This is a genomic window from Aromatoleum diolicum (genome assembly GCF_012910955.1).
Classification (GTDB): domain Bacteria; phylum Pseudomonadota; class Gammaproteobacteria; order Burkholderiales; family Rhodocyclaceae; genus Aromatoleum; species Aromatoleum diolicum.
Genome location: NZ_WTVQ01000004.1, coordinates 55,952 through 111,084, shown reverse-complemented (window position 1 = coordinate 111,084; position 55,133 = coordinate 55,952). Strand labels below are relative to the sequence as shown.

General features: G+C 65.2%; 59 protein-coding genes (2 of these 59 running past the window's edge). 37 read left to right on the top strand and 22 right to left on the bottom strand.

All coding sequences use genetic code 11. The annotated features are described in order from the left end of the window. The 3 genes in view from pyrR to GPA25_RS03770 are tightly spaced (each overlapping or abutting the next) and all read left to right on the top strand, a layout consistent with a single transcriptional unit that may run on beyond the window. A protein-coding gene (gene pyrR, locus GPA25_RS03780) for a bifunctional pyr operon transcriptional regulator/uracil phosphoribosyltransferase PyrR (RefSeq protein WP_169259022.1) crosses the window boundary here: on the top strand, positions 1-476 show its 3' portion. It extends 25 nt beyond the left edge of the window; 476 of the gene's 501 nt are visible here — the last part of the coding sequence; its start codon lies off the left edge, out of view; it ends in the stop codon at positions 474-476. Further along, complete coding sequence (locus GPA25_RS03775) at positions 469-1,443, top strand: aspartate carbamoyltransferase catalytic subunit (protein WP_169259021.1); 975 nt, start codon at positions 469-471, stop codon at positions 1,441-1,443. Before pyrR ends, GPA25_RS03775 begins: the two co-directional genes overlap by 8 nt. Then, positions 1,443-2,723, top strand: coding sequence for a dihydroorotase (locus tag GPA25_RS03770; protein ID WP_169259020.1), 1,281 nt, complete (start codon positions 1,443-1,445; stop codon positions 2,721-2,723). The genes GPA25_RS03775 and GPA25_RS03770 overlap by 1 nt, the downstream gene beginning before the upstream one ends. Before the next feature lie 36 nt (positions 2,724-2,759). On the opposite strand, the gene GPA25_RS03765 is transcribed toward GPA25_RS03770, so the two are convergent. The 4 genes from GPA25_RS03765 to GPA25_RS03750 are packed head-to-tail and all read right to left on the bottom strand — an operon-like array spanning position 2,760 to position 5,166. Further along, entirely contained in the window at positions 2,760-3,062 is a 303-nt protein-coding gene (locus GPA25_RS03765; protein WP_169259019.1) for a DUF167 domain-containing protein, read from the bottom strand. After that, a complete protein-coding gene (locus GPA25_RS03760; protein WP_169259018.1) occupies positions 3,059-3,637 on the bottom strand; it encodes a YggT family protein in 579 nt (192 codons plus the stop codon). Before GPA25_RS03760 ends, GPA25_RS03765 begins: the two co-directional genes overlap by 4 nt. A gap of 6 nt (positions 3,638-3,643) precedes the next feature. Continuing rightward, a complete protein-coding gene (gene proC, locus GPA25_RS03755; RefSeq protein WP_169259093.1) occupies positions 3,644-4,456 on the bottom strand; it encodes a pyrroline-5-carboxylate reductase in 813 nt (270 codons plus the stop codon). 14 nt (positions 4,457-4,470) lie between these two features. Next, positions 4,471-5,166, bottom strand: a complete 696-nt coding sequence (locus GPA25_RS03750; RefSeq protein ID WP_169259017.1) for a YggS family pyridoxal phosphate-dependent enzyme — start codon at positions 5,164-5,166, stop codon at positions 4,471-4,473. A 103-nt stretch (positions 5,167-5,269) separates the two neighbouring features. Between GPA25_RS03750 and GPA25_RS03745 the strand changes: the two genes are divergently transcribed. Beyond that, positions 5,270-6,310 carry a type IV pilus twitching motility protein PilT gene (locus tag GPA25_RS03745; RefSeq protein WP_169259016.1) on the top strand — a complete coding sequence of 347 codons (1,041 nt, stop codon included), beginning with the start codon at positions 5,270-5,272 and terminating at the stop codon, positions 6,308-6,310. A gap of 146 nt (positions 6,311-6,456) precedes the next feature. Continuing rightward, complete coding sequence (locus GPA25_RS03740; RefSeq protein ID WP_169259015.1) at positions 6,457-7,590, top strand: PilT/PilU family type 4a pilus ATPase; 1,134 nt, start codon at positions 6,457-6,459, stop codon at positions 7,588-7,590. A 172-nt stretch (positions 7,591-7,762) separates the two neighbouring features. Here GPA25_RS03740 and GPA25_RS03735 read toward each other — a convergent pair whose 3' ends face one another. The 3 genes from GPA25_RS03735 to GPA25_RS03725 form a co-directional block, all read right to left on the bottom strand. Beyond that, positions 7,763-8,944 carry a THUMP domain-containing class I SAM-dependent RNA methyltransferase gene (locus GPA25_RS03735; RefSeq protein ID WP_169259014.1) on the bottom strand — a complete coding sequence of 394 codons (1,182 nt, stop codon included), beginning with the start codon at positions 8,942-8,944 and terminating at the stop codon, positions 7,763-7,765. Between the two features lie 107 nt (positions 8,945-9,051). Continuing rightward, complete coding sequence (locus GPA25_RS03730; RefSeq protein ID WP_169259013.1) at positions 9,052-9,462, bottom strand: CopD family protein; 411 nt, start codon at positions 9,460-9,462, stop codon at positions 9,052-9,054. After that, positions 9,462-10,349 carry an SDR family oxidoreductase gene (locus GPA25_RS03725; RefSeq protein ID WP_169259012.1) on the bottom strand — a complete coding sequence of 296 codons (888 nt, stop codon included), beginning with the start codon at positions 10,347-10,349 and terminating at the stop codon, positions 9,462-9,464. Before GPA25_RS03725 ends, GPA25_RS03730 begins: the two co-directional genes overlap by 1 nt. Positions 10,350-10,370: 21 nt before the next feature. Here GPA25_RS03725 and GPA25_RS03720 point away from each other — a divergent pair, with 21 nt between their 5' ends. Next, positions 10,371-11,396, top strand: a complete 1,026-nt coding sequence (locus GPA25_RS03720) for a CDP-6-deoxy-delta-3,4-glucoseen reductase (RefSeq protein WP_169259011.1) — start codon at positions 10,371-10,373, stop codon at positions 11,394-11,396. Between the two features lie 4 nt (positions 11,397-11,400). Then, positions 11,401-12,537, top strand: a complete 1,137-nt coding sequence (locus GPA25_RS03715) for an EAL and HDOD domain-containing protein (protein ID WP_169259010.1) — start codon at positions 11,401-11,403, stop codon at positions 12,535-12,537. Between the two features lie 86 nt (positions 12,538-12,623). Here the strand turns inward: GPA25_RS03715 and GPA25_RS03710 are convergent, their stop codons facing one another. From GPA25_RS03710 to GPA25_RS03695, 4 genes are all read right to left on the bottom strand, one after another. Further along, entirely contained in the window at positions 12,624-12,932 is a 309-nt protein-coding gene (locus GPA25_RS03710) for a c-type cytochrome (RefSeq protein ID WP_169259009.1), read from the bottom strand. Positions 12,933-13,143: 211 nt separating this feature from the next. Then, positions 13,144-13,872 (bottom strand): hypothetical protein, encoded by a 729-nt coding sequence (locus tag GPA25_RS03705; RefSeq protein WP_343034823.1) that lies wholly within the window; start codon positions 13,870-13,872, stop codon positions 13,144-13,146. 113 nt (positions 13,873-13,985) lie between these two features. Continuing rightward, complete coding sequence (gene queF, locus GPA25_RS03700) at positions 13,986-14,837, bottom strand: NADPH-dependent 7-cyano-7-deazaguanine reductase QueF (RefSeq protein WP_169259008.1); 852 nt, start codon at positions 14,835-14,837, stop codon at positions 13,986-13,988. Positions 14,838-14,951: 114 nt separating this feature from the next. Beyond that, on the bottom strand, positions 14,952-16,406 hold the full coding sequence (locus tag GPA25_RS03695; protein WP_169259007.1) for a TolC family outer membrane protein: 1,455 nt from the start codon (positions 16,404-16,406) through the stop codon (positions 14,952-14,954). 221 nt (positions 16,407-16,627) lie between these two features. On the opposite strand from GPA25_RS03695, the gene GPA25_RS03690 reads away from it, so the two are divergent. Then, on the top strand, positions 16,628-17,341 hold the full coding sequence (locus GPA25_RS03690) for a transglutaminase-like cysteine peptidase (protein WP_169259006.1): 714 nt from the start codon (positions 16,628-16,630) through the stop codon (positions 17,339-17,341). Positions 17,342-17,390: 49 nt separating this feature from the next. Then, on the top strand, positions 17,391-19,292 hold the full coding sequence (locus tag GPA25_RS03685; RefSeq protein WP_169259005.1) for a bifunctional diguanylate cyclase/phosphodiesterase: 1,902 nt from the start codon (positions 17,391-17,393) through the stop codon (positions 19,290-19,292). A gap of 103 nt (positions 19,293-19,395) precedes the next feature. On the opposite strand, the gene GPA25_RS03680 is transcribed toward GPA25_RS03685, so the two are convergent. The 4 genes from GPA25_RS03680 to GPA25_RS03665 are packed head-to-tail and all read right to left on the bottom strand — an operon-like array spanning position 19,396 to position 23,976. After that, a complete protein-coding gene (locus GPA25_RS03680) occupies positions 19,396-19,740 on the bottom strand; it encodes a hypothetical protein (protein WP_246265303.1) in 345 nt (114 codons plus the stop codon). Continuing rightward, positions 19,737-20,360 carry a response regulator transcription factor gene (locus tag GPA25_RS03675; RefSeq protein WP_169259004.1) on the bottom strand — a complete coding sequence of 208 codons (624 nt, stop codon included), beginning with the start codon at positions 20,358-20,360 and terminating at the stop codon, positions 19,737-19,739. Before GPA25_RS03675 ends, GPA25_RS03680 begins: the two co-directional genes overlap by 4 nt. Next, entirely contained in the window at positions 20,357-21,772 is a 1,416-nt protein-coding gene (locus tag GPA25_RS03670; RefSeq protein WP_169259090.1) for an HlyD family type I secretion periplasmic adaptor subunit, read from the bottom strand. Before GPA25_RS03670 ends, GPA25_RS03675 begins: the two co-directional genes overlap by 4 nt. Further along, positions 21,772-23,976 carry a type I secretion system permease/ATPase gene (locus GPA25_RS03665; protein ID WP_169259003.1) on the bottom strand — a complete coding sequence of 735 codons (2,205 nt, stop codon included), beginning with the start codon at positions 23,974-23,976 and terminating at the stop codon, positions 21,772-21,774. Before GPA25_RS03665 ends, GPA25_RS03670 begins: the two co-directional genes overlap by 1 nt. 244 nt (positions 23,977-24,220) lie before the next feature. Between GPA25_RS03665 and GPA25_RS03660 the strand changes: the two genes are divergently transcribed. From GPA25_RS03660 to GPA25_RS03635, 6 genes are all read left to right on the top strand, one after another. Further along, on the top strand, positions 24,221-24,583 hold the full coding sequence (locus tag GPA25_RS03660; protein WP_169259002.1) for a PilZ domain-containing protein: 363 nt from the start codon (positions 24,221-24,223) through the stop codon (positions 24,581-24,583). 109 nt (positions 24,584-24,692) lie between these two features. After that, positions 24,693-25,139 carry a Fur family transcriptional regulator gene (locus tag GPA25_RS03655; protein WP_169259001.1) on the top strand — a complete coding sequence of 149 codons (447 nt, stop codon included), beginning with the start codon at positions 24,693-24,695 and terminating at the stop codon, positions 25,137-25,139. Between the two features lie 71 nt (positions 25,140-25,210). Next, positions 25,211-25,402, top strand: coding sequence for a hypothetical protein (locus GPA25_RS03650; protein WP_169259000.1), 192 nt, complete (start codon positions 25,211-25,213; stop codon positions 25,400-25,402). After that, complete coding sequence (gene aztA, locus GPA25_RS03645; protein ID WP_246265302.1) at positions 25,399-26,157, top strand: zinc ABC transporter ATP-binding protein AztA; 759 nt, start codon at positions 25,399-25,401, stop codon at positions 26,155-26,157. The genes GPA25_RS03650 and aztA overlap by 4 nt, the downstream gene beginning before the upstream one ends. Then, positions 26,154-27,023, top strand: a complete 870-nt coding sequence (locus GPA25_RS03640) for a metal ABC transporter permease (RefSeq protein WP_169258998.1) — start codon at positions 26,154-26,156, stop codon at positions 27,021-27,023. Before aztA ends, GPA25_RS03640 begins: the two co-directional genes overlap by 4 nt. A 35-nt stretch (positions 27,024-27,058) precedes the next feature. Then, positions 27,059-27,988 carry a metal ABC transporter substrate-binding protein gene (locus tag GPA25_RS03635; RefSeq protein WP_169258997.1) on the top strand — a complete coding sequence of 310 codons (930 nt, stop codon included), beginning with the start codon at positions 27,059-27,061 and terminating at the stop codon, positions 27,986-27,988. Positions 27,989-28,063: 75 nt separating this feature from the next. Here GPA25_RS03635 and GPA25_RS03630 read toward each other — a convergent pair whose 3' ends face one another. From GPA25_RS03630 to ilvD, 5 genes are all read right to left on the bottom strand, one after another. Further along, a complete protein-coding gene (locus GPA25_RS03630) occupies positions 28,064-28,870 on the bottom strand; it encodes a sulfite exporter TauE/SafE family protein (RefSeq protein WP_169258996.1) in 807 nt (268 codons plus the stop codon). A gap of 310 nt (positions 28,871-29,180) precedes the next feature. Further along, on the bottom strand, positions 29,181-29,483 hold the full coding sequence (locus tag GPA25_RS03625; protein ID WP_169258995.1) for a cell division protein ZapA: 303 nt from the start codon (positions 29,481-29,483) through the stop codon (positions 29,181-29,183). 1 nt (position 29,484) lies between these two features. Beyond that, positions 29,485-29,679, bottom strand: a complete 195-nt coding sequence (locus tag GPA25_RS03620) for a hypothetical protein (RefSeq protein ID WP_169258994.1) — start codon at positions 29,677-29,679, stop codon at positions 29,485-29,487. Positions 29,680-29,748: 69 nt separating this feature from the next. Beyond that, positions 29,749-31,170 (bottom strand): EAL and HDOD domain-containing protein, encoded by a 1,422-nt coding sequence (locus GPA25_RS03615; RefSeq protein ID WP_169258993.1) that lies wholly within the window; start codon positions 31,168-31,170, stop codon positions 29,749-29,751. A 57-nt stretch (positions 31,171-31,227) separates the two neighbouring features. Further along, the gene (ilvD, locus tag GPA25_RS03610) at positions 31,228-33,078 is read right to left on the bottom strand and encodes a dihydroxy-acid dehydratase (protein WP_169258992.1); all 1,851 of its coding nucleotides are present in this window, start codon (positions 33,076-33,078) and stop codon (positions 31,228-31,230) included. 144 nt (positions 33,079-33,222) lie between these two features. Here ilvD and GPA25_RS03605 point away from each other — a divergent pair, with 144 nt between their 5' ends. The 6 genes from GPA25_RS03605 (at position 33,223) to GPA25_RS03580 (ending at position 40,422) form a co-directional block, all read left to right on the top strand. Further along, entirely contained in the window at positions 33,223-33,909 is a 687-nt protein-coding gene (locus GPA25_RS03605; RefSeq protein WP_169258991.1) for a YceH family protein, read from the top strand. A gap of 54 nt (positions 33,910-33,963) precedes the next feature. After that, the gene (lgt, locus tag GPA25_RS03600) at positions 33,964-34,764 is read left to right on the top strand and encodes a prolipoprotein diacylglyceryl transferase (RefSeq protein WP_169258990.1); all 801 of its coding nucleotides are present in this window, start codon (positions 33,964-33,966) and stop codon (positions 34,762-34,764) included. Between the two features lie 134 nt (positions 34,765-34,898). After that, on the top strand, positions 34,899-36,278 hold the full coding sequence (locus GPA25_RS03595; protein ID WP_169258989.1) for a malonyl-CoA decarboxylase: 1,380 nt from the start codon (positions 34,899-34,901) through the stop codon (positions 36,276-36,278). A gap of 22 nt (positions 36,279-36,300) precedes the next feature. Continuing rightward, positions 36,301-38,754 (top strand): putative bifunctional diguanylate cyclase/phosphodiesterase, encoded by a 2,454-nt coding sequence (locus GPA25_RS03590; protein WP_343034821.1) that lies wholly within the window; start codon positions 36,301-36,303, stop codon positions 38,752-38,754. Next, positions 38,751-39,986, top strand: a complete 1,236-nt coding sequence (locus GPA25_RS03585) for a hypothetical protein (protein ID WP_169258987.1) — start codon at positions 38,751-38,753, stop codon at positions 39,984-39,986. Before GPA25_RS03590 ends, GPA25_RS03585 begins: the two co-directional genes overlap by 4 nt. Next, on the top strand, positions 39,973-40,422 hold the full coding sequence (locus tag GPA25_RS03580) for a hypothetical protein (RefSeq protein ID WP_246265301.1): 450 nt from the start codon (positions 39,973-39,975) through the stop codon (positions 40,420-40,422). Before GPA25_RS03585 ends, GPA25_RS03580 begins: the two co-directional genes overlap by 14 nt. A gap of 25 nt (positions 40,423-40,447) precedes the next feature. On the opposite strand, the gene GPA25_RS03575 is transcribed toward GPA25_RS03580, so the two are convergent. After that, positions 40,448-41,176: a fumarylacetoacetate hydrolase family protein gene (locus GPA25_RS03575; protein WP_343034820.1), complete on the bottom strand. Its 729-nt coding sequence runs from the start codon at positions 41,174-41,176 to the stop codon at positions 40,448-40,450. 169 nt (positions 41,177-41,345) lie between these two features. On the opposite strand from GPA25_RS03575, the gene GPA25_RS03570 reads away from it, so the two are divergent. From GPA25_RS03570 to GPA25_RS03505, 15 genes are all read left to right on the top strand, one after another. Then, positions 41,346-41,549, top strand: a complete 204-nt coding sequence (locus GPA25_RS03570; RefSeq protein WP_169258986.1) for a hemin uptake protein HemP — start codon at positions 41,346-41,348, stop codon at positions 41,547-41,549. 44 nt (positions 41,550-41,593) lie between these two features. Then, positions 41,594-41,830 (top strand): (2Fe-2S)-binding protein, encoded by a 237-nt coding sequence (locus tag GPA25_RS03565; protein ID WP_169258985.1) that lies wholly within the window; start codon positions 41,594-41,596, stop codon positions 41,828-41,830. Continuing rightward, entirely contained in the window at positions 41,827-42,303 is a 477-nt protein-coding gene (gene bfr / locus GPA25_RS03560; RefSeq protein WP_169258984.1) for a bacterioferritin, read from the top strand. The genes GPA25_RS03565 and bfr overlap by 4 nt, the downstream gene beginning before the upstream one ends. A 123-nt stretch (positions 42,304-42,426) precedes the next feature. Further along, the gene (locus GPA25_RS24185) at positions 42,427-42,552 is read left to right on the top strand and encodes a hypothetical protein (protein WP_281357683.1); all 126 of its coding nucleotides are present in this window, start codon (positions 42,427-42,429) and stop codon (positions 42,550-42,552) included. Further along, a complete protein-coding gene (locus tag GPA25_RS03555) occupies positions 42,549-43,394 on the top strand; it encodes an energy transducer TonB (RefSeq protein WP_246265299.1) in 846 nt (281 codons plus the stop codon). The genes GPA25_RS24185 and GPA25_RS03555 overlap by 4 nt, the downstream gene beginning before the upstream one ends. Before the next feature lie 2 nt (positions 43,395-43,396). Then, positions 43,397-44,173 (top strand): MotA/TolQ/ExbB proton channel family protein, encoded by a 777-nt coding sequence (locus GPA25_RS03550; protein ID WP_169258983.1) that lies wholly within the window; start codon positions 43,397-43,399, stop codon positions 44,171-44,173. Further along, entirely contained in the window at positions 44,173-44,589 is a 417-nt protein-coding gene (locus GPA25_RS03545; protein ID WP_169258982.1) for an ExbD/TolR family protein, read from the top strand. The genes GPA25_RS03550 and GPA25_RS03545 overlap by 1 nt, the downstream gene beginning before the upstream one ends. A 264-nt stretch (positions 44,590-44,853) precedes the next feature. Then, positions 44,854-46,161: an efflux RND transporter periplasmic adaptor subunit gene (locus tag GPA25_RS03540; RefSeq protein ID WP_169258981.1), complete on the top strand. Its 1,308-nt coding sequence runs from the start codon at positions 44,854-44,856 to the stop codon at positions 46,159-46,161. Then, positions 46,158-48,146 (top strand): MacB family efflux pump subunit, encoded by a 1,989-nt coding sequence (locus tag GPA25_RS03535; protein ID WP_169258980.1) that lies wholly within the window; start codon positions 46,158-46,160, stop codon positions 48,144-48,146. Before GPA25_RS03540 ends, GPA25_RS03535 begins: the two co-directional genes overlap by 4 nt. An 8-nt stretch (positions 48,147-48,154) precedes the next feature. Next, complete coding sequence (locus tag GPA25_RS03530) at positions 48,155-49,597, top strand: efflux transporter outer membrane subunit (protein WP_169258979.1); 1,443 nt, start codon at positions 48,155-48,157, stop codon at positions 49,595-49,597. Positions 49,598-49,827: 230 nt separating this feature from the next. Next, positions 49,828-50,598, top strand: coding sequence for an N-acyl amino acid synthase FeeM domain-containing protein (locus GPA25_RS03525; protein ID WP_169258978.1), 771 nt, complete (start codon positions 49,828-49,830; stop codon positions 50,596-50,598). A 236-nt stretch (positions 50,599-50,834) separates the two neighbouring features. Continuing rightward, positions 50,835-51,380, top strand: coding sequence for an iron transporter (locus tag GPA25_RS03520; RefSeq protein ID WP_169258977.1), 546 nt, complete (start codon positions 50,835-50,837; stop codon positions 51,378-51,380). 1 nt (position 51,381) lies between these two features. Continuing rightward, positions 51,382-51,741 (top strand): cupredoxin domain-containing protein, encoded by a 360-nt coding sequence (locus tag GPA25_RS03515; RefSeq protein WP_169258976.1) that lies wholly within the window; start codon positions 51,382-51,384, stop codon positions 51,739-51,741. 21 nt (positions 51,742-51,762) lie between these two features. Beyond that, complete coding sequence (locus GPA25_RS03510; protein WP_169258975.1) at positions 51,763-52,575, top strand: FTR1 family iron permease; 813 nt, start codon at positions 51,763-51,765, stop codon at positions 52,573-52,575. A gap of 2 nt (positions 52,576-52,577) precedes the next feature. After that, positions 52,578-53,963, top strand: a complete 1,386-nt coding sequence (locus GPA25_RS03505; RefSeq protein WP_169258974.1) for a 4Fe-4S binding protein — start codon at positions 52,578-52,580, stop codon at positions 53,961-53,963. A gap of 22 nt (positions 53,964-53,985) precedes the next feature. Here GPA25_RS03505 and GPA25_RS03500 read toward each other — a convergent pair whose 3' ends face one another. Beyond that, positions 53,986-54,897 carry a LysR family transcriptional regulator gene (locus GPA25_RS03500; RefSeq protein ID WP_211162930.1) on the bottom strand — a complete coding sequence of 304 codons (912 nt, stop codon included), beginning with the start codon at positions 54,895-54,897 and terminating at the stop codon, positions 53,986-53,988. Between the two features lie 135 nt (positions 54,898-55,032). On the opposite strand from GPA25_RS03500, the gene GPA25_RS03495 reads away from it, so the two are divergent. Continuing rightward, a protein-coding gene (locus GPA25_RS03495) for a (2Fe-2S)-binding protein (protein WP_169258972.1) crosses the window boundary here: on the top strand, positions 55,033-55,133 show its start. Its footprint extends 373 nt past the window's final position; only the first 101 of its 474 coding nucleotides appear in the window; its start codon is at positions 55,033-55,035; the stop codon falls past the right edge of the window.

The following is a 55,133-nucleotide window of genomic DNA, read 5'->3' as shown; positions in this document are numbered from 1 at the left end:
TCTTCCAGACCCTGGTCGAGCAGATGCGGCCGCACGTCTCGCCGGCGACTGCCCTCGTGGGCATTCATACCGGCGGCGTATGGCTTGCAGAACGCCTGCACCGCGCACTGGGCCTGACCCAGCCACCGGGTTCGATCGATGTGTCGTTCTACCGCGATGATTTCGGCTCCAAGGGCCTGCACCCGCAACCCAAGCGCACCGACATCCCGTTCGACGTCGAAGGCGCCCACGTCATCATCGTCGACGACGTGCTGTACACCGGCCGCACGACGCGCGCCGCCATCAATGAACTATTCGACTTCGGCCGCCCTGCGCAGGTGGAACTGGCCGTGCTGGTCGATCGCGGCGGCCGCGAGTTGCCGATTGCCGCGCGCTACTGCGCCCTGACCCTGCCCCAACCCCTGCCCGCAAGCCAGAGCCTGCAGCTCGAAACCGACACCGCGGGCGCGCTCACCCTGAGGCTGATCGATGCATAACCCACAGCTCAATAAACATGGCGAACTGCAGCACCTGCTGACCATCGACGGACTGCCGCGCGATGTGCTGATCGCAATCCTCGACACCGCAGCGCCCTTCACCGAAGTGGCCGAGCGCGAAGTGAAGAAGCTGCCACTGCTGCGCGGCAAGAGCATCTTCAACCTGTTTTTCGAGAATTCCACGCGCACGCGAACGACCTTCGAGATCGCCGCCAAGCGCCTGTCGGCCGACGTCGTCAATCTGAACGTATCGACCAGTTCGACCGCCAAGGGCGAGAGCCTGCTCGACACCGTCGACAACCTGTGCGCAATGCAGGCCGACATGTTCGTCGTGCGCCACGCGGCCAGCGGCGCCCCTTTCCTGATTGCTCAACACCTGCAGACCACCGGCCGCGACCACATCCACGTGGTCAACGCCGGCGACGGTCGCCATGCGCATCCGACGCAGGGGCTGCTGGACATGTACACGATCCGGCACTACAAGCGCGACTTCAGCAACCTTACCGTGGCGATCGTCGGCGACGTGCTGCATTCGCGCGTCGCGCGCTCGCAGATCAGCGCGCTGACCACGCTGGGCGTCCCCGAAGTGCGCGTCATCGGCCCCAAGACACTGCTGCCGACAGAAGTCGAACGCCTTGGCGTGCGCGTGTTCCACGACATCCGCGAAGGCCTCAAGGGCGTCGACGTCGTGATGATGCTGCGCCTGCAGAACGAACGCATGAACGGCGCGCTGCTGCCGACGCCGCAGGAGTTCTACAAGGTGTGGGGACTGACCGCCGAGAAACTGGCGCTGGCCAAACCGGATGCGATCGTGATGCACCCCGGCCCGATGAATCGCGGCGTTGAAATCGATTCCTCGGTCGCCGACGGCGCGCAGGCCGTGATCCTGCCACAGGTCACCTTCGGCATCGCGGTACGAATGGCCGTCATGAGCATGCTGGCCGGTCAGCAAGGGGGCAACAAATAATGAAGATTCGCATCACCAACGGCCGCATCATCGACCCGGCCAACGGACTCGACGACACCCGCGACATGTACCTTGCCGACGGCAAGATCGTCGCACTCGGCCATACCCCGGACGGCTTTTCCGCCGAGCGGACCATCGACGCACACGGCCTCGTCGTCGCACCGGGCCTCATCGATCTGGCCGCGCGCCTGCGCGAACCCGGCTTCGAATACCGCGCGACGCTCGAATCGGAGATGGACGCGGCGATGGCCGGCGGCGTCACCAGCCTGGCGATCCCGCCCGATACCGACCCGGCGCTCGACGAACCGGGCCTCGTCGAAATGCTGTGCTACCGCGCGAAGAAGCTCAACCGCGCGCACGTGTATCCGGTCGGAGCGCTCACCATCGGACTCAAGGGCGAACGCCTGTCCGAGATGGCCGAACTCGTCGAAGCCGGTTGCGTCGCCTTCAGCCAGGCCAACGTGCCGATCGTCGACAACGGCGTGCTGATGCGCGCGATGCAATACGCCGCCACCTTCGATTTTCGCGTCTGGCTGCAGCCGCTCGCGCCGTTCCTGTCACGCAGCGGCGTCGCGCACGACGGCGAAGTCGCCACGCGCCTGGGCCTCCCCGGGATTCCGGTCGCCGCGGAAACCGTCGCGCTGTACACCTATATCCAGCTTGCACGCGTCACCGGCGCTCGCCTGCACATCACCCGGCTATCCAGCGCAGAAGGACTGGCGCTGGTCGAGCAAGCGCGTGCCAACGGCATGGACATCAGCTGCGACGTGTCGATCAACCACCTGCACCTGTCCGACATGGACATCGGCTACTTCAATAGCAACTGCCACCTGGTGCCGCCGCTGCGCAGCCAGCGCGACCGCGATGCCTTGCGTCAGGGCCTCGCGGACGGTCGCATCAACGCCTTGTGCTCCGACCACACACCGGTCGATGACGACGGCAAGCTGACCCCATTCAGCGAATCCGAACCCGGCGCCACCGGGCTGGAACTGCTCCTTCCGCTGACGCTGAAATGGGCGCAGGAAGCCGGTCTGCCGCTGGTCAAGGCGCTCGCCCGCGTCACCTCGGATGCGGCCAGCATCGTTGGCATCACCAAGGCCGGGCACCTCGCACCAGGTGCGCGCGCCGACCTGTGCCTGTTCGATCCCGCTGCGCATACCAAGGTCAGCCGCGACCAATTGCGCAGCCAGGGCAAGAACACCCCCTTCCTCGGCCTCGAACTGCCGGGACGCGTGCACTACACGCTGGTCGAAGGGCAGGTGATGCACGAACTCCGGTGAACGCCCACGCCCGCCCTGCGCCCCGCAGACAAGGATCTATCCAAGGGCACGCAGGCGGGCGATCGCCTCACCCTCCGGCCCGTCGATGCGCACCCGCTTGGCGCGCGAGGCTTCGCCGCTGATCAGCGTCACCGCCGAGCGGCCGACACCACAAAACCGGGCGAGATACGCGCATAGCGCGGCATTCGCCTTGCCATCGACCGGTGGCGCTGCGAGCCGCACTTTCATCGCCTCACCGTGCAGGCCGACAAACTCGGTCTTCTTCGCCCCCGGCTGGATGTGCAGCGTCAGCACGAGACTGCCGTCAGGCACCTCGCGCAGCCAATCACCGCGGCTCATCCCATCAGCAGCGAAGCAAAATTGCCGCGCAGGCCCCCGAGCAGCATCAGCACGATCTGCAGCACCAGCAGCAGCACCAGTGGCGACAGATCGACATTCGCGATCGGCGGAATGATGCGCCGGAACGGGCGCAGGAAAGGCGCAGACAGGTTGTGCATGACTGGGGCCGCAGGCGAATGCGGACTCACCCAGGACAGGATCGCCGACATCAGCACCACGCCGAACACCAGATAGATCGCCATCCGCGCAAGTTCCAGCAAGCCCAGCCCCCACAGGCCCAGCAGCAAGCCGCCGATGTTGCCGCTCAACGGCGCACCGCGCAGCGATAGCTCGATGAACACGAACAGCGTCTGAAAGATCCACGCCGGAATCAGGCTTGCCATGTCGAACCCGAGCAGCCCAGGAATCACCCGCCGCAGCGGGCGCACCACCCAGTCGGTCGTCGCCACCACGAACTGGCCAATCTGGTTGCGGAACGACACGCGCTGCCACTGCATGAAAAAGCGCGCCAGCAGCATCAGCGTGATGAAGCTGAACGCCGCGTCGAGAACCAGAAGCAGAACATTTCCCAGCATCGCGCATCAATCCTTGCCGAGTTGTTCGCCCAGTTCGCGACCGCGCACCTCGGCCGCATGCACCGCGCGTACGATCGCATCGAACACGCCCGACGCCGCCATGCTCGCCAGCGCCGCCTCGGTGGTGCCCCCCTTCGACGTGACGCGCTCGCGTAACACGCCCGGCCCCTCGTCCGAGTCCGCCGCCAGTTTCGCCGCGCCGAGCACCGTATCGATCGCCAGCCGGCGAGCCGTTGCCGCGTCGAAGCCGAGCGACGCCCCGGCAGCCTCGAGCGCCTCGATGAAATGGAAGACATAGGCCGGACCGCTGCCCGACACCGCTGTCACCGCATCCATCTGCGCCTCCTCGCCGATCCAGACCGTGCTGCCGACCGCCGCGAGCACGCGCTCGGCCGCGGCGCGTCCGGCTGCATCGACGGACGGGTCGGCATACAGGCCGGTCACGCCGGCACCGATCAGCGCTGGCGTGTTGGGCATTGCCCGCACCAGCCGACGGTAGCCCCCCATCCAGCGACTCAGATCGGCCACCCGCAGACCCGCCGCGATGCTCACCACCACCGGCCGCGCAATGCGCCCGGCCAGTGACGCGAGCGCGACCTGCATCTGCTGCGGCTTCACCGCCAGCACCAACACGTCGCAGTCGAGCAGCGCATCGTCCACCGCCCCGACCGCGCGCACACCGAAGCGGCTTGCCAGCCGCGCGCAACTATCCGCCTGCAGATCCACCACCTGGATGTCGGACGCGCCGAAACCGCGCTCCAGCATGCCGCCGATCAGCGCCGTCGCCATGTTGCCGCCACCCAGGAAACTGATCCTGATCCGTTCCGTCATGTTTATCCCTCGCGCACCGTCCGTGCGCCGAAAATCGCGGTTCCTACCCGCACCATGGTTGCCCCTTCGGCAATCGCCAGATCGAGGTCGTGCGACATCCCCATCGACAGCGTATCCAGCTCAAGCCCCGCGGCATTGAGCATATCGCGCAGGCGGCGCAAACTGGCGAAACGCTCGCGCAGCAGCGCTTCATCCCCGTCCGGCTCCGGAATGCACATCAGGCCGCGCAGGCGCACACCAGGCAAGGCCGCCACCGCTGCGGCCAGTTCAGCGACCTCCGCGGGCGCCACACCGCTCTTGCTCGCCTCACCGCTCACATTCACCTGAATGCACACATTGAGCGGCGGCAGATCCGCCGGGCGCTGGGCAGACAGCCGTTCGGCGAGTTTCAGGCGATCGATCGAATGCACCCAGTCGAAATGCGCTGCGACAAGCCGGGTCTTGTTGCTCTGAAGCGGACCGATGAAATGCCATTCGAGCCCCGGCAGATCCAGCGCGACAATCTTGTCGACGCCTTCCTGCACATAGTTCTCCCCGAACATCCGCTGTCCGGCCGTCGCCGCCTCGGCCACGCGCTGCACCGGCCACGTCTTGCTCACCGCGAGCAGCATCACCTCGTCCGGGTGGCGTCCAGCGGCGGTTGCCGCAGCCGCGACGCGCGCGCGCACGGCTTGCAAGTTGGCAGAGATTGATGTCATATAACGGCAGAACTGCACTCGAAAATCCGGCCCGGCGAGTATAGCACCGCCCACCAGCAGGCCTTTCCGCTCGCCATCTCCACCGAAACTCTGCGACAACCCAATGGATATCACCGAACTGCTCGCCTTTGCGGTCAAGAACAAGGCTTCCGACCTTCATCTCTCGTCGGGTTTGCCGCCAATGATCCGCGTTCATGGCGACGTGCGGCGCATCAACCTGCCGCCGATGGAGCACAAGGACGTGCATTCCATGGTGTACGACATCATGAACGACGGTCAGCGCAAACAGTTCGAGGAAGTGCTCGAATGCGACTTTTCCTTCGCGGTGCCGAACCTCGCGCGCTTCCGCGTCAATGCCTTCAACCAGAACCGCGGCGCGTCCGCCGTGTTCCGGACGATTCCGACCAAGGTACTGTCACTCGAAGAGTTGAACGCGCCGAAGATCTTCAAGGAAATCGCCAACCAGCCGCGCGGCATCGTGCTGGTGACGGGGCCGACCGGTTCGGGCAAGTCAACGACGCTCGCCGCGATGGTCGACTACGTCAACGAGAACGAATACGGCCACATCCTGACGATCGAGGATCCGATCGAATTCGTGCACGAATCGAAGCGCTGCCTGATCAACCAGCGCGAGGTCGCCCGCGACACCCTGTCGTTCAACAACGCACTGCGCTCCGCGCTGCGCGAAGACCCGGACGTGATTCTCGTCGGCGAATTGCGCGACCTTGAAACCATCCGCCTCGCACTGACCGGCGCCGAAACCGGTCACCTGGTGTTCGGCACCCTGCACACCTCGTCCGCGGCCAAGACCATCGACCGGATCGTCGACGTCTTCCCCGCCGCCGAGAAGGACATGGTGCGCGCGATGCTGTCCGAGTCGTTGCGCGCGGTGATCTCGCAGACCCTGCTGAAGACCAAGGATGGTCAGGGCCGTGTCGCCGCACACGAGATCATGGTCGGCACCCCGGCGATCCGCAACCTGATCCGCGAGAACAAGATCGCGCAGATGTACTCGGCGATCCAGACCGGCCAGAACGTGGGCATGCAGACGCTGGACCAGAACCTCGCCGACCTGGTGCGACGCAACATCATTTCGGGCGCCGAAGCGAAGTTGCGTGCGCAGAACAAGGACAATTTCGCCTGACCCCCCGGCGGCACTGCCGGCGCACCAGCTCCGGAACGCCTCCGTTCCCCGTTCCGCTCTCGCAGCAGCATTCCCATGCACCGGCCTGAGCGGCGATAATTCGACGACCAACGCCACAAGCCGAACACTCTGCTGGAGCGCAACACATGGAACGCGATCAGGCACTCAAATTCATGCACGATCTGCTCAGGCTGATGGTGCAGAAGAACGGTTCGGACCTCTTCATCACCACGGGCTTTCCGCCTGCCATCAAGCAGGACGGGCGCATCGTCCCGCAGTCGAACCAGTCACTGACGCAGCAGCACACCTCGGAACTGGCACGCGCAATCATGAACGATCGCCAGGCGGCCGAGTTTGAAGCCACCAAGGAATGCAACTTCGCCATTTCGCCTGCCGGCATCGGACGCTTCCGCGCCAACGCCTTCATCCAGCAGGGCAAGGTCGGACTGGTACTGCGAACCATCGCGCAGAAGATCCCGAATTTCGAGGAACTCGGCATGCCGCCGGTGCTGCGCGACGTCGCCATGGCAAAGCGCGGACTGGTGATTTTCGTCGGCGGCACCGGCACCGGCAAGACGACCTCGCTGGCGGCGATGGTGGACTTCCGCAACGAACACTCCTACGGCCACATCATCACCGTCGAGGATCCGATCGAATACGTGCACCAGCACAAGAACTGCATCGTCACGCAACGCGAGATCGGCATCGACACCGACACCTGGGAAGCGGCGCTGAAAAACACCCTGCGGCAGGCACCCGACGTGATCCTGATGGGCGAAATCCGTGACCGCGAGACCATGGATCACGCGATCGCGTTCGCCGAAACCGGCCACCTGTGCCTCGCAACGCTGCACGCCAACAGCGCCAACCAGGCCCTCGACCGGATCATCAACTTCTTCCCGGAAGACCGCCGCCAACAGCTCCTGATGGATCTGTCGCTGAACCTGCGCGCACTGATCTCGCAGCGCCTGTTGCCGCTGAAAGACCGCAAGGGCCGGGTGCCGGCGGTCGAGGTGCTGTTGAATTCGCCGCTGATCTCCGACCTGATCTTCAAGGGCGAAGTGCCGGGCATCAAGGAGGTGATGAAGCGCTCGCGTGAGCTGGGCATGCAAACCTTCGACCAGAGCCTGTTCGATCTCTACGAAGACGAGCGCATCGCCTACGAGGACGCGCTGCGCAATGCCGACTCGGTCAACGACCTGCGCCTGCAGATCAAGCTCAACAGCAAACACGGCGATAAGGATCTGGTGTCCGGCATCCAGCACCTCGACATCGTCTGAATCCTCGGACGCTGCGCGCTGAAGCCTCGCGGATGGCCTAGCATCCCGAGGCGCCATGCGGCATCGAACCCGCGGCCCGGCGGGCGTGGCGCTAGCCGCGAACGGGAAGCGGTGGCGCCGCGTGAGGGATCTCCGCGGCGAACGCCGCTGCCACCTGCCGTCCCGTGCCAAATCAGCCGGGCAACGCGTCGTCGCCGATATCTTCAGCCGGCTTGCGGCGCATGCTGCCCGAAACCATCTTGTATTCGAATAGCCGGCATTCAAGTGCGCCGTTGAACAAGGGCGTGCGCTTGCTCGCCTTCAGCCCGAACAGTTTCGGCAGCGCCGGGTCGCCGCTCAGGAAATAGCAGCGCCAGCCGCTCCAGCGCTTCTTCAGCACGTTACCGAACTGCGGATACAAGGCCGCCAGTTCCTCCGCCTCGCCGATGCGCACGCCGTAGGGCGGATTCGTCACCAGCACGCCCTCACCGGCCGGCGGGTCGAGTTTCAGGAAATCGGCACGATCGAGCGTCACGCAATCCCCTAACCCTGCCGCCTGCAGATTGATCCGCGTTCGCCGCACCTGCTCGCCGACGACGTCCGATCCGTAGATCTTCAGCCGGCGGGGCGCATGGCGACGCGCTTCCGCAACCTTCTTGACGTTCGCCCAAGCGGCACGGTCGAGATGGCGGAAGCGCTCGAACGCAAACTCACGACCGAGGCCCGGCGCGATGTCCAGCGCGATCTGTGCCGCCTCGATGAGGAAGGTGCCACTGCCGCACATTGGGTCGAGCAGCACTTCACCGGGCTTCCAGCCGCTCAGGCGAAGGATGCCGGCCGCCAGATTCTCCTTCAACGGCGCCTCGACTGCCGCCGGCTTGAAGCCGCGCTTGTACAGTGGCTCGCCGGAGGTATCCAGATACAGCGTGACGCGGTCGCGGGTCAGGAAGGCGTGAATGCGGACCGCCGGATTCGCGGTATCGACGCTGGGGCGCTTGCCGGTCACCGTTCGGAAGTGATCGCAGACCGCATCCTTGATCCGCAGCGTGACGAACTCGAGGCTTTTCAGCGGCGACTGCTTCGCCGTCACATAAATGCGGATCGTGTCATCGGCGGTGAACCACTTTGCCCAGGTCACGCCGTAAGCGAGGCGATAAATGTCCTCCTCGCTCTGGTAGCGCCCCTGCGCAAGGCGCCACATGACACGCGTGGCGAGCCGGCTCTCGAGGTTCGCGCGATAGCACACGCACCAGTCGCCGGCAAAGCCGACGCCGCCATGCGTCGGCTCGATCGCCGTGGCGCCAAACGTCGCGAGTTCTTCGGCGAGCATCGGCTCGAGACCACGCGGACAGGGGGAAAAGAAGGATTCGGACATAGCGGGAGACCGGGGCAAGAATAATGAATCTAATGAATCGGAGTAAGGCGGGAATGCACCGCATCAGGCGCGGGCGGCCTGGGCCGCCCTGCCCCGGACCATGCGTATCAGAACGGCTTCAACACGGCGAGAAAGACGACCGCGAACAGCACCAGCACCGGCACCTCGTTGAACACGCGGTACCACTTGTGGCTGCGGGTATTGCGATCTGCAGCGAAATCGCGCATCAGCTTGCCGCAATACAGGTGGTAGGCGATCAGGAAAACGACCAGTGTCGTCTTCGCATGCAGCCAGCCACCGGCAAAACCGAAGCCGAACCACAACCAGAAGCCCAGGCCGACAGCGAGTATGCCGAGCGGCGTCATGAAGCGATAGAGTTTGTATTCCATCAGGGCGAGGCGCTCACGGGTCGCGGCATCATCGACCATTGCATGGTTCACGAACAGCCTCGGCAGATAGAACAGCCCGGCGAACCAGCTCACGACGAACGCGATGTGCAGCGCTTTGACAACCAGCATCAAACATTTCCTCCAGAATTATTGAGCGCCGCCGCGAACCCTTCGCGCACGGTCGGATACTTGAGGCGGACACGCAGATCCCGCCGGATACGTTCATTGTTCAGCCGCCTCGATTCCGACATGAAGGACAGCGCCATCGGCGACAAGCGGGTTGCCAGTTCGCGACGCGGCAGCCGTGGCGGGCGCGGCAGTCCGAAAAAATCGGCAGCAAAATCGAAATACTCGCCCATCTTCATGCACGTATCATCGACGGCATTGTAGACGCGGCCCGCACGTCCGCGGAACAGCGCCAGGCATGCAAGGTGCGCGAGGTCTTCCGCATGGATGTGATTGGTGTGCACATCCTCGTCCGCGCACAGCACCGGCTCACCGCGCCGCAGGCGTGCCAGCGGCAGGCGGTCGCCCGCATAGATGCCGGGGGCGCGCAGGACACTCACCATCATGCCATTGCGCGCGCCAAGACGCCGCAGCCGGGTTTCGGCATCGACGCGACGGCGCGCGCGGTCCGTCTGCGGCCGGCAGGGCCGGACTTCGCTCACTGCGGCGCCGCCACAATCGCCATAGACGCCCGTCGTACTTATGTAGATCAAACGCTGTGGTAGACTCCTTGCGCGCGTCAAGGCCGCCGCCAGCCTGGCTGTCCGCATATCCTGCGACCCGCGGTCGGGAGGAGGGGCAAAATGCAGCACCGCATCGGCCACCCCCGCGAGACGGCGCAGACTGCGGCGATCATCAAGATCGGCCAGCAAAGGCGTTGCACCAAGCGCTCTGAGTTCGGCAGCGGCGTCCGCGCGTCGAACCAGGGCAAACACCCTGAAACGTTTCACCAGCCAGGGTATCGCGCGCCGGGCGACGTCACCGCAGCCGACGATCAATATTCTTTTCATGAATTAATTATCTCACGCCCGATGCCGTTCCAGATTTCACTTGAGCCAGGCGGTCAGCGCTTTTCCGCCGCAGAAGACCAGACCATTCTCGAGGCGGCACTTGCCGCCGGACTCGTTCTGCCCTACGGCTGCCGTGACGGCGCCTGCGGAGCCTGCAAAGGCAAGCTCATCAGTGGCGAGGTGGATCTCGGCACCGTCTCGGCGGGCGCCCTGAGCGACGCCGATCGCGCGGCCGGCATGACCCTGTTTTGCCGCGCGCATGCTCGTTCCGACCTTGTGCTGGAAGCGCGCAACGTCAGCCGTGCCGGCGCCATCCCCGTCAAGAAACTGCCATGCCGCGTGCAGCGCCTTACGCGTGCCGCACCGGACGTGATGGTCATCGAGGCGAAGCTACCGGCGAGTGAGGCATTCCGCTTCCATGCCGGCCAGTATGTCGATTTTCTCCTCGCCGACGGTCGTCGCCGCAGCTTCTCGATCGCCAATGCACCGCATCAGGGCGATCACATGGAACTCCACGTCCGGCTTGTCCCGGGCGGTCAGTTCACCGAACACGTATTCAGCGGCCTGAAGGAGCGTGACATCCTGCGCTTCGAAGGCCCGCTCGGCAGCTTCGGCCTGCACGAGGATTCCGCCAGGCCAATCGTCCTGATCGCGGGCGGCACCGGCTTCGCGCCGATCAAGAGCATCATCGAGCATGCGCTCCATGTCGGCCTCACACGCCCGATCACTCTGTACTGGGGCGCACGTAATCGCGCCGGCCTGTACATGGACGGTCTGGCGCGTTCGTGGGAATCCGCGCTACCCGATTTCCGCTACATTCCGGTATTGTCCGAGGCGGACCCGGCCGACGATTGGCACGGACGTTCGGGACTGGTCCACCACGCCGTCATCGAAGACCTGCCCGAGCTTTCCGCGTACGAGGTTTACGCCTGTGGCGCCCCGGCGATGATCGATGCAGCCCGGCGCGACCTGATCGAACGATGCGGCTTGGGCGCCGATGACTTTTTTGCCGACGCCTTCACCTTTGCCTCCGACCCGGCTCGCTGAGACCATGACCCAGACCACCATCCTGACCCGCGAACCCGTCGTCAACCAGAACCGCGCAATTACTGCCAACCGGCTGATTGCGCACGGGCCGAGCATCGCCGCGGTGGTGGACACGCTCAACAGCCTGAGCGACATCTGGCCAACGCACCACACGGTCTTTGTGTGCCTCGGACGGCTGGTTCCGACCCCCGAACTGATGAAGTGGCAAGCCCCGCCCAACGCGATGATCGAGATCCCCGCGCAGGCGCTCGCCCACCCGCAAACGCAGGCATTGCTGCCGCAGTTGCGTGACGCCGGCGTGAGCATGTGCCTGAGCTGGTTTTCACCCGGCCCCCCCCTGCCCGCGGATTGCGACTGGCGCTTCGTGTTGATGGATCGGCGCAAGCATCCGACCCCGGCGGGTTCGCCGGGGATCACCCTTGCCTGGGGCCTGCCGCAGGTCAGCGCATTTCAGGAAGCCGTCAAGGCGGGCTACGACGGTGCTTCCGGGTGGTTTTTTCTGCACGGCAACCCGGCATCCACGGAACTCTCCCCGGGGCACGCGCAGATTGTGCGGCTCATCAGCCTGGTGCGCAACAATGCCGAAATTCGCGAGATCGAGGCTGTGCTGCGGCAGGACGTCGCGGTGTCCTACAAGTTGCTGCGCTACATCAACTCCGCGGGCTTCGGCCTGAGTTGCGAGATCCAGTCCTTTCGCCACGCGGTGAGCATTCTGGGTTACGCCAATCTGAACAAGTGGCTGTCCCTGCTGCTGGTCAGCGCCAATCGCGATCCCGGCGCACCGGCCATGATGCAGACCTCCATCGCACGCGGACGCTTCATGGAACAAGTCGGCGTGCCGTTCTTCGAAAAATCCGAGCACGACAACCTGTTCATCACCGGCGCCTTCTCGCTGCTGAACGTACTGCTCGGCACATCGATGCAAAGCGTGCTGGACGAGATGAATCTGCCCGCTGCGATCACTGACGCCTTGCTCTTCGATCAGGGCCCCTACGCCCCCTTCCTGAAGCTCGCACGCCTGTGCGAAACCTTCGATTGCACTGAATTACAGAAGCAGGCCGCCGAACTGCAACTCGCCCCCGAGCAGATCAACCGTGCGATCGTCGGTGCGCTGGGATTTGCGGACAGCATGCAATCCTGAATGGGGACGACGACCCCGACGCTGAAAGACGTCGGCAAAAAAAAGCCAGCCGCAAGGCTGGCTTTTTTTGTGGCAGCGAGTGCCGATTACTTCTGCGACAGCACCCAGGCAGCCAGGGTCTTGGCTTCTTCAGCATTGACTTGCGGGTTGGCCGGCATCGGCATCGCGCCCCACACACCGGAACCACCCTTCTGGATCTTCTCGGCCAGCTTGGCAACCGCGTCAGCCTGACCGGCGTACTTCTTGGCAACTTCCTGGTAGGCCGGGCCAACCAGCTTCTTGTCTACAGCGTGACAGGCCAGGCAGTTCTTGGCCTTGGCCAGATCAGCAGAGGCGAACGCCGGAGCGGCGGAGAGAAGGCCCGCGGCAACCGCGGCAGCAACGAAAACTTTCATGCTCTTTTCCTTTTGATGGTGGTGTAAAACCGGCCGGATATTAAACCAAGCATCACCGCCTTGACTACCCGGACAACACCTTGTTGCTCAACGATAAGGTGAGTCGCGACAACCGATGGACTGGACTCCTGCATTCAACGCTGCGCCCTAGCCCAACGTTGACACGACACGCACACAGTTTTCCGGCTGCCTCCACCCCGGCACGGGCCGCTCAAAACTCCCAGGCGACGCCGACGTTGGCAAAACTGCGATCGTTGCCGCGCCCGACCGCCCCGGACAGCTTCACGCCTTCGACAACCTCGTAGCGCACACCGATCTGCCGGTCAGGGGCAGTGTCCTCGACGCCGAAAACTTCAGCGGCAACGGTAAAGGTCCCGGTCAACGGATGCTCGAAGCCGACACCCCAGGTATTGGCGTCATCGGTATCGCCGTCGACCCGCACCCACTCGCGGCCGAGGTTCAGATGCACGCGCTGGCCCGACGCGAAATTCCACGTGGCGAGGCCGGTCACGGCACTGGCGCGCGCGGTCTCATCCGGTGCGTCGCGGAGATCCGCGCGTTCGCGGGCGTATTCGAGCTTCAGTCCGGCCGACAGGCCTGATTCGACCTGCAAGGGTACCCATTTGAGCGCGGCGCCGACGGCCCGCAGGCGCACCGACGGATCGGGCTCGTGATCACGCGCCTGGGCTAGCGCGAGCTCGACCTCGAGGTTCTCGATCGGACCGTAACCGACCGCAGCATCGAAACCGCGGGTTTCGTCGTCGCGCGACCACCCGAACTCCAGCTTCGCGCCGCCCTTGTCGAGGGTACCTGCATCATCCACCACCATCGGACGCTCGGCCTGAGCGGGCAAAGCCGCTGCAAGGTACGCGACGGCGCCAAGCGCCAGTGCGAGCGTTCGGGTGAAATTGATTTTTGCCGCTGAGCCGATCACGTTCACACCTCACTCCAAAAAGCGATGATGCTAACTCAAAATGCGGGCGACACATTCCCTGTCGGCGGTTGCGTGGTCTGCGAACCTGCGATTTTCCTCGGCACGTCGCCAGCTGCACGCTACTGCCGCAGTTCGGCGCTATTGTCGGGCGGCGGGAATTCGCCGGTGGAACGGAAAGGATTGATGTCGAGGCCGCCACGGCGGGTGTAGCGCGCCCACACGGCGAGTTCGCGTGGTTTGCAGCGGCGCAGGATGTCGCAGAAGACCCGCTCCACACACTGCTCGTGGAACTCGTTGTGCTTGCGGAAGGAGACGATATAGCGCAGTAATCCGGCGCGATCGATGGCCGGTCCGGTATAGCGGACGACGATGCAGCCCCAGTCCGGCTGGCCGGTGACCAGACAGTTCGACTTGAGCAGGTGCGAGTGGAGCGTCTCGCTCACTTCAGGCCCGTCCTGCGCGGCGATGAGGAAATCCGGCGACGGCTGATAGGTGTCGATGTCGATTTCCAGCTCGTCGAGCGATTCGCCCGGCGGTGGCGCGATCACGCGGACCGGGTGCAAGGACAGCGGCTGAAGGTCAACCGTCACGGGCGCACCGGCGGCTTGCGAAAGATCGCGCTCGAAGGTGACGCGCAACACGTCGGCGTCCGCAAAACGACTCTGATTGCAGGAATTGAGGTAGAGCTTGAGCGATTTGGACTCGATCAGCCGCGGCGAATCTGCCGGCACACGGAAGCTTGCGATGGCGACGATCGGCTTGCCGCGCGGGTTGAGCCACGAAAGCTCATAGGCGTTCCAGAGGTCTTCGCCGACAAAGGGCAAGCTGTCGGCAACGATGCCGATTTCAGCGCGCTTGATCTGGCGCGCAATCGGGAAAAGCAGATCGGGGGCGTAGGTGTCGCAATAGTCGGCAGGCTTGCCGAGTGGCGAGGATTCGGCGCCGTGCGCGGGGGAATTCGATTGATTCATGCGCGCGATTGTAAGGGATCGCGGCGCATCAATCGAAGCCGGTGGCGAGCCCGCCGGCTTCAGTACCTGAACAGCCGCCAACGCCCGATCAGACGTTGGCGGCCGATTGAGACCTCATTTGCCGCGCGACGGTGCCGTTCCAGCGGCCTTCAGCGCTTCCGACAACAACGCAGCCTTGTCGATCTCGAGCGGCTGCGGTGCGTCCGGCGGGCACACGGTTTCGGGGTCGATCGCGCTACGGTCCTGGCCGATGTCGGCAGCGGCAGGAAGATCCTCGCGCGCAACCCCCAGCGTACTCATCAACTGCCCCATGCCAGACAGGGCGCGTCCCTGCGCGATCATCTGATCGTAGCGCGCATTGACGTAAGCGCGCCGTGCCTGGAAATGCTCGTTTTCGGTGTCGAGCAGGTCCAGCAAGGTCCGCTGGCCGATATCGAACTGGCGACGATAGGCTTCACGCGCCTTTTCGATCGAAAGCTGGTGCTGATCGAGGTAACGCAGTTGCTCCTGCAGGCGCCGCACGTCGTTGTAGGCGATCGACACCGTCTGACGCAGGTCGCGGCAAGCCTTTTCGCGCAGATCCTTGGCCTGATTGTTCAGGTCACCGGCCTGGCGCAGGCGCGCATCGTCGGCGCCGCCACGGAAGACGTTGTAGCTCAGGACAAGTTCGACAACGCCTTCTCGCGAGTGCCCGTCGAAGCCGTCGAGATTGTGATCGAGGGCCTGGCGCGCGCGCAGGTCGAGACGCGGATGGAAGGCCGCCCGCCGGGAATCGATCTGCGCCTGGCTGGCTCGGACATTTTCGACCGCGGCATTGAGCGCTGGACTGCCATTGAACGCAACACGCAATGCCTCCTGCGCCGTGGCGGGGATCTTGCCGAACTCGGTGCCGGCCTCCAGACGCGGCAGATCGTTTTGCGGCATTTCGCCGACGATGCGCAGGTAACGGGCGCTCACGTCATGAAGGTTCGACACTTCGGTCAGCAGATTCGACTCGGCAAGCGCGAGACGGCCGGTTGCCTGCTCGAGGTCCACGCGGCGCCCGACCCCCGCCCCGGCACGCTCGCCAATCTGGTCGGAGGTCTGCCTGTGCTGCACGTAGTTTTCCTGCGCGAGTCGCGTGAGCTCGCGGTAGCGCAGAACATCGCTGTAGGCACGCAGCGCCTCGAGCGCCGCACTTTCCGACATCTCGATGAGTTCGTAGTAGCGCGTCAGCTTTGCGTAGCCCATGCGTGCCACTTCACTGCGCGTAAAAAAACCGTCATAAACCATCTGGTTCAGCGACAGCGTCAGATTGCGATGGGTGAAGGTGTCCGTCGATTGCCCGGAACGCCGCAGCGTTTCACGGCCGACACTGGCACTTGCATCGACCTGCGGCAAATAGCCCGCGCGTGCGACACCCTGATCCTCGACGGCCGCGCGGAAGGCATTCCACGTGGCCTGCACCTCGGGATTGGTCACCACGGCCCTGCGCGCCGCGTCGCGCAAGGCATCGGGTGCTGCACTCGTTGCCGCCATCGGCAGCGCAGCCAGAATGGCGGCCGCGATCACGGATCGAAATTTATTCATACAACCTCCTGCGCATCATTCGATGCCATAAGCATAACTCCAGATTCATCAAATAGGTCGGGTGGCATCAATCTTGTAAGTGAATGTTAACCGGGCGTTGCATTCATGAACGCCAACTACGCAACACTCATGACGATAAATTCGGGGATAGTGACCCGCGACGACGCATTGGCTAGCGCCGATAGCCGATAATGCGGCGGACCCTAGGAACACCCGCTTCGATGCCAGCCCCCCCTTGCTCGTGCCGAAATCGCCACCTGCCCGGCCTTGCCCGCGGGTGGCGCTGGTTCGTCCGCGCTCTGGCCGGGCCGGCTGCGGTGATCGTCGGCGTGTCGATGGCGGCGCCGGACCTCGACCGCATGCAGCAGTTGGCTCACGAGCGCTACGGAGCCGGAGCGGCGGAAGCGGTTGGGGCATGGCGCTCGATGGTGGCCGACGCGGGCACACTCGACGAGCTGGAAAAGCTTCAGCGGGTCAATACCTTTCTCAACCGGCGCACTGCCTTCGATGACGACATAGCCATATGGAAGCAGAAGGATTACTGGGCCACCCCGCTGGAAACGCTGGCGCGCCGCGCCGGTGACTGCGAGGACTTTTCGATTGCCAAATACATGAGCCTGCGCCTCCTCGGCGTCCCCGCCGAGAAGTTGCGGCTGATCTACGTGCGCGCCATCGTGGGTGCCCCGGGAAGCGGCGTATCACAAGCACATATGGTGCTCGGCTATTACCCGTCACCCGATGCGGAGCCGCTGGTTCTCGACAATCTGATCGGCGACATCCGAACGGCATCACGCCGACCGGATCTGTTTCCGATATTCAGTTTCAACAGCGAAGGCTTGTGGGTAAGCGGCGCCAGCACCTCGTCGGCAGACCCCACCACGCGCCTTTCACGCTGGCGCAGCGTTCTCGAACGCATGCAGCAGGAGGGTCTGTGATGAGGACCGCCTGCCCGCAGCGCCCACCGCTATCCGGAGGTCACTTGTCATGTCCCTGATCAAACAGCTATGGATCGCCATCGCGGTGATAACTGCCCTGGCCCTGGGCGGAAGCCTTGTGGTCAGCACCCTCTCGGCCAGGCATTACCTGGAGCAACAGTTGCAGGTGAAGAATTTCGACAACGCGACATCGCTGGCCCTGTCGCTGTCGCAGATGCCCAAGGATCCGGTGACCGTCGAACTGCAGGTCGCGGCGCAGTTCGACGCCGGCCACTACCGCTTGATCCGTCTCACCAGCCCGAGCGGCGAGGTCGTCGTCGAGCGTGAATTTTCCGGCACGCTCGACGGCGCGCCCGAGTGGTTCAGCCGCCTGATCCCGATCAATGCCCGGCCAGGCATCGCGCAGGTCCAGGACGGCTGGCACCAATTCGGCACGCTGACGCTGGACAGCCACAAGCGTTACGCCTACGAGGCACTGTGGGACGGGACGCTGCAGCAGTTGCTGTGGTTCGTCATCGGCGGGGCACTTACCGGGCTGATCGGGACGCTCATCATCAAACACATCACTCGGCCGCTGGGGCAGGTGGTCGAACAGGCCGAAGCGATCGGCGGCCGGCGATTCGTGACGACGCCGGAGCCCGGCACCATGGAATTCCGCAGCGTGGTGCGCGCGATGAACACTTTGTCCGATCGCGTGCGGACGATGCTCGCCGAAGAGTCACGGCGGCTCGAGCAGCTACGCCGCCAGACCCAGCACGACGATATGACCGGACTGGTCAATCGCGGCCAGTTTCTCAACCTGATCGATTCAGCGCTTGCCCGTGACGACGCCCACGCGGCCGGAATATTGCTGATTGCCCGATTCAGCGATCTTGCTGCGCTGAATTTGCGCCTCGGCCGCGAAACGACCGACAGCCTGCTGCGCGATATTGCGCGACACGTCGGCGAGTTCGCCGCACAGCATCCGGACTGGGAGGCAGGCCGGATGAACGGCAGCGATTTCGCCCTGCTCGCGCCCGGCTGCGAGGATCCGGGTGACCTCGCCTTACGCGTCGGACAGGCCTTGCATGCTGCGCTCGATGCCCGCCCCGAAGGCCACACGGTGGCATTGCCGATCGCAGCGAGCGCCTATGCGGCCAGCGAATCGCGCTCGCACCTGCTCGCCCGTGTCGACGGCGCCCTTGCCACCGCCGAACAGTCCGGCGATCGGGCCATCAGGGTCGCCGAACGTATCGACAAATCACCGCCCTATGACGATCTCCAGGCATGGCGCAATGCGCTGACTTCGTCGATCGAACGCGACGGCGTGCGTCTGGGGCGCTACCCCGTGCGTACCAGCGATGGCCGCTTGCTGCATGACGAGGCTCCGATCCGGCTGATGCTCAACGGCGCGTGGCAGGCCGCCGGGTATTTCCTGCCCTGGGTCGCCCGCCTCGGCCTGATGCCCCGCTTCGACGTCGCAGTCGTCCGCGCCGCCCTGCAGGAGATCTCCGCAAGCGGCGCGCAACTTGGCATCAACCTGTCGCCGGAGTCGCTGTGCGACGCGACCTTCCGCGGTGAGCTGTTCGGCCTGCTGCAGGCCGCCCCGCAAGCCGCACCGAAGCTGTGGATCGAGCTCCCGGAGTACGGTGTCGTGCGTCACCTGGGGGAATTCCGCGCCCTGTGCGTTGCATTGCGGCCACTGGGGTGCAAGCTTGGCATCGAACATGTCGGGGCACGCTTCGCCCACCTCGCCGAGCTGCACGAACTGGGCCTTGATTACATCAAGATCGATGCTGCGGTGATCCGCGGAATCGATACGAACGCCGGCAATCAGTCATTCCTGCGTGGGCTGTGCATGATCGCGCATTCACTCGGCCTGGTGACGATCGCCGAGGGGGTCAGTTCTGACGCGGAGAAGAGGCTATTGCCGGACTTTGGAGTCGATGCCATGACCGGACCGGCGGTGTGACTTTCGCGCCCCCGCGAAACGCCAGTGCGTCCGGTCCTGTCCCGGACGCGCGGCATCCGAGCGCCCGGGCATGCGGGGAGAATTCGCGCAGCGCCAGGCGGGCTCAGATGACTCCATCATCATCAAGCAGACTGATGCGCTGCAGCGCCTCCCGCGCGCCACGGCGTTCCATCAGCTTCTGCTGTGCGGGGGATGGAAGATCGGTAAAGCGGATCACGGAACGCTCGATCAGCAGCTCGATGAGGTCTTCGAGCACCCGCACCAGACTGAGATCGGAAGACTCCAGGGGATTCGCCGCATCGCTGATGATGCGGCTGAAAGCAAGCACTTCCGCCTCATCCCCGCTCACCGCACTCCAGCCACCTTCCCTGGACTCGGCATTGGCAAGCGGCTCGCGACTCACCGCGATCACTTCGCCATTCGCCCCGCGTTTCACGAAGATCATCATTGCACCGGTAGAGATACGTCGCGTTGGGTTGACAGTCGCAGCACCAGCTGCAGGCGATCGCGCACGCCGAGCTTTTCGAAGATCGCGCCGAGATGCGCCTTGACGGTGCGCTCGGTGATACCAAGCCGGGCCGCGACCTCCTTGTTGCTAAGCCCGGCGGCGACCTTGCGCGCAACCTCCATCTCGCGCGCCGACAGAGCGGACGCGCTGGCGTCGCTTGGCGCCGCCAGCGTACGGATCGCCGCGCCGATGACGCGGGTCATCAGCTCCGGCCCTACCCACAAGCCACCGTGGCGGACAACGAGCTCCACGTCGCGCAGCATCATCGGTACGGACATCGCGTGACAGTAGCCGCGTGCCCCATGATCCAGCGCCGCCAAGGCCTCCTCGCCATCCGGGGTCATGCTGATGACGATCAGCGGGCATTCCGGCAAGCGGCGGCTCAGGTTCATGACTAAGGTCCCCCAGCCGGCATGTGCCGTGTCCACCCAGATCACGTCGAATGGGCGTGCCGCAGCAAGGAGCGTATCGAGCTCCCGGCAAACGCCCGCGGGAAATGCGTCCAGCCAGCGCGTCGAGGGCTGGACCGTGGCAGAGCAAAGGAAGAAATTCTGGCTCATCGTTCGGACAGCGCATTGGCCTTGGCCCGCAGGACGGGCTTCAGCAGATAGGAAAGAATCGTCTTCTTGCCCGTAAGGATGTCGAGCTCGGCGACCATGCCGGGGATGATCGGCAGGTTCTCGCCGAGGCTGGATTTCTGCGTGCGCACACGGACCGTATAAAACGCGTTGCCCTTCTCATCGGTAACGGTATCGGCACCAATGTGTTCGACGACCGCGTCGAGCCCGCCGTATACCGCGAAGTCGTACGCGGTGAATTTCACCAGCGCCGCCTGCCCCGGCCGCAGGAAGCCGATGTCCTTCGGCTTGATCTGCGCTTCGAGGATCAGCGCATCGTCGAGTGGCACGATCTCCGCGACTTCCTTGCCGGGCTGTACAACGCCGCCGACCGTGTTGACCAGCAGCCGCTTGACGGTACCGCGGACGGGCGAGCGGACTTCAGCATGCTTGACGCGGTCTTGTAGCGCGCGACTGCCCTCCGTCAAGGTGCCGAGTTTGCCCATCGTGTCGGAAAGCTCATTGCGCATCACGTTGTGCACGTTCAGTTCGACTTCCTGAATCTTCCGCATCGCCTCGGAGATCGCCGACTGGATGCGCGATATCTGCGCGGCAGCCTGGTCCCGTTCGCCACGCAGCCGCGACACGTCGCGCTCGAGGCGCAGGATCTCGACCTCGGACACCGCCCCCGATTGCACCAGCGGGCGCGTGACGGAAAGCTCCTGCATCGCGAGTTGGTAGCCACGAATCGACTGATCGTGGCGAGCGCGCACTTCGACCAGTTCCTGCTGGCGCTGCGTTAGCTGCTGGCGCGCGATCGAAATCTGCGCATCCATCTCGGCGACACTGGAGTCATACAGCCGGCGCTCATGCGCCGCGATTTCCGGCACCTCGCGCACGACGTCCTGCGGCAGTACAAGGGCCTTTCCACCCGTCAGTGCTTCCAGTCGCGCCGCCTTCGCCCGCAGCGCGAAATATTGCGAGCGATTCTCGGCCAGCGATGAGACGAAGCGGGTCGGGTCGATGCGCAACAGCAGCGCGCCCGCGTCGACGATCTGCCCCTCACGCACGGGCATTTCCTCGACGACGCCACCGTCTACACTCTGAATGATCTGCACCTGCGAGGAGGGAATCACCTTAGCCTCGCCGCGCGTCACCTCGTCGATCTGCGCAACGCCCGCCCACAACACCAGCAGAACGACCACCACCATGAGGCCGCGCAACAGCAGGCGCGCACGCAAGGGTTCCTGCTGGATGCGAGCCCAGTCGGCATCACCGGACCAGTCCAGACGTTCATCCTGCGCGGGCGGACTCAGGCGCGCGAAAAACCGTTCAAACAAAGGACGCGCCGGTCTGGACACCCGGTCCGACAACGTCCCGATCCGTTCGAATGCCCTTTGCCCCGAATCGCCCATCACGCTGCCCTCCCGATGCGACCCTGACGCAGCGCTTCGACAACCTGACTCTTCGGACCGTCCGCGACGATTCTGCCACCGTCGACGACCACGATGCGATCGACCAGCTCGAGCAACGAGGTGCGGTGAGTGACAACGATCATCGTCTTGCCCTGCGCAAAACCGCTCAAGCGTCGCTTGAGTTCCTCCTCACTGGAGAAATCCATCGACGACGTCGGCTCGTCGAGCAGCAGGATGGGCGGATCGCTGATGATCGCGCGCGCGATCGCGACCCCCTGTCGCTGCCCGCCGGACAGCGACGCGCCGCGCTCGCCGACCTGCATATCGAACCCCTGCGGGTGCGTGTTGACGAACTCGGTGATGCCGGCGGTCTCCGCTGCGTGCAGAACAACGGCGTCGTCGGCGAGCGGTGCCGCCATCGTGATGTTCTCGCGCAGCGTGCCGTAGAACAAGGTGACATCTTGCGGGACGTAGCCGACATGACGGCGCAGTTCCGCCGGATCGAGCTGACGCACGTCGATGCCATCGACCAACACGGCGCCGGCGGTCGGACGATAGAGTCCCAGGATCAGCTTTTCCAGGGTCGTCTTGCCGGAGCCGACGCGACCGAGAATTCCGACATGCTCGCCGGCACGGATCCGCAGCGACACATTGCGCAGCGCCTCGGTGTCCTGTCCCGGATAGTGGAAGCTGACGTCGCGGAGTTCGATCTCGCCGCGGAACGACTGCCGGCTGATGAAGTTCGTATCCTCGGGGCGCTCGACCTCTTGCTGCATCAAGGTGTTGAGCGACGCCAGCGCCGTCGCAGCGTTGTGATATTGCACGAGCAGGCCGGCAACCTGGCCGATCGGTGCCATGGCGCGCGACGACAGCATGTAACAGGCGATCAGCCCCCCCATGCTGAGCAGGTTGTCGCGAATCAGATAGACGCCGAGGATGATGATCGCGGCACTCACCGCCTGCTGCACCCAGGCAGCGCCGTTCATCGCCGTGGCCGACAGCAGTCGCAGTTGTGCCCCGACACGGGCGAGCAGCGCCGCACTCTTCTCCCATTTACGCTGGATCGGCGCCTCGGCACCGAGCGCCTTGACCGTCTCCATCGCAACCAGACCTTCGACGAGGATCGCATTGCGTTGCGCACCGGCACGATAGGTCGTCTCGGCGAGTTCGTGCATCCGCCCCTGGACGGTCATCGCGTATACCAGCAGCAGTGCGACGCCGACGACGAAGGGAAGCACCAGCGGCCAGGCAATCCAGCCAATGACGAGAACGAAGACCAGCGCAAAGGGCACGTCGATGAATGCAACGACGGTCGCCGAACTGATGAAGTCGCGCACCGACTCGAAGGCGCGCAGGTTCGCTGCGAAGGAGCCCGCCGACTCGGGTCGCTGCTCCATACGCAGGCCCAGCACGCGCTCCATGATCACCGCCGACAACTTGACGTCGGCGCGACTGCCGGCGAGATCGACGAAATAGCCACGCATCGTCCGCAGAAACGCATCGCCGAAGACGACGATCAGCACGCCGGCGCCGAGCACCCACAGCGTCTCCATGGCGTGGTTCGGGACAACGCGGTCGTACACATTCATGACGAACAGCGGCATCGCGATGGCGAACAGGTTGATCATGAATGCCGCGAGCAGCACGTCGCGGTACAAGGGGCCGTTTTCCGCGATGACGCCCCAGAACCAGTGATGCCGCTTGACCGACCGGACTTCTGGCGTCCGCGCGTCGAAACGGAACAGCGGGCGCGCGTAAATCGTGAAGCCGGCATAGCGCGCGTTCAGCTCAGCGAGCGACAGCTCGACTGCCGCTTCGCCGAGTTCGGGGAACACTACGCGTGCGCGGGCGCCATCGTTGCTCCACCCCAACAGAACACACGCCCGATTGCCCTGCAGCAACAGGACCGCCGGCAACAAGGAAGGATTCAGTCTCTCCGGCGCACTCCGCACCATCTTGCTGCTAAGCCCCGCGCGGCGCGCGGCGCGCGCGAACAAGGTCGGTGTCAGGCGCCCACGCTCCAGCGGCAGCCCTGAAATCGCCGCGTCACGTGTCGTCGCCGCACCGTGTGCGCGCGCCACCAGCAGCAGACACTCCAGCAGCGGGTCACTCTCGCCGACGTTTGCATCCGTCTGCGCTGCAGCGGGTTCGGCGAGACCTAACCCGCCATTTTGTTCGAATGCTTCTGCCACGGGATGTCTCATAGTGTGATCGAAGGGGCCGAGAAAGGCTGTCACCCCGACCGGTACATGCGGATTCATAACAGGAACAAAGCTGTTACGAAATATTTTCTCATGCAGAGAAAACCCCGAACGTGACAGGTTGCTCATGTCGCGCACCGGACCAAGCTCGTGATGACGCTTGCGACCACGACGGCATCATCTCACAATCGGCAATTCGGCCACCCCGGTCGGCACAATACGCATGCATTCTGGAAGGACATCGATCATGCAGGAGGCACAACGCAGGCACTTCGCGCGCATCCGCTTTCATAGCGGCGCGCGGCTGTTGGTCGGCAACATGGAAAGCGACTGCGAGGTCTGTGACCTCTCACTCAAAGGCGCACTCCTCAAACCTGACGGCCCGAGCCCTGCCCGCGGCGAGCGCTGTTTGCTCGAAATCGCCCTCGACGATGCGGGCACGACGATCCGGATGGAAGGCGAGGTGGTCCACGCCGAGCACAATCACGTTGGCCTGGTGTGCCGGGAGATCGACCTCGACAGCATCACCCATTTGCGCCGTCTGCTGGAACTGAACCTCGGCGACCCGGCGCTGCTGCATCGGGAACTTGCCTTCTTGCTGAGCAACTAGAGCGAGACTGGGCACGCACCGTGAGCAACATCTGCGAAAAAGCGGGCAGGGAGTCCGGAGCGGCCGTAATGCTACAATGTTGCATTAATCTCATCATCCGGTCCCCGGCATGCCCGCTCCTGCCCCCCACCCGTCTGCCGCCAACCTGATCGCCTCTTGCGGCGGTCGCGTCACGCGCACGCGCATCGCGGTGCTTGAAATCCTGCAGCACAGCCAGCGTTCGCTGAATCATGACGACATCGCTGCGGCGCTCGCGGCCGACGGCCTGCCCCACGACCGCGTAACGCTTTACCGCACCCTGGACTGGCTGGTCGAGCAGGGGCTTGCCCACCGTATCATCGGCCCCGACCGCGCCCGCCGTTTCAAGGCCGGGGGCGAAACCGGCAGCCAGCATGCGCACTTCCACTGTGACCGCTGCGGGCATGTGCTGTGCCTTGAATCGATCAAAACCGATGAACGCTTCGAGTTGCCCGCCGGCTATCGCCCGGAGCGCGCGGAACTGGTCTTCCACGGCACCTGCCCCGACTGCGGCCGGCTGCGTGCAGCCAAGACCTGAGCCGCCCTCCCCCGACGACGCACTGCCCTCGCCGCACCCGAGCGCCTCACTGTCACCCAACCGAGCCGATCATGGCCCCCAAACCTCGCAGCATCCCGCAACACGCTCATGGCCACCATAATCATCACGATCACCAGACCCATGCAGCCCTCGCCCCCGCCTTCCCCGGCACCGCCCTGGTGCTCGGCGTAAACGCACGTGTCGCACTGGCGGCGGCGGCGGCGGCACTGCTGTGGATCACGGTCGGATGGGCCATCGCATGACACAGCCGCTAGCCGTCCTGCAACTGGACAATCTGACTCTCGGCTATGACCGTCACCCTGCGGTTCACCACCTCAGCTGCAGCATCGCGCCCGGCGCGCTGGTTGCAGTCGTCGGGCCGAATGGGGCTGGCAAGTCGACCCTGTTCAAGGCGCTCACTGGCGAGCTTGCGCCGCTACAGGGTAGCTTCCGCATGCATACCGCGCCCGGCGGGATTGCCTACCTGCCGCAGCAAAGCGAACTTGACCGCAGCTTCCCGGTATCGGTCTTCGACATGGTGTCGATGGGGTTGTGGCGCGAGATCGGCCCTTTTCGTGGGCTCAGCCGCAGCCAGGCCGAACGCGTGCGTGCCGCACTCGCCGCCGTCGGACTGTCGGGATTCGAGACGCGCCAGATCGGCACGCTGTCGGGCGGCCAGCTGCAACGCGCACGCTTTGCGCGCATGATGCTGCAGGATGCCTCGCTGCTGCTGCTCGATGAACCCTTCAACGCCATCGATGCGCGCACCATCGAGGACCTCATCGCACTGGTGCTCGACTGGCACGCCGAAGGCCGCACCATTCTCGCCGTGCTGCACGACCTCGAACTGGTACGACGCCATTTCCCCGAATGTCTGTTGCTCGCGCGCGAGTCTCTCGGTTTCGGCCCCACCACCGACGTACTGACTCCCGAGCGCCTCGCCACCGCGCGCCGCCTCGCCTCCGAGTTCGACGAAGCCGCGGCGGTCTGCCACCGCCCCGAAGCGGAGGCCGCATGATCGAAGGCGGACTGTTCGCACCGTTCACCGAGTTCGAATTCATGCGCCGCGCCCTCGCCGGCTGCCTGGCGCTCGCCCTGGGCGCCACGCCGGTGGGGGTGTTCCTGATGCTGCGACGCATGAGCCTGATGGGCGATGCGATGGCCCACGCGATCCTGCCGGGCGCTGCGCTCGGTTACCTTGCGTTCGGCCTGTCACTCGGCGCGATGACGATCGGCGGCATCATCGCGGGTCTGGTCGTGGCGCTGGGCGCCGGTCTGGTTGCGCGTTCGTCGATCCTCAAGGAAGACGCCAGCCTCGCTGCCTTCTACCTGCTGTCGATCGCCACCGGCGTGATGATCGTGTCGCTGCGCGGGCGCAACCTCGACCTGCTGCACGTGCTGTTCGGCTCGGTGCTGGCGCTCGACGATGCCTCGCTGCTACTCATCAGCGCAATCTCCACCGTCACCCTGTTCGCGCTCGCCGCCTTGTACCGACCGCTCGTGCTGGAGTGTTTCGATGCCGCCTTCCTGCGCGGGGTCAGTGCGACCAGCCCGCTGGCGCATTACGGCTTTCTGGTGCTGGTGGTGCTCAACCTCGTCAGCGGTTTCCACGCCCTCGGCACACTGATGGCGGTCGGCATCATGATCCTGCCGGCCGCGGCAGCCCGTCTGTGGGTCAAACGCCTGCCGGCGATGCTTGGACTCGCGATCGCCATCGCCTTCATCAGCGGCGTCGGCGGACTGCTCGCATCCTTCCACGCCGACGTCCCGGCCGGCCCGGCGATCATTCTCGTGGCCGGCGTGATCTACGTGCTCTCGCTCGCCCTCGCCCCTGGCGGCATGATCGGCGCACGACTCGACCGTCGCCCCCATCTCGAATCCTGAGCCCCTGATTTCCCCCAGCCCCCGGAATCTGGTCGATGCGCCATTTCAAGCTACCGCTACTTGCCCTGCTCGCCCTGCTCTTTACGAGCCAACCGTTGCGCGCCGCAACGCTGGAGGTAGTGGTGAGCTTCAGCATTCTCGGGGATTTTGTCCGGCAGGTCGGCGGCGACCGCGTCAAGGTCACACCGCTGGTCAGCGCCGATCAGGACGCACACAACTTCCAGCCCCGCCCTTCCGACGCACGACGCATCGGCGCCGCGCATCTCGTCGTGGTCAGCGGACTGGGCTTCGATCCGTGGCTCGAGCGCCTCGCGCAAACGGCCGGATACAAAGGCCCCGTGCTAATCGCCAGTAACGGCATCGATCCTATCGCCACCGCCAACGAGCACGACGATGCCCATGGGCACGGCCAGGGGACGCACCAGGATGCCGTCGACCCGCACGCCTGGCAGGACGCGAGCAGGGCGCAGCGTTACGTTGCCAACATCGCGGACGCCCTCGCGCAGATCGACCCCGCCGGCGCAAACGTGTATCACGCCAATGCCGCGCGCTACACCACCGAACTCAAGGCCCTCGACGCGGACATCCGCAGCGGGTTCGCACGCATACCGGCGGAGCGGCGCAAGGTCGTCAGCTCGCACGACGCGTTCGGCTACTTCGCGCGTGCCTACGGCGTCCGTTTCCTCGCCCCGGCAGGCATCAGCAACCAGTCCGAACCCTCGGCGTCTGGCGTCGCGCAACTGATCCGGCAACTACGCCGCGAGAAAGTCCCCGCCGTATTCGTCGAAAGCATCAGCGACCCGCGACTGGTCGAACGCATTCGCAAGGAAAGCGGCGCGCGGCTCGGTGGCACCCTGTATTCGGACGCACTATCGGGCGCAGACGGCCCCGCGCCGACCTACGTTGCGATGATGCGCCACAACCTCAAGACCCTGCTCGAAGGTCTGGCCGAGAGCGGAAAATAAGCAAACGCCAAGAAGCCGAAGCGGGCGGAGTCACCTGATTGCGTGCCCGGCACGCGTCCCGCACCTCATCCCCGCTCAGAAAAAGATGGCGTGCAGCATCTTCGCACACAGCAGCAGCAATACCCCGGCAAAGATCTTCCTGAGCATCGCCACCGGCAGGCGGTGTGCAAGCCTTGCCCCCATTGGCGCTGTATAGGTGCTCACCGCACTCACCAGCACCAGCGCCGGTAGATAGATGAATCCCATACTGTAATCCGGCATACCGGTGCTACCCCAGCCATTTATCAGATAGCCAACGGTTCCGGCCAGCGCAATGGGCAGTCCGATCGCGGCCGACGTACCAATTGCGTGGTGCACCTTGATATTGCACCAGGTCATGAAAGGCACCGACAGTGAACCGCCGCCGATCGCCACCAGCGCCGAAACGCCACCGATGCCGGCCCCCACGGCACTCATGCCGAGCGGACCGGGCAGTTCGCGCGAAGGCTTCGGCTTGATGTTGGCCAGCATCTGCAGCGACACATAGGCCATGAAGCAGGCGAAAAAGATCGCCAACGGTTTCGAGGCCACTCGCGACGCAACAAAGGTCGCCGCAAAGGTGCCGACGAGGATGCCCGGCGCGATGTAGCGCACGACATCCCAGCGCACCGCGCCATGCTTGTGGTGAGCACGCAGGCTGGCAATCGAGGTCATCACGATGGCCGCCATCGACGTCCCGAGCGCCAGGTGCACCACGCCGTCCTTGGGCATGCCCTGCGCCACGAACAGCGAAGTCAGCACCGGCACCATGATTCCGCCGCCGCCCACTCCCAGCAGGCCGGCAAAGAATCCGACAAAAGCCCCCAGCGCGAGGTAGCTCAGCCACCACACATCGAAATCCATCCGTCCAGCCTCTGCACGAATTGCTGCACTGATCGCCGGCGCGGATGCCGGCGAAAAGCAAAAAAAGGCGCGGATCGAAATCCGCGCCTCTCAATTTGGCCCCCGCTGTGTCGCCTACGTCGGCATCCTGAACCTGGGGTTCAGGGAGGTCGCTTTCCTTCCGCATCAGGCTCACCCGGCGAGGGGCATGCACACCAGCGGCATCCATGGTCCGCGACCAAGTCTCTCGACATTGGTCCAAGGAATTTACGACTTCAACGACACAGCGGGGATTGAACCTTTATGCACACCAACCCACGCTAACCACCTGTTAGAAAAGCTTTTCCTGCTGGGCCAGAACCCCATCGATGCGTGCATTCACGAAACCGATTCTACGCTTCGCGGCCTGCATGTCAAACCCGCCGGAGCGCTGAAACTGCAAAAATTCATGAGAAATATTCAGTGCTGTCATGACAGCCAGTTTCTCGCCGGACGAACTCGTACGCGACGCAAGGCTGTTGAGCTTTTCATCCAGAAAAGCGACTGCCGCCAGCAATCCTTCCTTGTCCTCGGGCCGGCAGGCGACGGAATAGGTCTTGCCGAGCAGGGTGATATCCAGAGTATCGGTTTGCATGTCAGGCTTCCGGCAGTTGCGCAAGCAAGCTCTCGAGCTTCGCAGTGGCAAGTTTGACCTTTTCGGCCAGCACACGATTCTCTGCCTCGAGCCGCGCAACACGCGTGCGCAACTCTCGGCTTGCCGCCTTGTCGGATTCGTAGAGACCGATCAGTTGTTCGACCTGGTTTTCGAGCTTGTTGAGTTCTGCGTCCATGCGGCGGATGGTAGAGGGCGCTCGCAAGTCGGTCAAGGCACGCCGGCACAGCGCTCGCCGGAGTGCGATTCAGGCTTCGGCCGCCTGCACCCAATCGAGTGCTTCGAACTGCAGGCGGTTAAGCTCGCCCACGGCGACCCCGAGCACACCGGCAAAAGACTCCACCCGCTCGGCATCGCCGCGTTCGAAGGCCAGTGCCAGTTCGAGATATGGCGCCATCGGTCCGCGCTGGTGCAGCAGCGCATCCTGCATCGCCTCCGACAACTTGAGCGGACGGATCGCCTCCTCGAGCGGTACCTTGAGCGCCACATCGAGTAGCGAGAACAGGCCCAGCACGAACAATTGTGCAGCCGGGTCGCGCTCGCCACGCAAGGAGCCGATGAGCTCGAGGAAGCGGGCGCGCGTCAGCGCCTCCTCCATGACCACCACCGCACCGGGGGCACTGTGGGAGCTACCCAGCAACATCATCGACACCCAGCGCTGCAGCGGTTGCTGGCCAAGCACCATGATTGCCTGTTCGACCGATGTGATGCGGTTATTGAGCCCCCACGCCGCCGCATTCACATAACGCAGCAGGCGATAGGCGAGCGCCAGGTCGTGCTTGAGGATCTCGGCGATTTCCTGCGTCTCGACACCGCTGCGCAGGCGCGTGAGCAAGGACGCCAGACGCATGCCGTGGGGCGCAAGGCTGTTACCCTTCCAGTCTTCGCGACGGGTGACGAAACCGCCTGCAAAAGCCGCGCAGCCGACATTGCGGGCCAATTCGAAATCATCGATTGTGCCGACCTCCCATGCCCACACCGGCAGACCGGGACGCAGACGCTGCACCATGCGGGCGAACAGGCTCACTTCTTCGGGTACGCAGAAACCCATGCGGAACACCGCCGCATCGGCAAGCGGCAGCAGACTCTCGAGCCAGGGTCCAGAATCGTTGTGATCGAGCACGAGACGCAGGCCGGCTTCGCGCACGCGGCGGGCGTGTTCGAGGGTTTCCGCACTGGCAGTGCGCATCGGAAACTCAGGCTGCACCAGCAGCACGGCATTCAGCCCTGCCAGACGGTCCAGCACCGCATTACCGAGGAAACCGTCCCAGACGCGCAGACACACCTGACGCGTACGCAGCGCGGCACCACGCCCGTAGCGATCGATCTGTTCGACCAGCAGGCCGTCGACGAAATCGCGCGTGCGGCGGCCGGGGGAGCGGATGCGTCCGGAAATGTCCTCACGCAGCTCGAACGCGTAACCGGTCGGATTCTGCTCGCGGTCAAGGACTTCGGTCCGGCATAGCAAAGATAGCGCGGCGTCCCCCGCGGTTTCCGCCGCCGCGACGGCGACCGGCGCGGACAGCGGCTCCGGCGGCACCTCGCTGCGAGCGGTGACTGCCGGCGCCCCTTCCGGCGCGGGAACCCGTTGCGGCGACGGCGCAGCGGCTGGCGAAAAAGCCGGGGCAGCCTGCGCCCCGCCCAACAGACGTTTCAGCCAGCCGAACATTTCATCCCTTGCCCGCAGCGGTGAATTATCCCAACGCCATCATAGCGCATGCAGGTATCAGCGCTGCACCTGTCGCACGTCGCGCACGGCTCCCGTATCAGCACTGGTGGTCAGCGCCGCGTAGGCCTGCAGCGCAGCGGACACCACACGTTGGCGGCTGACGGGCTTCCAGGCCTTATCGCCCTTGGCCTCCATCGTGGCACGACGCCGCGCCAGTTCCGCTTCCGACACCGCAAGGTGGATGCGCCGGTTGGGGATGTCGATTTCGATGGTGTCACCCTCCTCGACCAGCGCGATCGCACCGCCACAGGCCGCTTCCGGCGAAGCATGACCGATCGACAGGCCGGAGGTGCCGCCGGAGAAGCGCCCGTCGGTCAGCAGCGCGCACTCCTTTCCGAGCCCCCTGGACTTCAGGTAGCTGGTCGGATACAGCATCTCCTGCATGCCGGGACCGCCCTTCGGGCCTTCGTAGCGGATGATGACCACATCGCCGGCCACGACCCTGTCGCCAAGGATGCCTTCGACGGCCTCTTCCTGGCTTTCGAACACGCGCGCGCGTCCGGTGAAGGTCCAGATCGACTCATCGACGCCGGCGGTTTTCACGATGCAGCCCTTCTCGGCAATGTTGCCGTACAGCACGGCAAGGCCACCGTCCTGGCTGAAGGCGTTGGCGCGGTCGCGAATGACGCCGTGCGAACGATCCATGTCGAGTTCGTTCCAGCGGCGGTTCTGCGAGAACGCGACCTGCGTCGGCACGCCACCGGGAGCGGCCTTGTAGAACTCGAACACCGTGGTGTCGTGCGCCTGCATCACATCCCAACGCGACAGGGCCTCGGCCATGGTCTTGCTGTGCACCGTGGGCAACTCGGCGTGCAGCAGGCCGGCGCGGTTCAGTTCACCGAGAATCGCCATGATGCCGCCGGCACGATGGACATCCTCGATATGCACGTCGGCAATGGCCGGCGCGACCTTGCACAGGCACGGCACCTTGCGCGAGATGCGGTCGATGTCGGCCATCGTGAAGTTCACCTCGGCTTCGCGCGCAGCGGCGAGGAGATGCAGCACCGTGTTCGTCGATCCGCCCATTGCGACGTCGAGACTGATCGCGTTCTCGAAGGCCTTGAAGCTCGCGATCGAGCGCGGCAGCACCGAGGCGTCATCCTTTTCATAATAGCGGCGCGCCATGTCGACGATGGTGCGGCCGGCCCTGCGGAACAGCTGCTCGCGGTCGGCGTGCGTGGCAAGCACGGTGCCGTTACCCGGCAGCGACAGTCCGAGCGCTTCGGTGAGGCAGTTCATCGAGTTCGCGGTGAACATGCCGGAGCACGAACCACAGGTCGGGCAGGCGGAACGCTCGATGGCATCCACCTCTTCGTCGGAACAGCTGCTGTCGGCGGCCTTGACCATCGCATCGACGAGGTCGAGCGAGATCACCTTTGCTTCCCACTTGACCTTGCCCGCTTCCATCGGTCCGCCGGAGACGAAGATCGCCGGGATGTTCAGGCGCAGCGCGGCCATCAGCATGCCCGGGGTGATCTTGTCGCAGTTCGAGATGCACACCAGCGCATCGGCAGTGTGGGCATTGACCATGTATTCCACGCTGTCGGCGATCAGCTCGCGCGACGGCAGCGAGTACAGCATGCCGCCGTGGCCCATGGCGATGCCGTCGTCGACGGCGATCGTGTTGAATTCCTTCGCAACGCCGCCGGCGGCCTCGATCTCGCGTGCGACGAGCTGACCGAGATCCTTCAGGTGCACGTGGCCGGGCACGAACTGCGTGAAGCTGTTGGCAATGGCGATGATCGGCTTTTCGAAATCGCCGTCCTTCATGCCGGTGGCGCGCCACAGGGCGCGTGCGCCCGCCATGTTGCGGCCGGCGGTGGAGGTGCGGGAACGGTATTGGGGCATGGTGTCCTCGGCTCTGGGATTCGGGCGCCGCGCTGCGTTGGCGAAGCGCCACTTCGGATTTAGCCTTGGAATTCTAACCGAAGCTAAACCACGAGTCGGCTATCATTGCCCTCCCGCGGGCCACCGCCAGCATTGCCGACTCCGATGACCGACCCCTCCACCCCCGATACCGCCCCCGATGGCTTCGATCTCGACCCGATTGAAATTCGCGTGCTAGGGGTGCTGATCGAAAAGGCCTTCGTTACCCCCGACGCGTATCCCTTGTCCGTGCACGGCATCGTCACCGGCGGCAACCAGCTGACCGGGCGTGAGCCGGTGATGAATCTGTCAGACGACGACGTGCAGGCCGCGCTCGACCGCCTGATGGCACGCAAGCTGGTGTCGCGGCGCGACCAGGCCAGCGCACGCGTTGCCAAGTACGAGCATCTGGTGCGCCTGCGCCATTCCCTGCCGCCGCCGGAGCAGGCCGTGCTGGCCGTGTTGCTGCTACGTGGCGCCCAGACCGCCGGCGAGATCCGCCAACGCGCCGAACGCATGCATCGTTTCGACGACATTGCGGCAGTCGAGCGCGTGCTCGAGCATCTGGCGGAGAAATATCCGCCGATGGCCGCCGCACTGCCGCGGGCGCCGGGCACCAAGGAGACGCGCTTCGCCCATCTGCTGGGCGGCAGCGCAGCGTTCGACGCCTTGGGCGAGGCGCTGGCAAGCGGTCAGTCCGCGATCCCGGCGCGCGGACGCAGCGCCGAACTGGAAGAGGAAGTCCGCCGACTGCGCGAGGAGGTCGACTGGCTGCGCAGCGAATTCGACAAGTTCCGCGCGCAATTTGAATGAGCGTGCCGACCCGCCACCGTCCGTAAGCTGCTGCACCATGACATCCGCCTCCCCATGCTGACCCATCCCCAGTTCGACCCCATCGCCTTGTCCATCGGCCCGCTGGCGGTGCGCTGGTATGGGCTGATGTATCTCGCCGCCTTCGTCCTGTTCATGCTGCTCGGCCGGGCCCATGCGCGGCGCCGCCCGGAGCTGGGCTGGACCACGCAGCAGATCGACGACCTGCTGATGTACGGCATGATCGGCGTCGTGCTGGGCGGACGGCTCGGCGAGGTGCTGTTCTTCCAGCCCGGCTATTACCTGAGCCATCCGGCGGAAATCCTCGCCATCTGGAAAGGCGGCATGAGCTTCCACGGCGGCTTTCTTGGTGTACTGGCTGGGATGTGGCTGTACGGCCGGCGCACCGGCAAGGGTTTCTGGCAGGTCACCGACTTCATTGCCCCGCTGGTCCCGACCGGGCTCGCCGCAGGGCGCATCGGCAATTTCATCAACGGCGAACTGTGGGGACGCCCCGTCGAAACCGAGCTGCCGTGGGCAATGGTCTATCCGTGGGTCGACGCGCTACCGCGCCATCCGTCACAGCTCTATCAGGCCGCGGGAGAGGGTTTGTTGCTGTTCGCGATCCTGTGGCTGTATGCCGCCCGTCCGAGACCGCTCAAGGCAGTATCCGCGGTATTTTTGATCGGCTACGGGTTATTACGCTTCATTGCGGAATTTTTTCGCACGCCTGATCCAGGCATTTTCGGCACACTCTCGCTCGGCCTGTCGACCGCTCAATGGTTGTGCGTACCGATGGTTGCCGCAGGCCTGTGGCTTCTCGCGACAAACTGCAAGGCGATCGACAGTCGCACCTAGGTCGCGCACGAGCCCGCGCTGACGGGCGCCAGGATCTGCCGCAATTCAGCCGTCATCATCCTGAGGGCGGATCGTGCAAAATTGCGCACTATGATGAATTCATTTCTGGCAGCATGGGAGAAAGGAGACAGCAAATGGTATCCGGATTGGTATCGCGCAGCCTGTCGAGAGTTCGCGAGATGGTCGCCAACGCCACCGGCAGGAACGGGGAACCGACGGAAAAGCAGCTCGACCGGATTCGCCGGCAACTTCGGGAGTGCGCAGAAAGCCGTGGCGGCGAGGTGTCGACGCGCTTGCGGGCTGCCCGCCTCGCCGATACCTATCTGAAACTTGACGATGCCGGCCGACAGGCCTTCCTGCGCATAATCGCGCTTGAGTTCGGCCCCGACCCGCAACGCGTTGCCAAGGCCCACGACGCGTACCAGGCGGCCGTCGGCACACCCCGCCAATGGGACGCCGAAGCCCAGATGCGCGCGGCGATGCGTTCCTCGCGCATCCGCATCCTCACCCAGTTCAATGCCATCCCGCAGGGCGTCAAATTTCTTGTCGATCTGCGCGCCGACTTGCTGCGCTATCTGGAACACGACAAGGAACTCAAGGCGCTCGACCGCGAACTCGAAGCACGCCTGACTGCATGGTTCGACGTCGGGTTCCTGGAATTGCAGCGCCTGACGTGGAACTCACCCGCCGCCCTGCTCGAGAAGATCGTCCAGTACGAGGCCGTGCACGCCATCCAATCCTGGAAGGATCTGAAGAACCGGTTGGGCTCCGACCGTCGCTGTTACGCCTTCTTCCACCCGCGCATGCCGCTGGAACCGTTGATCTTCGTCGAAGTTGCACTGCTCCAGGACCTCGCCGACAACGTGCAGAAGCTGCTCGATGAGAACGCCCCCGTCGCCGATGCCGAGCGCGCCAACACCGCGATCTTCTATTCCATCAGCGCCACCCAGGAAGGTCTGCGCGGGGTGTCGTTCGGCAATTTCCTGCTCAAACGGGTGGTCGACGATCTTCAGCGCGACTTTCCGCGCCTCCAGACCTTTGCCACGCTATCGCCGATTCCCGGGCTGGTGCGCTGGGCGAGCAGGAACCCGAAAGACGTGATGGCCGCGTTCAGCGAAGCCGACTGGAAGCGCCTCGCAACGGCCGGCATCGACGGGCCGGAGTCGCCACGTCTGGCGCAGATACTGGCCGGCAATCCCGAATGGGCGACCGATCCGGCGCTGGTGCGCGCGCTGCGCGACCCGCTGCTGAGAGCGACGGCGGCCTACCTGCTGGAAGCCAAGCGCGACAAGGAACCGCTCGATCCGGTGGCGCGCTTCCACCTCGGCAACGGCGCACGCGTCGAGCGGCTCAACTGGCTCGCCGACACTTCGGAGAAAGGCCTCGGGCAAGCCTGGGGCGTCATGGTGAACTACCTTTATGATCCCGAGCGCATCGTGGACAACGTCGGAGCATTCGTCGAGGAAGGCAGGATTGACGCCGCGGCCGGGGTCAAGCGCCTCGCACGACGATGACACGGGCTCGCCGGGGTTCAGCGTGAGGCTTCCATTCCAGCATACTTCGATCCGCATCCGCCTGCTGCTGGCCAGTACCGTGGTGCAAGTGCTGCTATTGACGCTGTTGCTGGCGAATAGCGTGCGGCTGATGAACGAGGCCACCACCGCGAGCCTCAACACGCTGACCAACCAGAACGCCACGATGTTGCATGCGATGGCCGTCGCATACGGCAACCAGGGCGATTTCGGTGCGTTGCAGGACCTGCTCGGCGAACTGCTTTCCGAGGCCGACGAGGGCTTGGTATACGTGAGAATCGTCGCGCCGGACGGCCGCGTTCTGGTCAGTGCCGGCCTGCCGGAGATGAAGCAGCTGCCGCAGGTGTATAACGGCGCCGCAAAGGGCAGCAGCAGCGACGCGCTCTTTCACGTGCGCCGACCATTGCTGCTCGAGCGCAATGCGGTCGGCTTCGTGCAGTTCGGGGTATCGGTGTCGGTGCTCGACAGCGCGCGCCGGGCCATTACCGAACAGGGAGCGGCAATCGCGTTGGCAGAGATCCTGCTGACCTTTGTCCTGCTTTCGGGCATTGGTTACCTGCTGACGCGCAACCTGACCCGGCTGCTCGCGGGGAGCGAGGCAATTGCCGAAGGCAAGCTGGACCATCGCCTGCCGGAGGAAGGACACGACGAGCTGGCCCGGCTGGCGCGTCGCTTCAACGTGATGGCGGCCAACCTGCAGGACCGCATCGGCGAACTGCAGCACACCGCCGAACGCCTCAAGGCGAGCGAACAACGCTACGAACTGGCCATTCAGGGGGCCAATGACGGCCTGTGGGACTGGGACATCAGCAGCGGGCAGGTGTACTGCTCGCCGCGCTGCTGCGAAATTGCGGGATTGAAGGCCGACAGCTCGTACCACGCCGCCCGCGACATCATTGCCGGCGTGCATCCGGACGACGCCCACAATTACCGCAGCACGATGATCGAGCACCTGAAGGGGTTCAGTGCCCAGTTCAAGTGCGAATACCGCGCGCGTCAGCTGGATGGAAGCTACCGCTGGGTGATGAAGCGCGGAGTGGCATTGCGCGGCGCGGACGGACGGGCCTTCCGCATGGCGGGCTCGATCGGCGACGTGCACATGCACAAGCAGGCCGAAGTGCGCCTCCAGTTCGACGCGCTGCATGACCGGCTGACCGAGTTGCCGAACCGCGCACTGTTCCTCGAACATGTGAACAGTGCCCTGGGGCAGCAGCTGCGCACGGACGGTCAGGAATTTGCAGTGCTGGCAATCAATCTGCAGCGCTTCCGCCTGGTGAACGACAGCTTCGGCCACTCGGCCGGTGATGAGCTGCTGCGCCATGTGGCACACACGATCTGCGATACGCTGCGGCAAGGGGATATCGCCGCGCGCGTGGGCGGCGACCAGTTTGCATTGCTGCTCAATTGCATCGAGAACCCGGCCGAAGCCTTGCGTCTGGGCGAGGTGCTGCGCGAGAAGCTCGCAACCCCGACCACCGTCGCCGGCCAGGTGCTCTATCCGAAATATCGCATCGGCATCGCGCTCAGCATGGACTACGAGGATCCCGAATGCGCCGACACGATGCTGCGTGACGCCGACAATGCGCTGCAGCGTACACGCGAGCGCGGCGAGGACTCGGTGGCGATCTTCCATGCGTCGATGCACGCCCAGGCGCTACAGAGCCTGCGTCTCGAGGGCGATCTGCGCACAGCGCTGCGCGACGGCGATCTGACGGTGCATTTCCAGCCGATCGTGGCGCTGAACGACGGCTCGATCGGCAGTTTCGAGGCATTGGTGCGCTGGCGCCATCCGACCCAGGGGATGCTTCCTCCCAACCTGTTCATCCCGCTGGCCGAAACGCTCGGCCTGATCCACGAACTGGACATGTTCGTACTGACACGCGCCTGCGAACGCATCCTGGATTGGCAGGGCCGCGCCGACGCCGGCACCACGGTGCCGAAGGTCAGCGTGAACCTGTCCGCCACCCAGTTTTCCCGCCCCGACCTGGCGGGCGAGATCATCGCCGAGATCGCCCGCCATGGCCTGCCCAACGATATGCTGCGCTTTGAAGTCACCGAGAGCGTGCTGGCACAGCCCGATGGGCCCGCCGCCGACATCCTGCAGCGCCTGCGCGGCGCCGGCATGTCGGTGCTGATCGACGACTTCGGCACGGGCTACTCCGCGCTGAGCTATCTGCATACGATCCCCTGCGACCTTGTGAAACTCGACGGCTCCTTCGTCCGCTCGCTCGAGCACGACGAACGCCTGCGCACCATTGTCGCGCGCAGCATCGAGCTCGCTCATGACTTGGGCATGTGCGTGGTGGCCGAGTGCATCGAGACCAGACAACAGGCTGACTTGCTCCGCGCGATGGGCTGCGACTATGGCCAGGGCTACCTGTTTGCGCGCCCACTTGACGACGCCGGCGTCGAGCACCTTCTGTTTGGCCCCAGATTCACCCAGGAAGTCACCGCATGACAGCTCGCCTTCGACTTCGCCAGCCGCTGCGTTCGGCTGTCGCCGCCCTCGCGTTGACATTCGCATCCGCCAGTGCGTGCGCGGCCGACGACGCCGCACAGCCGCCGCGCGTCGAGTTTTCGGGATTTGCGACGCTGGGGGCGGTGTCCACCGATAACAAGGACGTCTGGTTTGCACGCTGGGGCGTAAATTTCCCGGGCGATTCGGACCCCGATTTCAGTGCGGACAGCCTGATCGGCTTGCAGGCCAGCCTGCGACTGACCGCATACAACGCCATCACTTTGCAGGCGCTGGCGATGGAAGACGGTAGCGAGCGCCAGGACCCGCGGATTACGCTCGCCTTCTTCCGCCAGACGCTGGCGCCCGGCCTGTCGATGCGCATCGGGCGCCTGCGGGTACCCTTCTTCATGCTGTCCGATTCGCTCTACATCAACTACGCCAACCCGTGGGTCCGGCCTCCGGTCGAGGTATATGGCCTTAACCCCTTCAACGATCTCGATGGCATCGATTTCATTTACCACACACGTATCGGCGAGCTCGACGCCGAGATTCATCCATATTACGGCAGGGGCGAGATTCCTTTCCCCGAGGGCAAAGCCCGTCTCGATGAAACCTGGGGCCTCAACGTGGCGCTGACGCAGGGCAACCTGTCGCTGCACCTCGGCCGCGGTGACGGACGCTTCACCTTCGAGCGCGGCGATGCACAATTCCGCGCGATTGCCGCAGTGCTGCGCGCGGCCGGCCAGGGAAGCGTGGTCACGGATCTATCCGGCGCGAAGGGCAAAACCAGCTTCTATTCGATCGGCGTCCAGTGGGACGATGGTCTCTGGCAGACAATCGGCGAATACGCACGGCGCGACGCGAATCGTTACGTGCCAAGTGCATACGGCTGGTACCTGAGCCTCGGACGACGCTTCGGCAGCGTCACGCCGTATGTGTCGGTGGCCCGGCAAACGCTGCACAAGCAGTTTGCCGAAGCGACGCTGCCACCCGGGCGGCTGGCAACAGCGTGGGAAACGTTTCTTACGTCGCGCAACAATGCACAGCGCAGCGTGACCCTCGGTACGCGCTGGGATGTGTCTCGACAGGCCGCACTGAAGGCCGAACTCACGCATGCCCGGCCGGACCGTGACTCCTGGGGCTCTTATTTCCCGCGTGAAACCCCGACGACGATGCGCATTGGCGGCCGCGCGCTGAACACGCTCAGCATTTCCGTCGATGTCAATTTCTGAGGGCCGCGCGGTGGTCCGGAAACCCTATGCCATTCTCGTCGCCTGCCTGACCTGGTTCATGGCACCGTGCGCCCTCGCGCAGATCGTCATTGTCAGCGGTGCGCAGAGCCCGCTCCCGGAACTCACCAGGACGCAGGTCGAACAGTTCTACCTCGGCCGCGCGCACAGCCTTCCCGATGGCGTCGCAGTGACGCTTGCCGACTTGCCCGCCAGCCCGTTGCGCGACCGGTTTTACCAGAACCTTACCGGCAAGAATCCCGGCCAGATACGCGCGCACTGGTCGCGCATGGTGTTCACCGGGCGGGCGCTACCGCCACAGGAAGCCGCCGATATCGCGCAGCTGCGCCAGTGGCTCAATTCAATACCGAACATGATCGGCTACATGCCCTCTGCCGAAGCCGATTCGCGCGTCAGGGTGCTGTTGCGCCTGCCCTGACGCCTCTCCCGCTGATTTGAGGGCTTTACGCGCCCGCCACCACGCGCAGATCGAGTTCTCCCACGCCGGCGACTTCACCGCGCAGATGATCGCCGACGACCACCGGACCGACGCCCTCGGGCGTGCCAGTGAAGATCAGGTCGCCGGCCTGAAGGTGGTAGTAGCGGGAGAAGAATGCGATCACCTCCGGCACTGACCAGATCATGTCGGCGAGGTCGCCACGCTGGCGCACCGCACCGTTGACGTCGAGGCGGATTTCGCCGGACCGCAGCACCCGCCCCGCGGCTGGAACGATCTGCGAGATCGGAGCGGAGGCATCGAAGGCTTTGGCGATGTCCCACGGACGCCCCTTGGCCTTGGCTTCGGCCTGCAGGTCGCGCCGGGTCATGTCGAGCCCGACCGCATAGCCCCAGATGCACGCGCTAGCCGCCTCGGGCGTCAGATTGACGCCTCCGGAACCCAGCGCGACGACCAACTCGATTTCGTGGTGCACGTCCTGGCTCGCCAGCGGATAGGGAAACTCGCCGGTGGCGCCGGCACGCACCGGCAACACGGCATCGGCAGGCTTGGTGAAGAAGAACGGCTTCTCACGGGTCGGGTCGGCGCCCATCTCGCGCGCATGAGCGGCGTAGTTGCGCGCGATGCAAAAAATGCGCCGCACCGGGAACAGCCCCCCGCCGGCCACAGGTACCACCGGACGCGGGGCAGGTTCGATCAGATAGCGCTCGGGAGATGAAACATCGGCAGACATCATGTGGGCTCCAGCCTGGCGCAGCAGGCATCGGGTTGAAAAGGGCAATGCCGCGGCATCACATCAAACGTCGTCACGCATCTTGATACATGGATCACATCACAGCCCTGTTGACCGATCAAGCAGACGATGATGTAATGCGAATCGTTCCTATTTGCTTTTCGATACCGCCATGCGCCCCTTCTCCGTTCAGCCGCATTCCACCCTGGCGCCTGGCGAACCGGCCTTGAGCGAAGCGCGCGAGGAAAACCTGTTGGCGCGCGTCATCTCGAGTGCCCGGCTGTTGCTCGGGCAGCCGAGCGTGACGATCGACCACGAAGGAACGCAATACGTCCTGCGCGCCACGCGCGCCGGCAAACTCATTCTCACCAAATAACCCCGCGGCATTTACGCGAAAAAACGGAAGATCGAGGCTAGACTATGTACGTCTGTGTCTGTAACGCAGTAACCGAACGCCACATCGGACAAGCCGTCAGCGAAGGCGCCTCCACGCTGCGCGAACTGCGCAACCGGCTAGGCGTGGCGGGCGAATGTGGCCGTTGTGCGACCTGCGCACGCGACTGCCTGCGTTCGGCGCTGGCGGAACAGATTCCGACCGCAGAGCCGGCGCTGGCTGGCTTCGTGCCCTCGTTTTCCTTTGCCGCGGAGGCCGTATGAAAGGCGATAAAAAAGTCCTTCAGTTCCTCAACAAGCAGCTGACCAACGAACTGACCGCCATCAACCAGTACTTCCTGCATGCGCGCATGTACAAGAACTGGGGCCTGGGCAAGCTGGGGCACCATGAGTACGAAGAATCGATCGAGGAAATGAAGCACGCCGACAAGCTGATCGAGCGTGTGCTGTTCCTCGAAGGACTGCCTAATCTGCAGAACCTGAACAAGCTGATGATCGGCGAAAACGTGCCCGAGTGCCTGCAGGGCGATCTGAAACTCGAGCAGGGGGCGCGCAGCGACCTGGTCGAGGCGATCACGTATTGCGAATCCTGTAAGGACTATGTCTCGCGGGAGCTGTTCGAGGAACTCCTCGAGGACACCGAAGAACATATCGACTACCTCGAGACACAGATCGAGCTGGTCGACAAGGTGGGGCTGCAGAACTACCTGCAATCGCAGATGGGCGACGCCAGCTGAACATACGCCGCCCTGCCCCACTACCGGCACGCTGCGCCGTGCCGGCATTGACCCGACAGAACACGCCAGCCAGTTCCCCCCCAGAACGAGCCAGCCCGCTTATTGAATGGAGAACTGGCAAGCATGAATCTTTCGCATGACGCCCGTCTGGGCACCCCGGCACGGGCACAGGGGCCCGCTTTTGCCGCGCACCGCGTGGCGATGTATCTGGCGCTGGCAGCAGTGCTCATTGATCAGCTGATCGCTTGAGCCACGCCGGACAGCCCGAGGCACCGATGGTCCTGTCGCACGCCCTGCCCGTTGATCCGTTCACCGCCCCACCGACCACCGACGGCCGCCGGTCACTATCCTTTGCGCCGCCGCTGGACGCGGCATTCACGGGTGTGCAGCGGCGCGCGCGGCCGCGGGCCGGCGGCGCGCGCGAGCGCAGGCTGACCCTCGCACTGGTGGTGGTCGCGCACGTCGCGGCCCTCATCGGCATTTCGCGACTGGCCCAACAGCCCGCTGCAGCGCCGGAGACGCCGATTTCCGTCGCGCTGATCGAACTGCCGGTGCCGATCCCGCCGGTGGCGGTGACGGTGGCGCCCCCGCCCACACCGCCTGCGCCGAAGCCGGTCGTCAAGCCACAACCCAGACCCAAGGTACGCACCGCCCAGCCGCCGGCCCCCGTTCCGGTGCCGATGGTCGAATCGGCCAGCGCGATCAGCACCGACGCGACACCTCAGCCGCCGCAGGAGGCCCCGCGCGAGGCGCCGCCTCCCGCGACCGCACCGGTCCGCCCCGCGCCGGAAGCGCCGCCCCCGATCGTCGCGGCACGCTTCGATGCCGCCTATCTGAACAACCCCGCACCGGCCTATCCGCCGCTGGCGCGCCGCATGCGCGAGGAAGGCAAGGTGATGCTGCGCGTGCAGGTCACCGCCGAGGGCTTGCCCGGCAAGGTCGAACTGGCGGAAAGTTCCGGTGTCAGCCGGCTCGACAACGCCGCCCGCGAATCGGTCCTGCGCTGGCGTTTCGTGCCGGCCAAGCAGGACGGCCGCGCGGTAGACGCCTCGGTCATCGTCCCGATCGTTTTCAAACTCGAAGGAAACTGAACATGCTCACCGACACTTTCGGCCTGTCCCATCTGTGGGCCCAGTCGGATCTCCTTATCAAGCTCGTCGCATTCGTGCTGGTCGTGATGTCGGTTGCGAGCTGGTATCTGATCGCCGTGCGTGCCGCACGCCAGCTGCGCGCGCGCCGCTTCGACGGCGCGGTCGAAGCGTTCTGGAACGCCGCCAGCCTCGATGAAGGCTTGCTGCGGCTGTCGCAGGGTGCGCCGGGCTCGCCGTTCGAGGCGCTGGCACGCCAGGGTGCGGCCGCCACCGAACATTTGCGTCGCCACACGGTGGCCGAGACGCTGGGTGGCAAGCTCGATGCCGACGAATTCGTCACCCGCGCGATGCGCAAGTCGATCGCGCTCTCGACGGCACAACTGGAGTCCGGCCTCACCGTGCTTGCTTCGATCGGCTCGACCGCGCCCTTCGTCGGCCTGTTCGGCACGGTGTGGGGCATCTACCACGCGCTGATCAGCATCAGCACTTCGGGCGCTGCAACGCTCGACAAGGTCGCCGGGCCGGTCGGCGAAGCCTTGATCATGACTGCCTTCGGCCTGTTCGTCGCGATTCCCGCCGTGCTTGCGTTCAACACCTTCACCCGCGCGAACCGCCTGGAACTGTCGGAACTCGACGCTTTCGCGCACGACCTCCACGCGTGGTTCACCACCGGCACACGCCTCGCGAGCGCCCCCGGCGGCGATACCTCTGCGCGAACTGCCGGCACGAACGCCAAGGCGACCGGCAAACTCGGTCTGAGCAACGCGGGAGCGGCGTAATGGCCTTCGGGAGCTTCAATCAGGAAACGAGCTCCGCACCGATGAGCGAGATCAACATGGTCCCGCTCATCGACGTGATGCTGGTGTTGCTGATCGTCTTCATGATCACCGCCCCGCTGCTGACGCATGCGGTCAAGATCGACCTGCCGACGGCGGCGAGTCAGGCGAGCAACGAGAAGCCGGAAACCGTGACCCTCGCGGTCGACGCCACCGGCAAGCTCTTCTGGAACGATCAGCCGATCGCCGACAGCGAATTGCCGACGCGCCTTGCCGCTACTGCGGCACAGACCGTGCAACCGGAACTGCATCTGCGCGCCGATCGCGAGACGCGTTACCAGAAGCTCGCGGAAATCATGTCCGCCGCGCGCACTGCCGGCATCCAGAAGATGGGCTTCATCACCGTTCCCGAGCATTGACCCGGGAGGCCGCGCGGCAAGCCCCGCGGCCTCCCTTTCCCTCGCGCCCCCACTGCGCCGCCGCGCCCCCGCGCGGGAACCCCACACCTGCAATACGATACAAAGCAACGGTAGGCATTCGCTTATCCTTTGCACTGCAACATCGGTTCGCGCCAAAGTACGGCCGGGCACGATCAGCGCATCGGGATATCCATTTGCCAATTCGATCGCCCACGGCGACACTGTTCCCGCTTCGACATCCACTACCGTTCGCAAATCTCCGACATGAATCCATCCCCTGCGTCCAAGCCACGCCGCTGGCGCCGCGCCCTGATTGCCCTGGTGACTGCCAGCGTGCTGGGGGCCGGCGTCTGGTTCGTGTGGACGAAGTATTTCGCCACGCCCGACGAACTCGCCCGATACCAGTTCACCACTGTCTCGCGCGGTGACCTCGAGGACGTCGTCACCGCCACCGGGACGCTGCAGCCGCGCGATTACGTCGATGTCGGCGCACAGGTGTCGGGACAGCTGAAGAAGATCCACGTCGAGGTCGGCTCCGAGGTGAAGTCCGGCGACCTGCTCGCCGAGATCGACCCGGTCGTGCTGCAAACCCGTGTCGACGCGACGCGCGCGCAACTGCGCAATCTGCGTGCGCAACTGATGGACCGCGAGGCGAGCCGGACGCTTGCAACCACGCAGTTGCAGCGCCAGCGCAACCTGATGGCGGAGGACGCGACGACCACCGAGGCGCTGCAGAATGCCGAGGCGGTGCTGCTGTCGGCGCAGGCACAGGTCGAGGCGCTGAAGGCACAGATCGACCAGACCGAATCCAACCTGCGCGCCGACGAGGCCAATCTGAACTACGCGCGCATCTACGCGCCGATTTCCGGCACCGTGGTGTCGATCACCGCGCGCCAGGGACAGACGCTGATCGCCAGCCAGCAGGCGCCGGTGATCCTGCGCATCGCCGATCTGTCGACGATGACGGTGCAAACCCAGGTGTCGGAGGCCGACGTGAGCCGCCTGCGCCTGGACATGGTGGCCTACTTCACGACGCTCGGCGGTGACGGTCGCCGCTGGGAGGGCAAGCTGCGCAAGATCGAGCCGACGCCGGTGGTGCAGAATAACGTCGTCCTCTACAACGCGCTGTTCGACGTCGCCAATCCCAATCAGGCCTTGATGACACAGATGACCGCGCAGGTGTTCTTCGTCGTCGCGTCGGCGAAGGATGCGCTGCTGGTGCCGATGTCGGCCATCGCTGCGGGTCGCGCGGAGCGGGCCAAGGCGCGCGCGCAAGGCGGCGAAGCGCGGCCGGTTGGGGGGCGACAGACGACCGCCACAGCCGGTGCGGCGCCAGCGGGCGACACCGCGAAGACGCCATCGGCCACAGGATCGGGGACACGCCGAGCCACCGTCAAGGTCGCAAGCGCGGACGGCTCGCTGCAGGATCGCCAGATCGAGATCGGCGTCCGCAGCCGCATCCAGGCACAGGTGCTGTCGGGGCTGGAAGAGGGCGAACGCGTCGTTTCCGGCATGGCCAGCAGCGACAAGGGCGTGGCCAACAGCACCCCGCGTCGCTCACCACGGCTATGAAAGCCGAACCGCAGATTGCCGGACTGGACGCGGATTCGCCCCTCAGGCGGCCGTCCGGCGAGCCGCTGATCGAACTTGCCGGGATCACCAAGACCTTCCACAACGGCGAGCTCGCGGTGGAGGTGCTGCACGGCATCGACCTGACGATCTACCCAGGCGAATTTGTCGCCATCGTCGGCAGTTCCGGCTCGGGCAAGTCGACCTTGATGAACATCCTCGGCTGCCTCGACCGACCGAGCAGCGGTACCTACCGCTTCATGGGGCAGGATGTCGCCGGACTTGAACGCGACGAGCTGGCGCGGCTGCGGCGCGAAACCTTCGGCTTCGTGTTCCAGAGCTATAACCTGATCGGCGGCGCCAGTGCGCGCGAAAACGTTGAGGTGCCGGCGGTCTATTCGGGCATGCCGCCGACCGAGCGCCACGCGCGCGCGATTGAACTGCTCACCGCGCTGGGGCTGCAAACGCGCTGCGAGCACCGGCCCAGCCAGCTCTCCGGCGGCCAGCAACAGCGCGTGTCGATTGCGCGTGCATTGATGAACGGCGGCCGCGTGATCCTCGCCGACGAGCCGACCGGCGCACTCGACAGCAAGAGTGGCGCCGAGGTCATGCAACTGCTGCGCAAGCTGTCGGCAGACGGTCACACCATCATCCTGATCACCCACGAACGCGAAGTTGCCGAGCAGGCGCAGCGCATCATCGAAATCCGCGATGGCAAGGTCGTCGCGGATCCGGGTCCGCATCCGCGCAGCGGCACCGAGCCGGACTTCGCGCCGCACATCGACCGCACTTCGCAATTGTCCGACGTCGTCGAGGCCACCCGCACCGCGCTGCGGGCGCTGCGCGCCAACCTGTTCCGTGCCGGGTTGACGCTGCTCGGCATCGTCATCGGCGTGGCCGCGGTGATCGCGATGCTCGCCATCGGCGACGGCGCCAAGCGCGACGTCGTCGCGAGCATCAGCGCGATGGGGACCAACCTGCTGACGGTGCGTCCCGGTGCGCCGAACCAGCGCGGCCGCGACACCACCGCGACACTGGTGCCCGACGACGTGCGCGCGATCGCCGAACTGCCGAACGTGCTCGCGGCAGTACCGGAGCAGAGCACCGGGATCACGATCCGCTACGGCAATGCCGACCACCGTACGTCCGCGTCCGCGACCGGGGCCGACTACACGATCGCGCGCGACTGGCCAGTGGCGCGCGGCACCTTCTTTTCCGCCGACGACGAACGCAGCTATGCGACGGTCACGGTGCTTGGTCAGACGGTGGCGAAGGCGCTGTTCGGCGATGCCGATCCGGTCGGTCAATACGTGATCGTCAATAGCCTGGTGTTCCAGGTCGTCGGCGTGATGGGACCGATGGGCGCGACGCCGTGGGGCTCGGACCAGGACGACGTGATCTTCGTCCCGTACTCGACCGGCAGCTTGCGCCTGACCGGCCAGCGCCACCTGCGCAGTGCGATCGTCGCCGTCGTCGACGTCGCGCAGATCGACGACACCCAGGAGACCGTGCACACGCTGCTGCAGGCGCGCCACGCCGGCATCGAGGACTTCCAGATCCGCAACATGGCGTCGATCATCGAAAGCGCCTCGGAAACCCAGAACACGCTGACCGTGCTGCTCGGCACCGTCGCCGCGATCTCGCTGCTGGTCGGCGGCATCGGCGTGATGAACATCATGCTGGTGTCGGTCACCGAGCGTACGCGCGAGATCGGCATCCGCATGGCGACCGGCGCACGCATGAAGAACATCCTGCAGCAGTTCCTGATCGAGGCGCTGGTGGTTTCCGCGCTCGGTGGCGTGATCGGCGTTGCGGTCGGTCTGGCCGCCGCGGCGATCATCGAAACCTTCGAGACGCCGATCGAGTATTCGCTGCCACCGGTGCTGCTCGCCTTCGGCTGCGCTTTTGCCACCGGTCTGATCTTCGGCTATTTGCCGGCGCGCAAGGCGGCCCGCCTCGACCCGGTCGTCGCACTCGCGTCGGAATGAATCCCACCATGCACTCCCCCGCTCCTCGTCTCTCGCTTGCCGCTGCCATCGCGCTGATCCTCGGCGGCTGCGCAATCACCGAACCCGCCACGCGACCGGACGTCGCGCTGCCGTCGTCCTGGGGCGAACCCGTCCAGGCCGACGCCGCGCGCCCCAGTGCGCAGTGGTGGCGCGACTTCGCGTCGCAGCGCCTGGAGGCGCTGATCGACGAAGCGCTCGCCGGCAACCCGGATTTTCGGGTATCCATCGAACGCGTGCGCCAGGCCGAGATCGCGCTACGCGCCGCCGGCGCGACGCTGCTGCCTTCGGCGAGCATGGGTGCCGACACCGGCTGGCGCCGCAGCGAAGCCGGCGACGGCAGCCGCGCCGTGGACAGCGAATCGTCGGGGGCGTCGCTGTCGATCGGCTATGAAGTAGACCTCTGGGGCCGTCTTGCGGCCGGCATCCAGGGCGCCGACGCGAGCCTCGCGGCGAGCCGCTACGACCGCGAAACGGCGCGCCTGACCCTGCTGGCCGGCGTCACCAACACCTACTTCCAGCTGCTCTCGGCGCGCGAACGCATCGACATCGCACGCGACAACCTGGCCATCGCCGAGCGCGTCTTTGGCATCGCCGAGGCGCGCTACCGCAACGGCGCAGCCTCGGCGCTCGACGTCAGCCGCCAGCGCAGCACGGTGCTGGCGCAGCGCGCGGCCATCCTGCCGCTCGAAACGCAGGAACGCCAGACCCGCAGCGCGCTCGCGCTGCTCGTCGGGCGCACGCCGCAGGACTTTGCCGAGGCACTCCCGCAAGGCAATGATCCCACGGGTGGCGCACTCGCCAGCTTGATCATTCCCGCCGTCGCCCCCGGGTTACCGTCCGATTTGCTCGCGCGCCGCCCCGATCTCGCCAGTGCCGAGGCACAGCTTGCGGCCGCCGACGCCGACGTCGCCGCGGCACGTGCCGCGTTGCTGCCGCGCATCGAACTGTCCGGCTCGGCCGGTCTCGCCAGCACCGCGCTGCTATCGCTCGCCAACCCGGCGAGTACGCTGGGTCTGAGCGCGGGTCTGGCGCAAACCCTGTTCGACGGCGGACGCCTGCGCGGTCAGGTCGACACCGCGCGCTCGCGTCGCCAGGAGCTGGTCGAAAACTACCGCGCGGCGATCCACAGCGCGCTCAAGGAAGTCGAGGATGCCCTCGGCAACGCGGAGCGCGACCGCCAGCAGGAGGCCACGCAGTTGCTGATCCGCGACGAGGCGCGGCGGGCGCTGCGGCTCGCCGAACTGCGCTACCGCGAGGGCGCAGACGATCTGCTCGCAGTGCTCGATGCCCAGCGCACCCTTTTCCAGGCGCAGGACCAGCTCGCGCAATTGCGGCTCGCGCGGCTCTCCGGCGCGGTGGATCTTTACAAGGCGCTGGGCGGCGGCTGGACGCGGCAGGCTGCGACGGCGCCGCCATCGGCTCCGGGCTGAGCTCGCCCGGGAGCGCGCAGCGGCCGGCGCGGCGAGCGCCAACGCCGGCAAGAGCATCCGCATCCGGCAACTTGCAGACCTCCTTTGCCCATGACGATTGTCATAGACAAAGGGGGAGCATGCGCCGATGTCCGCGCCTTTCCCGGTGGCTATTCTCTTCACCATAAGCGACGCACGCCCATGGCAGCAGCGGTTCGCCACGGGGTTCCGACTCGCATGGGGAGGGCATCATGTGGCCAATCGGTTTCGCTGATCCGGGCATCCGGCAGAATCGCCCCGCCGCCGGTCACTTCCCCACGCCCTGCGCGTTCGCGGGGGCACGCACGGCCGCATGCAGGGCGGCAAATGGTTCCGGCGTGTGCGGATTCACGTGCGGCAACCATTGCTTCGGCGTCGCGGGGCGATCCGTATTCGGTCAGATCGCGGCGCTCGTCGAGCGCATGTACGGCCGGCACGGCTACCAGACAACGAGCGTCACCCGTCCGCCCGAGTCGCCGGACCGGATTGCCTTTGGCGGCTCACACCGGGGGACCCTTTTCGCGACGCTCACGCTGGGGCTCGACACCGGCGAGGGCCTGCTGGTCGACGAACTGTACGGGCCGGAAGTCGACGTCTTTCGCGGGCTGAAGCGGAAGATCTGCGAACTTTCGACGTTCGCGATCGACCCGCAGTACAGCTCCCACCACGTGCTCGCGAGCCTGTTCTACCTCGCCTACCTCTACGGCCGCACCCTCCACAAGGTCACCGACGCCTTCATCGAGGTCAATCCACGCCATGCGGGGTTCTACGAGCGCGTGCTTCACTTCCGCCGCATCGGCGAAGTCCGTAATTGCCCGCGCGTCGATGCGCCGGCGGTGCTGCTACACCTCGATCTGGAACATTTTGAAGCACAGGCCGCGCCGTTCGGCGAGACCGGAAGGGCACCCGAGCGAGCCATCCCGACGCCCGCGCACGCCGTGCCGCACGACGCCAAGCGCAGCCCCGCGCTCGCGCACCCGTAGCGCAGGACCGCTCGTTATCCCGCCGGAAGCCAATCCGCGCCGCAAAGCCTGACTAGCGACGGGACGCGCCGGCCATTTCCGGCTACGTATCGCAAACACCACGACAGGACACAGCGTCGCCATTTTCGCCGGCATCATTGCGATTAATTCGCATTCTCGTTAGTATTTGCATCTGCATTCACGCATTCTGGTTATCCGCGGTCCACTCCCTACATCGCAAGAAAGAGGAAAGCCCCATGCTTCGCTTCCCGTTCCGCCCCCTGTCCATCGCAGCCCTCGCTGCCCTGTCGTTCGGCGCCCACGCTCTCGAGTACCCGATCGGCAAACCGCAGCAGCGCAGCGGTATGGAGATCGCCGCGGTGTATCTGCAGCCGGTGGAAATGGAGCCGACGGGGATGATGAAGAAGGCGTCCGAGTCCGACATCCACATCGAGGCCGACATCCGCGCGCTGGCGGACAACCCGAACGGTTTCGAGGAAGGCAGCTGGGTTCCGTACCTGACGGTGAAGTTCGAGATCGCGAAGCTCGGCAGCGACTGGAAGCAGTCCGGTGAATTCATGCCGATGGTGGCCAATGACGGCCCGCACTACGGCGACAACATCAAGCTTTCCGGCCCCGGCAAGTACAAGGTCAAATACACGATCCTGCCGCCGGGCGCGAACCACGGCAGCCATTTTGGCCGCCACACCGACCGCCAGACCGGCGTGCGCCCGTGGTTCGAAGCGTTTACCGTGGAAAACGAATTCACCTACGCCGGCACCGGCAAGAAGGGTGGTTACTGAGATGGGCAGCCGGTCCTCGTCGCGCGCGGCGCGCGTGCTCGCCGCTGCGCTCGCGGGCGGCTGCGCGCTTGCGCTGCCAGGACTCGCACGCGCCGAGATGCCGACTTTCGAGGTCATCGCCGAAAACGGCCACCTCATGCCCGAAACGATCGAGGTGCCGGCCAACACGCGCTTTCGCCTGACGCTCATCAACCGCAACGCCGGCCCCGAGGAATTCGAGACCACGCGCCCGTTCAAGGAGCTGGTGGTCGGGCCGGGCGTGACGCGCAGCACCATCTTCCCGCCACTGAAACCCGGCACCTATCCGTTCTTCGGCGAATTCCATCCGGACACCGCGAAGGGACGCTTCGTCGCGAAATAGGCGGACATCGAGGAAATCATCATGGGTAACGCCCTCTTCATGGTGTGGCGCGAGAGCGTCGAGGCCATTCTGGTGATCAGCATCCTGCACGCGTGGATCCGCGCACGCGGCGATGCGCAGATCGGCGTGCGCCACCTGTGGGCCGGCGTCGGCGGCGGACTGGTGCTCGCGGGGCTGCTGGCGCTGGCGATGCTGGGCGTACACGGCTGGCTCGCTGCCGACGCGCTGGACCTTTTCCAGACGGCGATCATGCTCGTTGCGGCGGGCCTCATCACGCACATGGTGTTGTGGATGCGCAGCCACGGGCGGCACATGAAAGGGGAACTCGAAGCCGGGCTTGCGCGCGCGGCGGAAACCGCAGGCGGCGCGTCGGTCGCAGTGCTCGCAGCAATCGCCGTCGGCCGCGAGGGGGCGGAGACCGTGCTGTTCCTTTACGGGCTGGCGATGGAGCAGTCGGGCGCAACCCTTGCGCAGATGTTCGCCGGTGCCGGCATCGGTTTCGTGCTGGCGCTGGCGACGGCATGGCTGATCCAGGGCGGCGCGCGGTGGCTACCGAGCCGGGTGTTCTTCCGGGCGACCGAAATCATGCTGTTGCTGCTCGCGGCAGCGTTGCTGGTGTCCGGCGTCGAACGCCTGATCGACCTGGAGTGGCTGCCGCCGCTCGTCGAACCGGTGTGGGACAGCTCGCTGCTGCTCGATGACGCCAGCACCACCGGGGGTATCGCCGCCGCATTCGCCGGCTACCGGGCGCAGCCTTCCTTGATGGTGCTCGTCGCCTGGTTCGGCTACTGGGCGCTTGTCATGTGCCTCGGCCGCACGCAGCGGAGAACCTGACGATGAGCGCTTGCGCCCTGCCCGCTCCGCGCAGTGCCTGGCTGGCGCAGCTCGGCGAGGCGATGCGCCGCCACCGCGGCTGGATCCTCGGCATCCAGTGGGTGGTGCTCGCCGCCTACCTGTTCCTCGTCATCACGCCGGCCTTCCTGCCGCTGCCGGAGTCCGATGCGCACCTGTGGGACAACCTGACGCTGGCCGCGCAGTTCGCGTTCTGGGGCATCTGGTGGCCCTTCGTATTGATCTCGATGATGCTGATGGGACGGGTGTGGTGCGGCGTGCTGTGCCCGGAAGGCTTCGTCTCCGAGCAGGTGTCGCGCTTCGGCCTCGGGCGCCCGGTGCCGCGCTGGATCAAATGGGGCGGCTGGCCCTTCGTCGCCTTCCTCGGCACGACGATCTACGGACAGCTCGTCAGCGTGTATGAATACCCGAAAGCGGCGCTGCTGGTGCTGGGCGGTTCGACCGTCGCGGCGATCGCGGTCGGTCTCGTGTACGGCCGCAACAAGCGCGTGTGGTGCCGCCATCTGTGTCCCGTGAACGGCGTGTTCGGTCTGCTCGCGCGGCTCGCGCCGGTGCATTTCCGTACCGACCGCGACGCGTGGGAGACGCCGCCGGCGAAGAAGGTGATCCCGATCAACTGCGCGCCGCTGGTCGACATCCGGCGCATGGCAAGTGCCGCCGAGTGCCACATGTGCGGACGCTGCGCCGGCCACCGCGACGCCGTACGGCTCGCGGCACGCGCGCCGGGGTCCGAAATCGCACAGCTCGGCACGCAGGACGTCGATCGCTGGGAAGTCCACCTGCTCGTATTCGGCATCATCGGCACGGCGATCGGCGCCTTCCAGTGGTCGGCATCGCCGTGGTTCGTGCAGGCCAAGCTCGCCGCCGCCGACTGGCTGGTCGAACGCGACGCGTTCGCGCTGCTCGGTGACGATATTCCGTGGTGGCTGCTGACCCATTACCCGGAAGCCAACGACGTGTTCACCTGGCTCGACGGGCTGCTGATCCTCGGCTACATCGGCACTGCAGCGGTTCTCATCGGCGGCTGGATCAGCCTGTGGCTGCGCGTCGCCGCGCAGCTGCTGAGAGAGCCGGACGGGCACCTGCGCCTCGCCTACGCATTGATCCCGCTTGGCGGCGTCGGCGTGTTCCTCGGCCTGTCGGGGCTGACCGTCACCTTGCTGTCGGCCGAAGGCATCGTTCTCTCCACACTGCCCGAGCTGCGCGGCCTGCTGCTCGCCGCCGGGACAATCGCCAGCCTCGCGCTCGGTATCGCCCAGGTGCGCCGTGCCGTGCCGCCCCGGACACGCGGGGCGGCGGCGTTGCTCGCCTTCGCCGCCGCCGCTGCGGGCGCGGTAATGCCGTGGGTGGCGATGTTCTACCTGTGGTGAAGCGCCGGCCGGCAACGCCCCCTCAGCCGGGTTCGCGGCTGTTCGCGCTGCGGAAGTGATCGATGAACACCCTCAGCCGCGCCGGCATCTGCGCGCGGCTGGGGAAATACAGGTGCGCCACCGGCAGCGGCGAGGCGTAATCGTCCAGCACCGTTTTTAGCCGCCCTTCGCGGACGTCATCGAGCACCGTCGATTCGAGCACCTGCGAGATGCCGAGACCGCGACGCAGCAGGTCGAGTTCGGCTTCGATATCGTTGATGACGAAGCGTCCGTTCACCTCGACTTCCAGTTCGCGCCCGTCCCACCGGAAGGACCAGCGTGCCGGGCGCCCGCTGGTCGGGTAGCGGAAGCGGATGCAGTCGTGCGCGGCCAGATCTTCGGGCTGCAGCGGCACCGGATGACGCTCGAAATATGCCGGCGCGGCGGCGACGATCAGACGCTGGGCACGTCCGAAGGGGATCGCCACCATGTCGCCGGCGATCTGTTCGCCCATGCGCAGGCCGACGTCGAAGCGGTCGGCAACGAGATCGGCGAGCTTGTCGTCGAGCGAAAATTCGATGCCGACCGCCGGGTAGCGTGCGGCGAAGGCTTCGACGTGCGGGGCGAAGTACTTCGCGTAGGCGATGCGCGGCATGGTGATGCGCACCGTACCGGCGGGCTGCTCGCGTGCCTGGTCGAGCGTCGCGAGCGCGCCGCCAAACTCGCCGAGACCACGCCGTACGCCGTCGAGCAGGCGCGCACCTTCCTCGGTCAAGCCGACATGGCGAGTGGTGCGCGCCAGCAGCCTTACCCCGAGGCGGCTCTCCAGCCCGCGCAGCGACTGCGACAGCGCCGACGCCGACAACCCCATCTCGGCCGCCGCGCGGCTGAAGCTCGCGTGACGGGCGACACACTCGAATGCCGCCAGGGCGGGCAACAACGCGGGCTCGATCATTAAGCTCTCCTTCAAGACGCATGCAGCATTTATACGTCGATCTTAAAAGACTCAGGGTCTAAGCTGTGAAAATCCGGATGCAGTCGGGCCTCGGCTCTGCTGTCCGCAATCTTGTTCGTTTCCAGGAGACGGCCGATGACCCGCTTCACCCTCAACGGCAAGCCGGTAAATACCGAGCTGCCCGACGACACCCCGCTGCTGTGGGTCCTGCGCGACGGACTCGACATGACCGGCAC

Bases quoted from the DNA above. Each gene is read 5' to 3' on its own strand.
- GPA25_RS03530 (WP_169258979.1), top strand. From the start codon at position 48,155: ATGCACTCCCCCGCTCCTCGTCTCTCGCTTGCCGCTGCCATCGCGCTG.
- GPA25_RS03745 (WP_169259016.1), top strand. From the start codon at position 5,270: ATGGATATCACCGAACTGCTCGCCTTTGCGGTCAAGAACAAGGCTTCC.
- GPA25_RS03735 (WP_169259014.1), bottom strand. From the start codon at position 8,944: ATGTCCGAATCCTTCTTTTCCCCCTGTCCGCGTGGTCTCGAGCCGATG.
- GPA25_RS03635 (WP_169258997.1), top strand. From the start codon at position 27,059: ATGCGCCATTTCAAGCTACCGCTACTTGCCCTGCTCGCCCTGCTCTTT.
- GPA25_RS03525 (WP_169258978.1), top strand. From the start codon at position 49,828: ATGTGGCCAATCGGTTTCGCTGATCCGGGCATCCGGCAGAATCGCCCC.
- GPA25_RS03730 (WP_169259013.1), bottom strand. From the start codon at position 9,462: ATGCTGGTTGTCAAAGCGCTGCACATCGCGTTCGTCGTGAGCTGGTTC.
- GPA25_RS03670 (WP_169259090.1), bottom strand. From the start codon at position 21,772: ATGGGCGATTCGGGGCAAAGGGCATTCGAACGGATCGGGACGTTGTCG.
- aztA (WP_246265302.1), top strand. From the start codon at position 25,399: ATGACACAGCCGCTAGCCGTCCTGCAACTGGACAATCTGACTCTCGGC.
- GPA25_RS03760 (WP_169259018.1), bottom strand. From the start codon at position 3,637: ATGCTGGGAAATGTTCTGCTTCTGGTTCTCGACGCGGCGTTCAGCTTC.
- GPA25_RS03640 (WP_169258998.1), top strand. From the start codon at position 26,154: ATGATCGAAGGCGGACTGTTCGCACCGTTCACCGAGTTCGAATTCATG.
- GPA25_RS03505 (WP_169258974.1), top strand. From the start codon at position 52,578: ATGAGCGCTTGCGCCCTGCCCGCTCCGCGCAGTGCCTGGCTGGCGCAG.
- GPA25_RS03615 (WP_169258993.1), bottom strand. From the start codon at position 31,170: ATGTTCGGCTGGCTGAAACGTCTGTTGGGCGGGGCGCAGGCTGCCCCG.
- GPA25_RS03620 (WP_169258994.1), bottom strand. From the start codon at position 29,679: ATGGACGCAGAACTCAACAAGCTCGAAAACCAGGTCGAACAACTGATC.
- GPA25_RS03630 (WP_169258996.1), bottom strand. From the start codon at position 28,870: ATGGATTTCGATGTGTGGTGGCTGAGCTACCTCGCGCTGGGGGCTTTT.
- GPA25_RS03710 (WP_169259009.1), bottom strand. From the start codon at position 12,932: ATGAAAGTTTTCGTTGCTGCCGCGGTTGCCGCGGGCCTTCTCTCCGCC.
- GPA25_RS03515 (WP_169258976.1), top strand. From the start codon at position 51,382: ATGGGCAGCCGGTCCTCGTCGCGCGCGGCGCGCGTGCTCGCCGCTGCG.
- GPA25_RS03770 (WP_169259020.1), top strand. From the start codon at position 1,443: ATGAAGATTCGCATCACCAACGGCCGCATCATCGACCCGGCCAACGGA.
- GPA25_RS03605 (WP_169258991.1), top strand. From the start codon at position 33,223: ATGACCGACCCCTCCACCCCCGATACCGCCCCCGATGGCTTCGATCTC.
- GPA25_RS03665 (WP_169259003.1), bottom strand. From the start codon at position 23,976: ATGAGACATCCCGTGGCAGAAGCATTCGAACAAAATGGCGGGTTAGGT.
- GPA25_RS03740 (WP_169259015.1), top strand. From the start codon at position 6,457: ATGGAACGCGATCAGGCACTCAAATTCATGCACGATCTGCTCAGGCTG.
- GPA25_RS03580 (WP_246265301.1), top strand. From the start codon at position 39,973: ATGTCAATTTCTGAGGGCCGCGCGGTGGTCCGGAAACCCTATGCCATT.
- GPA25_RS03690 (WP_169259006.1), top strand. From the start codon at position 16,628: ATGCCAGCCCCCCCTTGCTCGTGCCGAAATCGCCACCTGCCCGGCCTT.
- GPA25_RS03675 (WP_169259004.1), bottom strand. From the start codon at position 20,360: ATGAGCCAGAATTTCTTCCTTTGCTCTGCCACGGTCCAGCCCTCGACG.
- GPA25_RS03650 (WP_169259000.1), top strand. From the start codon at position 25,211: ATGGCCCCCAAACCTCGCAGCATCCCGCAACACGCTCATGGCCACCAT.
- GPA25_RS03550 (WP_169258983.1), top strand. From the start codon at position 43,397: ATGCTCACCGACACTTTCGGCCTGTCCCATCTGTGGGCCCAGTCGGAT.
- GPA25_RS03545 (WP_169258982.1), top strand. From the start codon at position 44,173: ATGGCCTTCGGGAGCTTCAATCAGGAAACGAGCTCCGCACCGATGAGC.
- GPA25_RS03720 (WP_169259011.1), top strand. From the start codon at position 10,371: ATGCCGTTCCAGATTTCACTTGAGCCAGGCGGTCAGCGCTTTTCCGCC.
- GPA25_RS03500 (WP_211162930.1), bottom strand. From the start codon at position 54,897: ATGATCGAGCCCGCGTTGTTGCCCGCCCTGGCGGCATTCGAGTGTGTC.
- bfr (WP_169258984.1), top strand. From the start codon at position 41,827: ATGAAAGGCGATAAAAAAGTCCTTCAGTTCCTCAACAAGCAGCTGACC.
- GPA25_RS03575 (WP_343034820.1), bottom strand. From the start codon at position 41,176: ATGATGTCTGCCGATGTTTCATCTCCCGAGCGCTATCTGATCGAACCT.
- GPA25_RS03715 (WP_169259010.1), top strand. From the start codon at position 11,401: ATGACCCAGACCACCATCCTGACCCGCGAACCCGTCGTCAACCAGAAC.
- lgt (WP_169258990.1), top strand. From the start codon at position 33,964: ATGCTGACCCATCCCCAGTTCGACCCCATCGCCTTGTCCATCGGCCCG.
- GPA25_RS03565 (WP_169258985.1), top strand. From the start codon at position 41,594: ATGTACGTCTGTGTCTGTAACGCAGTAACCGAACGCCACATCGGACAA.
- GPA25_RS03685 (WP_169259005.1), top strand. From the start codon at position 17,391: ATGTCCCTGATCAAACAGCTATGGATCGCCATCGCGGTGATAACTGCC.
- GPA25_RS03595 (WP_169258989.1), top strand. From the start codon at position 34,899: ATGGTATCCGGATTGGTATCGCGCAGCCTGTCGAGAGTTCGCGAGATG.
- GPA25_RS03570 (WP_169258986.1), top strand. From the start codon at position 41,346: ATGCGCCCCTTCTCCGTTCAGCCGCATTCCACCCTGGCGCCTGGCGAA.
- GPA25_RS03695 (WP_169259007.1), bottom strand. From the start codon at position 16,406: ATGAATAAATTTCGATCCGTGATCGCGGCCGCCATTCTGGCTGCGCTG.
- GPA25_RS03535 (WP_169258980.1), top strand. From the start codon at position 46,158: ATGAAAGCCGAACCGCAGATTGCCGGACTGGACGCGGATTCGCCCCTC.
- GPA25_RS03625 (WP_169258995.1), bottom strand. From the start codon at position 29,483: ATGCAAACCGATACTCTGGATATCACCCTGCTCGGCAAGACCTATTCC.
- GPA25_RS03510 (WP_169258975.1), top strand. From the start codon at position 51,763: ATGGGTAACGCCCTCTTCATGGTGTGGCGCGAGAGCGTCGAGGCCATT.
- GPA25_RS24185 (WP_281357683.1), top strand. From the start codon at position 42,427: ATGAATCTTTCGCATGACGCCCGTCTGGGCACCCCGGCACGGGCACAG.
- GPA25_RS03680 (WP_246265303.1), bottom strand. From the start codon at position 19,740: ATGATGATCTTCGTGAAACGCGGGGCGAATGGCGAAGTGATCGCGGTG.
- GPA25_RS03585 (WP_169258987.1), top strand. From the start codon at position 38,751: ATGACAGCTCGCCTTCGACTTCGCCAGCCGCTGCGTTCGGCTGTCGCC.
- GPA25_RS03540 (WP_169258981.1), top strand. From the start codon at position 44,854: ATGAATCCATCCCCTGCGTCCAAGCCACGCCGCTGGCGCCGCGCCCTG.
- GPA25_RS03655 (WP_169259001.1), top strand. From the start codon at position 24,693: ATGCCCGCTCCTGCCCCCCACCCGTCTGCCGCCAACCTGATCGCCTCT.
- GPA25_RS03750 (WP_169259017.1), bottom strand. From the start codon at position 5,166: ATGACATCAATCTCTGCCAACTTGCAAGCCGTGCGCGCGCGCGTCGCG.
- GPA25_RS03725 (WP_169259012.1), bottom strand. From the start codon at position 10,349: ATGAAAAGAATATTGATCGTCGGCTGCGGTGACGTCGCCCGGCGCGCG.
- GPA25_RS03520 (WP_169258977.1), top strand. From the start codon at position 50,835: ATGCTTCGCTTCCCGTTCCGCCCCCTGTCCATCGCAGCCCTCGCTGCC.
- GPA25_RS03775 (WP_169259021.1), top strand. From the start codon at position 469: ATGCATAACCCACAGCTCAATAAACATGGCGAACTGCAGCACCTGCTG.
- queF (WP_169259008.1), bottom strand. From the start codon at position 14,837: ATGAATCAATCGAATTCCCCCGCGCACGGCGCCGAATCCTCGCCACTC.
- GPA25_RS03765 (WP_169259019.1), bottom strand. From the start codon at position 3,062: ATGAGCCGCGGTGATTGGCTGCGCGAGGTGCCTGACGGCAGTCTCGTG.
- GPA25_RS03660 (WP_169259002.1), top strand. From the start codon at position 24,221: ATGCAGGAGGCACAACGCAGGCACTTCGCGCGCATCCGCTTTCATAGC.
- ilvD (WP_169258992.1), bottom strand. From the start codon at position 33,078: ATGCCCCAATACCGTTCCCGCACCTCCACCGCCGGCCGCAACATGGCG.